Origin of the sequence: Falsiroseomonas stagni DSM 19981 (assembly GCF_900114315.1) — a bacterium.
GTDB classification, from domain to species: Bacteria; Pseudomonadota; Alphaproteobacteria; order Acetobacterales; family Acetobacteraceae; genus Falsiroseomonas; species Falsiroseomonas stagni.
Genome location: NZ_FOSQ01000002.1, coordinates 334314 through 391051 on the forward strand (window position 1 = coordinate 334314; position 56738 = coordinate 391051).

At 71.4% G+C, this 56738-nt stretch carries 49 protein-coding genes and 1 pseudogene (2 of these 50 cut by a window edge); 26 read left to right on the plus strand and 24 right to left on the minus strand.

The window, feature by feature from the left end; translation table 11 throughout:
* On the minus strand, window positions 1–415 hold the 5' portion of the coding sequence (ruvC, locus tag BM041_RS08415) for a crossover junction endodeoxyribonuclease RuvC (RefSeq protein ID WP_092958323.1). The gene continues 110 nt to the left of window position 1, outside the view; the window shows 415 of its 525 coding nt (coding positions 1–415); the start codon lies at window positions 413–415; its stop codon lies off the left edge, out of view.
* 19 nt (window positions 416–434) lie between these two features.
* Window positions 435–1184: a YebC/PmpR family DNA-binding transcriptional regulator gene (locus BM041_RS08420; protein ID WP_092958325.1), complete on the minus strand. Its 750-nt coding sequence runs from the start codon at window positions 1182–1184 to the stop codon at window positions 435–437.
* Between the two features lie 165 nt (window positions 1185–1349).
* Between BM041_RS08420 and BM041_RS08425 the strand changes: the two genes are divergently transcribed.
* Together BM041_RS08425 and BM041_RS08430 are read left to right on the plus strand one after the other, a co-directional pair.
* Window positions 1350–3218 carry a putative bifunctional diguanylate cyclase/phosphodiesterase gene (locus BM041_RS08425; RefSeq protein ID WP_175533821.1) on the plus strand — a complete coding sequence of 623 codons (1869 nt, stop codon included), beginning with the start codon at window positions 1350–1352 and terminating at the stop codon, window positions 3216–3218.
* 72 nt (window positions 3219–3290) lie between these two features.
* Window positions 3291–3749, plus strand: coding sequence for a GNAT family N-acetyltransferase (locus BM041_RS08430; protein WP_092958329.1), 459 nt, complete (start codon window positions 3291–3293; stop codon window positions 3747–3749).
* Here the strand turns inward: BM041_RS08430 and BM041_RS08435 are convergent.
* Genes BM041_RS08435 through BM041_RS08445 form a run of 3 tightly spaced genes read right to left on the minus strand, consistent with a single transcriptional unit; the run spans window position 3643 to window position 6640 of the window.
* A complete protein-coding gene (locus BM041_RS08435) occupies window positions 3643–5298 on the minus strand; it encodes a cryptochrome/photolyase family protein (protein ID WP_092958330.1) in 1656 nt (551 codons plus the stop codon). The two genes, BM041_RS08430 and BM041_RS08435, sit on opposite strands and share 107 nt — an antisense overlap.
* On the minus strand, window positions 5295–5903 hold the full coding sequence (locus BM041_RS08440; RefSeq protein ID WP_092958332.1) for a DUF6134 family protein: 609 nt from the start codon (window positions 5901–5903) through the stop codon (window positions 5295–5297). Before BM041_RS08440 ends, BM041_RS08435 begins: the two co-directional genes overlap by 4 nt.
* The gene (locus tag BM041_RS08445) at window positions 5903–6640 is read right to left on the minus strand and encodes an SDR family oxidoreductase (RefSeq protein WP_092958333.1); all 738 of its coding nucleotides are present in this window, start codon (window positions 6638–6640) and stop codon (window positions 5903–5905) included. Before BM041_RS08445 ends, BM041_RS08440 begins: the two co-directional genes overlap by 1 nt.
* Before the next feature lie 108 nt (window positions 6641–6748).
* On the opposite strand from BM041_RS08445, the gene BM041_RS08450 reads away from it, so the two are divergent.
* The 7 genes from BM041_RS08450 to BM041_RS08480 all read left to right on the plus strand — a co-directional run bounded on the left by BM041_RS08450 (window position 6749) and on the right by BM041_RS08480 (window position 14921).
* Window positions 6749–7306 carry a SixA phosphatase family protein gene (locus BM041_RS08450; protein ID WP_092958335.1) on the plus strand — a complete coding sequence of 186 codons (558 nt, stop codon included), beginning with the start codon at window positions 6749–6751 and terminating at the stop codon, window positions 7304–7306.
* Between the two features lie 106 nt (window positions 7307–7412).
* Window positions 7413–8840 carry a CYTH and CHAD domain-containing protein gene (locus BM041_RS08455; RefSeq protein ID WP_092958337.1) on the plus strand — a complete coding sequence of 476 codons (1428 nt, stop codon included), beginning with the start codon at window positions 7413–7415 and terminating at the stop codon, window positions 8838–8840.
* A 166-nt stretch (window positions 8841–9006) separates the two neighbouring features.
* Window positions 9007–9507, plus strand: a complete 501-nt coding sequence (locus BM041_RS08460) for a thermonuclease family protein (RefSeq protein ID WP_175533822.1) — start codon at window positions 9007–9009, stop codon at window positions 9505–9507.
* 183 nt (window positions 9508–9690) lie between these two features.
* Window positions 9691–10998 (plus strand): citrate synthase, encoded by a 1308-nt coding sequence (gltA, locus tag BM041_RS08465; RefSeq protein WP_092958340.1) that lies wholly within the window; start codon window positions 9691–9693, stop codon window positions 10996–10998.
* Between the two features lie 457 nt (window positions 10999–11455).
* Window positions 11456–12106, plus strand: a complete 651-nt coding sequence (locus BM041_RS08470) for a hypothetical protein (RefSeq protein WP_245761981.1) — start codon at window positions 11456–11458, stop codon at window positions 12104–12106.
* A 178-nt stretch (window positions 12107–12284) separates the two neighbouring features.
* Complete coding sequence (locus BM041_RS08475) at window positions 12285–13271, plus strand: ABC transporter substrate-binding protein (RefSeq protein WP_092958342.1); 987 nt, start codon at window positions 12285–12287, stop codon at window positions 13269–13271.
* Window positions 13272–14921, plus strand: coding sequence for an ABC transporter permease (locus tag BM041_RS08480; protein ID WP_092958344.1), 1650 nt, complete (start codon window positions 13272–13274; stop codon window positions 14919–14921).
* A 1-nt stretch (window position 14922) separates the two neighbouring features.
* Here BM041_RS08480 and BM041_RS08485 read toward each other — a convergent pair whose 3' ends face one another.
* Window positions 14923–15744 carry a sulfite exporter TauE/SafE family protein gene (locus BM041_RS08485; protein ID WP_092958346.1) on the minus strand — a complete coding sequence of 274 codons (822 nt, stop codon included), beginning with the start codon at window positions 15742–15744 and terminating at the stop codon, window positions 14923–14925.
* Between the two features lie 148 nt (window positions 15745–15892).
* On the opposite strand from BM041_RS08485, the gene BM041_RS08490 reads away from it, so the two are divergent.
* From BM041_RS08490 to BM041_RS08510, 4 genes and pseudogenes are all read left to right on the plus strand, one after another.
* Window positions 15893–16663 carry a sulfite exporter TauE/SafE family protein gene (locus BM041_RS08490; RefSeq protein WP_092958348.1) on the plus strand — a complete coding sequence of 257 codons (771 nt, stop codon included), beginning with the start codon at window positions 15893–15895 and terminating at the stop codon, window positions 16661–16663.
* Window positions 16663–17355 (plus strand): cysteate racemase, encoded by a 693-nt coding sequence (gene cuyB / locus BM041_RS08495; protein WP_092958350.1) that lies wholly within the window; start codon window positions 16663–16665, stop codon window positions 17353–17355. Before BM041_RS08490 ends, cuyB begins: the two co-directional genes overlap by 1 nt.
* 136 nt (window positions 17356–17491) lie before the next feature.
* Window positions 17492–19042 (plus strand): annotated as a pseudogene (locus BM041_RS31150) (ABC transporter substrate-binding protein).
* 192 nt (window positions 19043–19234) lie between these two features.
* A complete protein-coding gene (locus BM041_RS08510; protein ID WP_092958356.1) occupies window positions 19235–19474 on the plus strand; it encodes a hypothetical protein in 240 nt (79 codons plus the stop codon).
* 5 nt (window positions 19475–19479) lie between these two features.
* On the opposite strand, the gene BM041_RS08515 is transcribed toward BM041_RS08510, so the two are convergent.
* Window positions 19480–23460 carry a PAS-domain containing protein gene (locus tag BM041_RS08515; RefSeq protein ID WP_092958358.1) on the minus strand — a complete coding sequence of 1327 codons (3981 nt, stop codon included), beginning with the start codon at window positions 23458–23460 and terminating at the stop codon, window positions 19480–19482.
* A gap of 157 nt (window positions 23461–23617) precedes the next feature.
* Here BM041_RS08515 and BM041_RS08520 point away from each other — a divergent pair, with 157 nt between their 5' ends.
* Complete coding sequence (locus tag BM041_RS08520; protein WP_092958360.1) at window positions 23618–24355, plus strand: response regulator; 738 nt, start codon at window positions 23618–23620, stop codon at window positions 24353–24355.
* A 61-nt stretch (window positions 24356–24416) separates the two neighbouring features.
* The gene (locus BM041_RS08525; RefSeq protein ID WP_092958362.1) at window positions 24417–25571 is read left to right on the plus strand and encodes a benzoate/H(+) symporter BenE family transporter; all 1155 of its coding nucleotides are present in this window, start codon (window positions 24417–24419) and stop codon (window positions 25569–25571) included.
* Window positions 25572–25686: 115 nt separating this feature from the next.
* Here the strand turns inward: BM041_RS08525 and BM041_RS08530 are convergent, their stop codons facing one another.
* The 10 genes from BM041_RS08530 to BM041_RS08575 all read right to left on the minus strand — a co-directional run bounded on the left by BM041_RS08530 (window position 25687) and on the right by BM041_RS08575 (window position 37492).
* Window positions 25687–26700, minus strand: coding sequence for an ABC transporter substrate-binding protein (locus tag BM041_RS08530; RefSeq protein WP_092958364.1), 1014 nt, complete (start codon window positions 26698–26700; stop codon window positions 25687–25689).
* Between the two features lie 146 nt (window positions 26701–26846).
* Window positions 26847–27719, minus strand: coding sequence for an ABC transporter permease (locus BM041_RS08535; RefSeq protein ID WP_092958366.1), 873 nt, complete (start codon window positions 27717–27719; stop codon window positions 26847–26849).
* Window positions 27716–28753, minus strand: a complete 1038-nt coding sequence (locus BM041_RS08540) for an extracellular solute-binding protein (protein ID WP_092958368.1) — start codon at window positions 28751–28753, stop codon at window positions 27716–27718. Before BM041_RS08540 ends, BM041_RS08535 begins: the two co-directional genes overlap by 4 nt.
* Window positions 28754–28785: 32 nt before the next feature.
* Window positions 28786–29841, minus strand: a complete 1056-nt coding sequence (locus BM041_RS08545) for an ABC transporter ATP-binding protein (protein WP_092958370.1) — start codon at window positions 29839–29841, stop codon at window positions 28786–28788.
* A 4-nt stretch (window positions 29842–29845) separates the two neighbouring features.
* The gene (locus BM041_RS08550) at window positions 29846–30655 is read right to left on the minus strand and encodes an ABC transporter permease (protein WP_217648661.1); all 810 of its coding nucleotides are present in this window, start codon (window positions 30653–30655) and stop codon (window positions 29846–29848) included.
* Window positions 30655–31377: a TetR/AcrR family transcriptional regulator gene (locus tag BM041_RS08555; protein WP_092958372.1), complete on the minus strand. Its 723-nt coding sequence runs from the start codon at window positions 31375–31377 to the stop codon at window positions 30655–30657. The genes BM041_RS08550 and BM041_RS08555 overlap by 1 nt, the downstream gene beginning before the upstream one ends.
* A gap of 105 nt (window positions 31378–31482) precedes the next feature.
* Window positions 31483–32559: a tartrate dehydrogenase gene (locus BM041_RS08560; protein ID WP_092958374.1), complete on the minus strand. Its 1077-nt coding sequence runs from the start codon at window positions 32557–32559 to the stop codon at window positions 31483–31485.
* Window positions 32560–32626: 67 nt separating this feature from the next.
* On the minus strand, window positions 32627–35470 hold the full coding sequence (locus tag BM041_RS08565) for a beta strand repeat-containing protein (RefSeq protein WP_092958376.1): 2844 nt from the start codon (window positions 35468–35470) through the stop codon (window positions 32627–32629).
* 158 nt (window positions 35471–35628) lie between these two features.
* The gene (locus tag BM041_RS08570; protein ID WP_245761982.1) at window positions 35629–36486 is read right to left on the minus strand and encodes a protein-methionine-sulfoxide reductase heme-binding subunit MsrQ; all 858 of its coding nucleotides are present in this window, start codon (window positions 36484–36486) and stop codon (window positions 35629–35631) included.
* 61 nt (window positions 36487–36547) lie between these two features.
* Window positions 36548–37492 carry a mitochondrial fission ELM1 family protein gene (locus tag BM041_RS08575; protein WP_092958380.1) on the minus strand — a complete coding sequence of 315 codons (945 nt, stop codon included), beginning with the start codon at window positions 37490–37492 and terminating at the stop codon, window positions 36548–36550.
* Between the two features lie 71 nt (window positions 37493–37563).
* Here BM041_RS08575 and BM041_RS08580 point away from each other — a divergent pair, with 71 nt between their 5' ends.
* From BM041_RS08580 to BM041_RS08610, 7 genes are all read left to right on the plus strand, one after another.
* Window positions 37564–38277 (plus strand): orotate phosphoribosyltransferase, encoded by a 714-nt coding sequence (locus BM041_RS08580; RefSeq protein ID WP_092958382.1) that lies wholly within the window; start codon window positions 37564–37566, stop codon window positions 38275–38277.
* Between the two features lie 25 nt (window positions 38278–38302).
* The gene (locus BM041_RS08585) at window positions 38303–38560 is read left to right on the plus strand and encodes a hypothetical protein (RefSeq protein WP_092958384.1); all 258 of its coding nucleotides are present in this window, start codon (window positions 38303–38305) and stop codon (window positions 38558–38560) included.
* Window positions 38557–38841: a type II toxin-antitoxin system RelE/ParE family toxin gene (locus BM041_RS08590; protein ID WP_175533823.1), complete on the plus strand. Its 285-nt coding sequence runs from the start codon at window positions 38557–38559 to the stop codon at window positions 38839–38841. The genes BM041_RS08585 and BM041_RS08590 overlap by 4 nt, the downstream gene beginning before the upstream one ends.
* Window positions 38820–40502, plus strand: coding sequence for a peptide ABC transporter substrate-binding protein (locus BM041_RS08595; RefSeq protein WP_092958387.1), 1683 nt, complete (start codon window positions 38820–38822; stop codon window positions 40500–40502). The genes BM041_RS08590 and BM041_RS08595 overlap by 22 nt, the downstream gene beginning before the upstream one ends.
* A gap of 136 nt (window positions 40503–40638) precedes the next feature.
* Entirely contained in the window at window positions 40639–41028 is a 390-nt protein-coding gene (locus tag BM041_RS08600; RefSeq protein WP_217648662.1) for a VOC family protein, read from the plus strand.
* Window positions 41025–41963, plus strand: a complete 939-nt coding sequence (locus tag BM041_RS08605; RefSeq protein WP_092958392.1) for an ABC transporter permease — start codon at window positions 41025–41027, stop codon at window positions 41961–41963. Before BM041_RS08600 ends, BM041_RS08605 begins: the two co-directional genes overlap by 4 nt.
* Window positions 41960–42775: an ABC transporter permease gene (locus tag BM041_RS08610; RefSeq protein WP_092958394.1), complete on the plus strand. Its 816-nt coding sequence runs from the start codon at window positions 41960–41962 to the stop codon at window positions 42773–42775. Before BM041_RS08605 ends, BM041_RS08610 begins: the two co-directional genes overlap by 4 nt.
* Before the next feature lie 298 nt (window positions 42776–43073).
* On the opposite strand, the gene BM041_RS08615 is transcribed toward BM041_RS08610, so the two are convergent.
* The gene (locus BM041_RS08615) at window positions 43074–44603 is read right to left on the minus strand and encodes an MDR family MFS transporter (protein ID WP_245761983.1); all 1530 of its coding nucleotides are present in this window, start codon (window positions 44601–44603) and stop codon (window positions 43074–43076) included.
* 161 nt (window positions 44604–44764) lie between these two features.
* On the opposite strand from BM041_RS08615, the gene BM041_RS08620 reads away from it, so the two are divergent.
* On the plus strand, window positions 44765–45760 hold the full coding sequence (locus BM041_RS08620) for a Bug family tripartite tricarboxylate transporter substrate binding protein (protein WP_092958398.1): 996 nt from the start codon (window positions 44765–44767) through the stop codon (window positions 45758–45760).
* Between the two features lie 202 nt (window positions 45761–45962).
* Here the strand turns inward: BM041_RS08620 and BM041_RS08625 are convergent, their stop codons facing one another.
* From BM041_RS08625 to BM041_RS08635, 3 genes are all read right to left on the minus strand, one after another.
* Window positions 45963–47903 carry a PhoX family protein gene (locus BM041_RS08625; RefSeq protein ID WP_092958400.1) on the minus strand — a complete coding sequence of 647 codons (1941 nt, stop codon included), beginning with the start codon at window positions 47901–47903 and terminating at the stop codon, window positions 45963–45965.
* 68 nt (window positions 47904–47971) lie between these two features.
* Entirely contained in the window at window positions 47972–49543 is a 1572-nt protein-coding gene (locus BM041_RS08630) for a PhoX family protein (protein WP_092958402.1), read from the minus strand.
* The gene (locus BM041_RS08635) at window positions 49540–51849 is read right to left on the minus strand and encodes a molybdopterin-dependent oxidoreductase (protein WP_092958404.1); all 2310 of its coding nucleotides are present in this window, start codon (window positions 51847–51849) and stop codon (window positions 49540–49542) included. The genes BM041_RS08630 and BM041_RS08635 overlap by 4 nt, the downstream gene beginning before the upstream one ends.
* A 148-nt stretch (window positions 51850–51997) precedes the next feature.
* Here BM041_RS08635 and BM041_RS08640 point away from each other — a divergent pair, with 148 nt between their 5' ends.
* Both BM041_RS08640 and BM041_RS08645 read left to right on the plus strand, forming a co-directional pair.
* Window positions 51998–53407: an aspartate aminotransferase family protein gene (locus BM041_RS08640; RefSeq protein WP_092958406.1), complete on the plus strand. Its 1410-nt coding sequence runs from the start codon at window positions 51998–52000 to the stop codon at window positions 53405–53407.
* 124 nt (window positions 53408–53531) lie between these two features.
* Window positions 53532–54371 (plus strand): FkbM family methyltransferase, encoded by an 840-nt coding sequence (locus BM041_RS08645; protein ID WP_092958408.1) that lies wholly within the window; start codon window positions 53532–53534, stop codon window positions 54369–54371.
* On the opposite strand, the gene BM041_RS08650 is transcribed toward BM041_RS08645, so the two are convergent.
* The 3 genes from BM041_RS08650 to BM041_RS08660 are packed head-to-tail and all read right to left on the minus strand — an operon-like array spanning window position 54368 to window position 56122.
* Window positions 54368–54787: an acyl-CoA thioesterase gene (locus BM041_RS08650; RefSeq protein ID WP_092958410.1), complete on the minus strand. Its 420-nt coding sequence runs from the start codon at window positions 54785–54787 to the stop codon at window positions 54368–54370. The two genes, BM041_RS08645 and BM041_RS08650, sit on opposite strands and share 4 nt — an antisense overlap.
* The gene (locus BM041_RS08655; protein ID WP_245761984.1) at window positions 54787–55128 is read right to left on the minus strand and encodes an acyl-CoA thioesterase; all 342 of its coding nucleotides are present in this window, start codon (window positions 55126–55128) and stop codon (window positions 54787–54789) included. Before BM041_RS08655 ends, BM041_RS08650 begins: the two co-directional genes overlap by 1 nt.
* A 43-nt stretch (window positions 55129–55171) precedes the next feature.
* Complete coding sequence (locus BM041_RS08660) at window positions 55172–56122, minus strand: Bug family tripartite tricarboxylate transporter substrate binding protein (RefSeq protein ID WP_092958414.1); 951 nt, start codon at window positions 56120–56122, stop codon at window positions 55172–55174.
* A gap of 74 nt (window positions 56123–56196) precedes the next feature.
* Here BM041_RS08660 and BM041_RS08665 point away from each other — a divergent pair, with 74 nt between their 5' ends.
* Window positions 56197–56738 carry the 5' portion of a histidine phosphatase family protein gene (locus BM041_RS08665; protein ID WP_092958416.1) on the plus strand. It continues 37 nt past the right edge of the window, so the window shows 542 of its 579 coding nt (coding positions 1–542); the start codon lies at window positions 56197–56199; its stop codon lies beyond the right edge, outside the window.

Genomic DNA, 56738 nt, shown 5'->3' on the forward strand with positions numbered 1-56738 from the left:
TCACGCCCGGCAGCAGCTGCCGCACCATGGCCTGCACCTGCACCTTGTCCGCATGGCCGTTCCCGACCACGGCCCGCTTCACTTCCATGGCGCCGTATTCCCGCGTCGGCAGCCCCGCCAGCGCCGGCGCAAGCAGCACCACGCCCCGCGCCTGGCCGAGCTTCAGGGCGCTTTCGGGATTGCGGGCGACATAGGTGTTCTCCACCGCCGCTTCATCCGGCTGCATCTCCGCGATCACCTTCGCAAGCCCGTGGTGCAGCGCCAGCAGCCGGTCCGGCAGATCCTCCCCCGCCTTGGTGGAGATCACGCCTTCCGCGCAGAAGCGCAGCCGGAAGCCGTCATGCTCCACCAGCCCCCAGCCGGTATGCTGGAGGCCCGGGTCAAGGCCGAGGATGCGAATCGGGGCGTTGGCCATCCCCGTCCTTTACCGCGTTTCAGGCGCTGAGGCGTTCCATCGCCGCCGCATCGACCTCGAAGTTCGCATAGACGTTCTGCACGTCGTCATGGTCATCGAGGATGTCGAGCAGCTTCAGCACGTCCCGCGCCCGCTCCTCATCCAGGTCGATGGTGGTGGAGGGCCACCATTCGAGCTTCGCGGCCTCCGCCGTGCCGAACTTCGCTTCCAGCGCGTCGCGGACGGCCGCGAAATCCTCGACGGCGCAGGACACCTCGTGCCCCTCCTCGCCGCTCTCGACATCCTCGGCACCGGCCTCGATCGCCGCTTCCAGCATGGTGTCGGCGCTGGCGGCGGCGACGGGATAGCGCAGCACGCCCTTGCGCTCGAACTGGAAGGCGACCGAGTTGCTCTCCCCGAGCGCCCCGCCATTCTTGGCGAAGATGGACCGCAGATCGCCGCCGGTGCGGTTCCGGTTGTCGGTCAGGGCCTCCACGATGACGGCCACGCCATAGGGGCCGTAGCCCTCGTAGCGGACCTCCTGGTAGTCCTCCCCGGGCCCGCCGACGGCGGCGCGCTTGATGGCACGGTCGATCGTGTCCCGGGTCATGTTCGACGTCAGCGCCGCCTTCACCGCGGCCCGCAGCCGCGGGTTCATGGCCGGGTCGGGCAGCCCCGCCTTGGCGGAGACGGTGATTTCCCGGATCAGCTTGCCGAAGGCGCGCGCCTTCTTCGCGCCCTGCGCCGCCTTGCGGTGCATGATGTTCTTCGCGTGCGAATGGCCGGCCATCGCCCCGTATCCCTGTCTTGCCCGATTTCACCGGGGGGTCCGCGCCCCCGCTGCGGCGCCCCTATACCGGCCCGCCCCCGCCTGCGGCAAATCGCGCAAGCGCCGGGGTTGAACATCAATGCCCCGCGCAACCCCTGGTTCATCAATGCGGCGCATCATGGCCGCATGGCCCGTAACGCCCGCCCGGCTTCGATCGTGCCCTCCCCGCCCCCGCCCCTCGCGGCCCTGCTGGCGCTGCTCGCGCTGCTGGTGACGGCGCTGGCGCTGCTGGCGAGCAGCGCGATCACGGACAGGCTGCTCCGCGCCGATGCCCAGGCCAGGGTCGAAGGCTGGGGCGCGGACCTGCTCCGCCGCAGCCCCGAACTGGCCGCCATGCTGCGCGGCGGCAGCGTCTCCGAATCCGGCCTCGTGACGCTGGAGGCGATCCGCGCCGGCGGCGATATCCTCCAACTCCGCCTCCTCGGCGCCGATGGCCGCGTCCTGGTCAGCGATGGCGCGCCCGACCTCGCCAACGCCGTCGTCACAACACGCGTCGCGCTGCGCGATGCCACGGGGCGTGCCGGCACGCTGGAAGTGGTGCTGGACCAGGCGCCGCGCCGCGCCCTGTTCCGTGACGCCGTCCGCCTCGCGGAAGGCTCCATCGCCATGTTCGGCGGCGCCGCCTTCGCCCTCCTCGTCTGGCTGGCGCTGCGCCGCCAGCGCGAAAGCAGCGCGGAGGCGCAGGCCCAGTTCCTCCGCCGGCATGACGCCACCACCGGCCTCGCCACCCATGCCGAATTCCGCGAAAGGCTCGACGCCGCCCTCGCCATGGCGCGGGAACAGGGCTGGCAGGTCGGCGTCCAGGTCATCGACCTCCGCCGCTTCCGGGAGGTGAACGAGACGCATGGCCACGCCGCGGGCGACATCGTCCTCTCCCTCATCGCCACCCGCCTCCGCGGCGCCGTGCGGCGGGAGGATGCGGTGGCCCGCCTCGCCGGGGACCGCTTCGCGGTCGTCCAGTCCGTGCTGCACGAACCGGCCGCCGCCGCCCGCCTGGCCGACCGCCTGGCCGACACCATCGCCAACCCCTTCGCCCTGCCGGACGGCCTTTCCATCACCATCGCCGCGGATATCGGCCTGGCCATCGCGCCGCATGACGGGGAGGATGCCGAAACCCTGCTGGACCGCGCGGAAAAGGCACTCGCCACCGCGCGGGCGGAACCGGACGCCACCATCCGCAGCTTCGAACCCGCGATCGATGCCGAAGCCCGCCGGCAGCGGGAGCTGGAACGCGACCTCCGCGCCGCCATCGCCGATGGGGCGCTGACGCTGCACTACCAGCCGCAATACCGCCTGCGCGACCACGCGCTGGTGGGGTTCGAGGCACTGCTGCGCTGGCACCACCCCGAACGCGGCATGATCCCGCCCGGCGACTTCATTCCCCTGGCGGAACGGAGCGGCCTCATCATCCCGCTCGGCGCCTGGGTGCTGCGCGCGGCCTGCGCGGAAGCCGCGCGCTGGCCCGCGCCGGTGCGCGTCGCGGTGAACCTCTCCCCGGCCCAGTTCCGCCATGGCGGGCTGGTCGGCACCATTGCCGACGCCCTGGCCACCCACGGCCTGCCCGGCCACCTGCTGGAACTGGAAGTCACCGAAAGCCTGCTGCAGCGCGACGCGGCGGAGACGGAGCGCCTGCTTCGCGCCATCCGCGGGCTCGGCGTTTCCATCGCCATGGATGATTTCGGCACCGGCTGGTCCAGCCTGGCGCATCTCTGGCGCTTCCCCTTCAGCAAGCTGAAGATCGACCGCGCCTTCATCCGCGACCTCGGCCATGATCCGCGCCTGTCCGCCATCGTCGCCACCATCGTGGGCCTCGGCCGCATCCTCGGCATGACGGTGGTGGCGGAGGGCGTGGAGACGGACGAACAGGCCCGCCTGCTGGCGCAGGAAGGTTGCGACCAGGTGCAGGGCTGGCTCTATGGCCGCGCCATGCCGGCGGAAGAAGCCCGAGCGCTCATCGCCGCGCAATCGGATGCCAACCAGCGCAAGGTCGCCTGACCGTCACACCCTGACCGTCACACCCTGACTGTAACACAGGGCCCGGCAACGCCATGCTACAGCGGCGGCGCCATGACCCTGCTGATCCGCCCCGTCGCCGAAACCCCGCATGTCCCGACCATCGCTGCCTGGCTGCACGCGCAATGGTGGGCCGCCGGCGGCTACTCGCTGGCGCAGACGGAAAGCTTCCTCCGCCAGGCCACCGGCCCCGCCGCCCCCTGTGCGCTGGTGGCGGAGCGTGATGGCCTGCCGCTCGGCACCGCCACCTTCGACACGGATGACCTGCCGGCGCGCCCCGACCTCTCCCCCTGGCTTGCCTCCGTCCTCGTCGCGCCGGAGGCCCGCCGCCAGGGCATCGCCACCGCCCTGGTCGCCGCCGTCGAAGAATTGGCGATCGCCCAGGGCGTCCGCCGCCTCTGGCTCTTCACCCCGGACCAGGCGCCCTTCTACGCGGCGCGCGGCTGGGTGCGGTCGGGGGCGGAGGAATATCGAGGCTCCCCTGTCGTGCTGATGCACCGGGATTTTCCGTAGCGGCGCCCGCTTCAAGCCCCGCCAGGAAGGCCGCGGCTTCCTGCTTCATCGCCGCCACCTTCTCCGGCGCCATCTTCGCCAGTGTCCGGACCGGCATCGCCATCCGCGGATTGCGGCCGAACCGCTCGGCGTGGCGACTGATGAAATCCCAGTAGAGGAAGTTGAAGGGACAGGCGCCCCGCTTGTCCCCCTTCTGGCCGGTGGCCTTCTTCACGTCGTAGGCACAGCCCCGGCAATGGTCGGACATGCGGTTGATGTAGGCGCCGCTGGCCGCATAGGGCTTGGACGCCATGACGCCGCCATCGGCGTGCAGCGCCATGCCATGGGTGTTCGGCAACTCCACCCATTCATAGGCGTCGGCATAGACGACCATGTACCATTCATTGACCTCGGCCGGGTCGATCCCCGCGAGCAGCGCGAAATTCCCCGTCACCATCAGCCGCTGGATGTGGTGGGCATAGGCCAGGTCCCGCGTCTGGGTGATGGCGGCGCGCATGCAGGCCATCCGCGTTTCCCCCGACCAGTAGAACCACGGCAGGGGCCGCGTGGCGCCCAGCGCGTTGGTGTCGCGGTAGGCCGGCATGCGCAGCCAGTAGATGCCGCGGACATATTCCCGCCAGCCGAGGATCTGGCGGATGAAGCCCTCCACCGCGTTCAGCGGCGCGCGGCCCTGGCGATATGCCGCCTCCGCCGCCCGGCAGGCCTCCATCGGGTCCAGCAGCCCGCAATTCAGCGCCGCCCCCACCAGCGCGTGGAACAGCGTGGGCTCCCCTTCCGCCATCGCGTCCTGGTAATCGCCGAAGCGCGCCAGGCGATGCGCCACGAAATCATCCAGCGCCTGCCGAGCCTCCCCGGCCGTCACCGGCCAGGCGAAGGCGTCGAGCGTGCCGAAATGGTCCGCGAATTCCCGTTCGACCAGCGCCATCACATCGCGCGTCGTGTCGTCCGGCGCGAAGCGGCGCGGCCGCGGCGGCTTCACGCCGGGGTCGAGCGGCTTGCGGTTCTCCGCATCGAAGTTCCAGGCCCCGCCGGTCGGCTCATCCGGCGCTTCCATCAGCAGCCCCGTGGCACGCCGCATCTCCCGGTAGAAGAACTCCATGCGGAGCTGCTTCTTCTCCCCCGCCCAGGCCCGGAACCGCGCCATGGAGCACAGGAACCGCCCATCCTCCCGGATCTCCACCGGCAGGCCGGTCAGCGCCTCCCATCCCCGCATATCCTCCAGCACCCGCCATTCGCCGGGCTGGGTGACGATGATGCGGGTGGCGCCCGACTCCCGCGCGATGCGCGCGACCTCTCCCGCCAGGGACTGCGTGTTGGCCGGATCGTCCAGCCGCGAATAGGCGACGCGCAGCCCCTCCGCCCGCAGCGCATCGGCGAAGTGCCGCATGGCGGACAGCACCAGCGCGATCTTCTGCTTGTGGTGTTTCACATAGGTGCATTCGGACCGGACCTCGGCCATCAGCACCAGGTCGCGCGCGGGGTCGATGCCCGCCAGCGCCGACAGGCCGCGGGAACACTGGTCCCCCAGGACCACCCTCAGCGTGGTCATGCGCGTTCGTACCGCACGGCGCTGCCATCCTCACCGGTGGTGGCGAAGCCCACCCATATGCCGGCGGCGTCATAGGCGATGTCCGCGCCCTCTCCCCCCACCAGCACCACCCGCACCCCGCCGCCCGGCAGCGCCGTCCGCGTCAGTTGCGGCGCCACCGCCTGGCCCATGCGCGGGTCGAAGAGCGGCCCGCCATCGGTCAGCGTCGCCCGGCGCCACCAGGTCAGCGGTGCCGCCTCCGCCGGCAGCCTTGCCTCCCCCGCCGTGCCGCGCAGCAGGATCTGCCCGCCTTCCGCCCGGGCCTCGCAGAAGCCCGGCGTGCCGTTGCGATCCAGGCGCGATCCCAGCGAGACCAGCCGGTCGCCGCGCCAGTTCTCCACTGTCTCATGGCTGTAGCGATAGACGGTGATGCCGATCAGCTTCACCTCCACCCGCACCAGGCTCCGCGCCTCCAGCACCCCGCCATCGAGGTTCCTGAACGTCACCTGGTGCGTCCCCACGGCCGTGCCGTTGCGGATCAGCCGGAAATTCACCGCCGCCGGCGCGGCCTTTACCGGGCGAGCCATCAGCACCGCCGGCAGCAGCAGCGCGGCACGCCGCCGCATCACCCGCGCCCCGCCAGCGCCGCGCGACCCCCATCCACGCCGATCACCTGCCCCGTCATCCAGCCCGCGGCCTCGGACAGCAGGAAATCGGCCAGCGCCGCGCTGTCATCCGCCTCGCCGAGCCGCGGGATCGGGTGCTGCTTCGCGATCGCCTCCGCCATCTGCGGGCTCTTCGTCAGCGGCTCCGCCAGCGCGGTGCGGGTCAGGCTGGGCGCGATGCAGTTCACCCGCACCTTGGGGGCAAGGTCGGCGGCCAGCGACACCGTCAGCCCCTCCACCGCCGCCTTCGCCGCAGCGATGGCGACGTGATTGGGAAACCCCTTTCGCGCCGCGACGGAGGAGAACAGCACCACGGAGCCACCGCCCCCTTGTCCCCCATGGGCCGCCAGCGCCCCCGCCGCCGCCTGCACCGCCAGCGCCGGCGCCGCCGCGTTCAGCCGGAAGGTTTCCACCAGATCGGCCTCCGTCACCCGCGCCAGCGGCTTCAGCACGATGGAGCCGACGCAGAAGGCGAGGCCCGCCAGCGGCGTTCCCGCCGCCGCGACCGCCGCCGCCACCTGCGCGCGGTCCGTCACATCCGCCACCGCATGGCCGGCGCCCAGCTCCGCCGCCAGCGCCGCCAGCCGCGCCGCCCCGCGTGCCACCAGGAAGGGCCGCGCCCCGCGCGCGGCCAGGCGCCGCGCCAGCGCCTCCCCGATTCCGCCCGTCGCCCCGAAGACCAGCACCTGACCCGTCATGAACCCATCACCCGTCAATCGCCGCGCTCAGATGGGCCGCCCCCCGGCCGGCGGAAGGGCCACCCCGGGACGGGAGACAGGATCGCCCGGCCATGGCAGGATGCGGCGATGCGCCAATTGCTGCTGCTGCGCCACGCGAAATCCTCCTGGGATGATCCGCGGCTTTCGGACCACGCCCGGCCGTTGAATGCGCGCGGCCGGCGCGCGGCGATCGGCATGGGCACGGCGATGCGCGACCTCGGCCTGGCGCCGGACATCGTCCTCGTCTCCTCCGCCCGCCGCACCCTGCAGACGCTCGAAGCCATTTCGCCGATCGAGGGTACACCCCTGATCGAGCCGATGGACGACCTCTACCTTACCACCTGGACCTCGCTGCTCGACGTGCTGCGCGGGGTGCGGGAGACGGCGCGGAGCGTCCTCCTCATCGGTCACAACCCGGGCCTGCACGACCTCGCGATGGCGCTGGCCGGCGCCGCGGCCATGGCGGGGGATGGCCCGCTGGTGCGCCGCCTGGCCGCCGCCTACCCGACCGGCACGCTGACCGAATTCGCCGTCGCCCTGCCCTGGCGCCAGCTGGAAGCCGGCGGCGGCCGCCTGCTGCGGGTTCTCTCCCCCGCCGACCTCCCGGGCGCGGAACCCGCCGACGCCTCGGACCCGATGGCCTGAGAGCTTGTGAATTAATGCCCGAAAGCGCCGGAATCCGAGGGAAAATCCCAATGATTTCAACGGGCATTAATGCTCAAGCTCGATTCTTTCACAGGCTCTGACGGCCATGACGCCCCCGCCGCCGATCACCTGGGAGTCGGTGCTGGACCCCGGCCTCGCGCCCCGTCTTCTCCGCCACCCCGCCATCGCCGCCCGCCGGGCCGGCCCCACGCGCTCCGCCCCCCTGGTGCTGGAATGGCGGGACCGGGCCGATGGCAGCCTGGCCGAAGCCGGCCTGCTGGTGGAGGAAGCGCGCGGCGGCGAGGCCCGGCTGGTCCAGGCCCTCCCGCCCTCCACCACCCTCGCCTGCCCCGCCACCCCGGCCAGGCCCACGGAGGGGGAGGTGCCGGAGGATGCGGACCAGGTCCTGGCCACCTTCCTCGGCCGCCGCGCCATCCTGCCCCTCGCCGATGGGGTGGAGGCACGGCTGCTGCGCGGCGCGCTGCGCCTCGGCGATGCCGAACGCCCCGTCGCCCGCCTGATCCTCTCCGGCCCGGCGGAGGCTGTCGCCGCCACCATGCGCGACCTGGCCGCCAGCATCCCGCTGCTGCCGCCACTGGCCACGATGGCGGAGGAAGCCCACGCCCTCGGCGCCGGGACCACGCCCCGCGCCCCCCGCCTGGGGGCGCCGCTGCTCGATCCCGCCATGTCGGTGGAGGACACGCTCCGCCACGTCATCGGCCACCTGGCCGCGGTGCTCGCCTGGCACGCCCCCATCGCGCTGGCCGGGCAGCATCCCGTCGGCGTCCACCAGATGCGGGTGGCGCTGCGCCGCCTTCGTTCCGCGATCCGCGCCTTCCGCCCCGCGGTGGATGGCCCGGCGCTGCGGGCGGTGGATGGCAGGCTGAAGGCGCTGGCGTCGCTTCTCGGCCCCGCGCGGGACTGGGATGTCTTCCTCGGCGGCCTTGGCGCCGAGTTGGGCGGCGCCCTGCCCGGCGATGCCCGGATGGCGGCGCTGCTGGTCGCCGCGCGGCAACGCCGCGACCTCGCCTATGCCGAACTCGCCGCCCATCTCCGCGGCGCGGATTTCCGCCTTCTGCTCTGGGACCTTTCCGTCCTGGTCGCCTGCACGCCCTGGCAGGTGGAGGAAACCGGCCCGGTCGAGGATTTCGCCGCCAGCCTGCTCTCCAAGCGGTGGCGACGCCTCGGCGCGGTCGGCCCATTGATCGGCGATCTGCCGGATGCCGAGTTCCATGCGCTCCGCCTGGACGGCAAGCGGCTGCGCTACGTCGCCGAACTCTTCGCCCCCCTCTGGGGCCGCAAGCGCGGCCGGCGCTTCCTGGAGCGGCTGGCGGCGGTGCAGGAGCAGATGGGCCTGGCCAATGACGCCGCCGTGGCCCGGGCCCTGGTGGCGCCCCTTGGCCCTGAGGGCGGAAACTGGGCCACCGGCGTCGCGGAGGGGTGGGTCCTGGCCCGGTCCCGCCGCGCCCGCGGACGTGCCGCCAAGGCATGGAAGGCGCTGATGGGGGCGGAACCCTTCTGGAATCAAGGCTGAAGGCCGGATTCCTGCTTCAATTATTGAAGATAAATGAATGGGTTGCGCGCGCCTTACCGCTTGGGTTACCCGTTGGGCCTACCCCCACTGCCCTCACGGCCCCGTGACCCGACATCGCCGACTGTTCCGTCCCGCCCCCACCCCACGCCGCTGGCGGGGCCCGATCATGGCCGTCGCCGGCGCACTGATCGTCGCCGCCCTGTCCGGCGTCGGCCTGCCACCCGACCTCATGGGATCCGCCCCGCGGGAACAGGACTGGTCGGCGCTTGCCGCGGAGGTCCGGGTGGTGGATGGCGACACGCTTCGCCTGGGCGACCGGACGCTGCGGCTCGCCGCCATCGATGCGCCGGAACGCGGCCAGGCCTGCGCCGATGGCGCGGGCCTCGGCTTCGATTGCGGCGCGGCGGCGGCGGAGGCCCTGTCCCGCCTGGTCAATGGCCGCTCCGTCCTCTGCACCGTCAGCGGCCGGGACCGCTTCGGCCGGGGACTCGGCAGTTGCACCGCCGGGGGCGTGGACCTGAATGCCGGCCTGGTCACGGCCGGCTGGGCCCTGGCCTATGGCGACGATGCGCGGATGCTCACCCTCGAAGCCTCGGCCCGCGCCGCCGGCCGCGGCCTCTGGGCCGGCAGCTTCACGCGGCCCGAGGAGTGGCGCCGCCGTCACTGAGGTCGCCGTCATGACGAAGATGGCAACAGGCGCGTAACGCCCGCGGGCGCATTCTCGGCCCCGCAAGCTTGAACACCCCCCCACGTTGCCAACAGGCGCGGCAGGCTCTTATCTTGCGCCGCACCATAACGGTGCCGAGAGCAAGCGGCCCGGCACCCACCCCCGAGTGCGAGGAAGCATCATATGACCACAACCCCCAACGGGTCCGTCACCTTCACGCTCGACGGCTCGAACCGCAGCACAAAGCTGCCGGTCCTGTCGGGCTCGATCGGCCCGGATGTGGTCGATATCCGCAAGCTCTACGCCGATCTCGGCGTCTTCACCTTCGACCCCGGCTATGGCGAGACGGCGAGCTGCGAGAGCCAGATCACCTATATCGACGGCGACGAAGGCGTCCTGCTCTACCGCGGCTACCCGATCGAGCAGCTGGCCGAGAGCTCCGACTTCATCGAGGTCTGCTACCTCCTGATGAACGGCAATCTGCCCAATGCCGCCCAGCTCGCGGAATTCCGCAAGGGCGTCACCTACCACACCATGGTGCATGAGCAGATCCGCCGCTTCTTCGACGGCTTCCGCCGCGATGCCCACCCGATGGCGGTGATGTGCGGCGTGGTCGGCGCGCTGGCGGCCTTCTACCACGACAACCTCGACATCAATGACGCCCGGCAGCGGGAGATCGCGGCCTTCCGCCTGATCGCGAAGGTGCCGACCATCGCGGCCATGGCGTACAAGTATGCCCTCGGCCAGCCCTTCGTGTATCCGCGCAACGACCTCAGCTACGCCGCCAACTTCCTGCACATGCTGAACGCGGTGCCGGCGGAGCCCTATACCGTCTCCCCCATCCTGGCGAAGGCGATGGACCGCATCCTGGTCCTGCATGCGGACCATGAGCAGAACGCCTCCACCTCCACCGTCCGCCTGGCCGGCTCCACCGGCGCCAACCCCTTCGCCTGCATCGCCGCCGGCATCGCAGCTCTCTGGGGCCCCGCCCATGGCGGCGCGAACGAGGCTGTTCTGAAGATGCTGGCCGAGATCGGCAGCGTGGAGAACATCCCCGCCTTCATCGAGAAGGTGAAGGACAAGAACTCCGGCGTGAAGCTCATGGGCTTCGGCCACCGCGTCTACAAGAACTTCGACCCGCGCGCGAAGATCATGCAGCAATCCTGCCATGAGGTGCTGGCCGAGCTCGGCATCAAGGACGAGCCGCTGCTGGACATGGCGATGGCGCTGGAGAAGGTGGCGCTGGAGGACGAGTACTTCGTCAGCCGCAAGCTGTACCCGAATGTCGACTTCTATTCGGGCATCATCCTGAAGGCGATGGGCATCCCGACCAGCATGTTCACGGTGATCTTCGCCGTAGCGCGCACCGTCGGCTGGGTGTCCCAGTGGAAGGAGATGGTGGAAGACCCGGCGCAGCGCATCGGCCGCCCCCGCCAGATCTACACCGGCCCGGCGAAGCGGGACTACGTGCCCGTCGCCAGCCGCGGCTGAACCAGCCGCCCCGCCGAGCCTGCCAGAGCCCCGCCGGCCCCGCCGGCGGGGCTTTTCGCTGCCCACCGCCCGGGCCGCCCCCACCCCTCCCGGTGCCCAACCGCTGGCCTTCCAGCCCGCCGGACCCATGCGCCGACGGCAATCGGCCATTGCAAAAGACGCAAGCTACGCCACCCCCTCCCTCCACCGCGCTGCAATTGCGGCGACGCGGCCGGCAATTGCGGCGAACCGCCAAGCAATTGAATCCTTGTGGAAAACTCGACTTCCGCAATTGCGGAGGACCCACCCGCCCCCGCTGAACTGCCCACCACCACCACACCAGGAGGCCGCATCTGGACGGCATCTACAACCGGAGCAGGCATTTTCTTAACGGATTCGGAAAAAACGCCTTGAAAGCGCAACGGGTTCCGGGAATCTATCTATGTAGGGTTGATATCCACAGGGGGACTTAAACCAAATGCGTGAGATGCTCAGGATCGGCTCCGGCAAGGTGCTGGACGAACTGGTGCGGGCGCGGCTGCGGCTCTGGCCCCAGCAGCCGCCCGGCGTGACCGTCACGCCGAAGCAGCCCGGCACCTGGCTGCGGGGCAGGCCGGGGGAGCCGACGCTCGTCGCCCAGCCCTTCCTCAAGCTGCCGGGGACCAACACCTACCGGACCATCCCGGACGGCCTCTGGCTGCATTTCAGCCCGGACCCGGCCGACCGCTACGCCGACATCCTCTGCATCGAGGCCTGCGGCTCCATCGCCAACCTCCAGGACAAGCGCGCCCGCTTCGCGCCCTCCACCACCTCGCTGCTCGTCGTCTGTCCGCTGCGCTGGCTGCTGGACCCGGTGGGGCCGGAGGACCGGACCCCGCGCTGGAAGCTGATCCGCCTGCTGCGGGACATGCCGACGGAACCGCTGGTGCTGCCGGTGCGGGATCTGCGCGTGCTCTACGGGCTGAAGTCGCGCCACTACCTCGGCTTCGCGCGGTCGCAGATGCCGCAGCCGCATGAGTATTTCTGCCCGATGGATGCCCTGACGGCGGAGGACGGGCACACGGCGCCGGAGATGCGGTCCCTGATCGGCCGCGCCAGCGCCACGGCCAACTTCATGACCCCACCCTGACGCCTTCGCCGCCGCGCCGGGGGTCGGGGGACCCCCGGCGGGGTGGCGCACCACCAGGCAAGGCGACACAGGAACTTCACATACCCCCCCTGCCCGGAACGCGAGGACGCCGGTAGATGGCTCCGGCGGGGATGCCGTGAAACCGGCGCCACCGCGGTATGAAGGGGGAGAGCACGGCATGGCATTCGGCAGGCGCCCACTCGGTCTGGCGGCAACCGCCCTCCTGGCCCGTCCCGCCCTGGCGCAAGGGCTCAACGGCCCGCTCGTCCTCTATACCTCCCAGCTCGAACCCGACGCGGCCCAGACGGTGGAGGCCTTCCGCCGGCGCCACCCCGGCGTCACGGTGGAATGGATCCGCGCCGGCACCGGCCAGATCATGACCAGGCTCCGCGCGGAGATCGCCGCCGGCCAGCCCCGCCCCGACATCCTGCTGCTCGCCGATGGGCTGACCTTCGAAAGCCTCCGCGCGGAAGGCCGCCTGCGCCCGAGCCCGGAAGTCGCCACCGCCGGCACGCCGCCCGGCCAGGTCGATCCCGGCCGCGCCTATTTCGGCACCAAGCTCATCACCACGGGGATCATGCACCACGCCCGCGCGCCCTTCGCGCCGCGGAAGTGGGAGGATCTGTTGCAGCCCCGCGCCCGCAACCAGGTGGCCATGCCCTCCCCCGCCGTCTCCGGCGCCGCCGCGATCCATGTGACGGCGCTGGTGCAGAACCCGGCGCTGGGCTGGGACTATGTGGAGAAGCTGGTCCGCAACGGCGTGCAGGCCCGCGGCGGCAACGGCCCCGTCATGCAGGCCGTGGCGGGGGCGGAGCGCGCCTTCGGCATCGCCATCGACTACCTGCCCATCCGCGAACAGCGCAACGGCGCCCCCGTCCGCTTCGTCTTCCCGGAGGACGGCGTCTCCGCCATCACGGAACCGGCGGCGATCCTGTCCACCACCCGCAACGCGCCCGCCGCCATCGCCTTCATCGACTTCCTGCTGAGCCGGGAGGGCCAGGAACTGGCCTCCCGCCAGGGCTTCCTGCCGATCGATCCGGAAGTGGCCCCGCCCGCAGGCTTCCCCGACCCGCGCAGCATCCGCATCATGCCCTTCGACGCCGCCCGCGCGGCGCGGGAGCAGGAGGAAATCCTGCGCCGCTTCGCCCAGCTCATCGGCGGCTGATTGACCAGGGAGGGTCCCGGGAAGGCGACCGTCGCGCTGGCGGTGGCCTGGCTGCTGCTGGTCGGCGCCCTGCCGCTGGCCCGGCTGCTGGCGGAAAGCCTGGCCGGCCCGGCCCTGCCCGCCGCCATCGCGGACCCCGCCACCTGGCGCGCCGCCTTCTGGTCCCTGGTCCTGGCGCTGGGCGCCGCCGGGCTGGCCACCGTCGCGGGGGGCGCGCTGGCCTGGGCGCTGCTGCTGCGCGGCCTGCCCGCCCGGGGCGCGCTGATCTTCTGCGCCGTGCTGCCGGCGCTGGTGCCCGCGCAGGTCATGGCGCTGGGCTGGATCCAGGCCGGTGGCCCGGCCTCCCCCCTGCTGCTGGCGCTCGACCTGGCGCCGCCCATCGGCACGCCGAACCCGATCTATTCGGCCGCGGGGATGGTGGCGCTGCTGGCGGTGCAGGCCACGCCGCTGGTCTTCCTGGCCATCGCCGCCCTGCTGCGGCGCGTGCCGGGGGAGGTTGTGCTGGCCGCCCGAGGCCTGGGCGCGACGCCGGACCAGGCGCTGCGCCGCGCGGTCTGGCCGCTGCTGGCGCCGGGGCTGCTGGCCGGGGCGGGCCTTGCCTATGTGGCGGCGCTCGGCAATTTCGGCGTGGGTGCGCTGATCGGCATCCCCGCCCGCGTGCCGGTCCTGCCGGTGCTGATCTGGCAGAGGCTCTCGGCCGGCGGCACCGCCAGCCTGGCGCAGGCCGCGGCGCTGGCCCTGCTGCTGGCCGCCATGGCCGCGCCCGCCTTGGTGCTGCAGGCCATCGCCGCGAAGCGCGCGCCCGCCGCCGGGCGCCTGGCCTTCGAGGCCCTGGCCCTGCCGCCCCCTGCCCGCGCCGCCGCCCTGGCCGGCGTGCTGCTCTACCTCGGCATCGTGCTGCTGGTGCCGATGCTGGCGCTGGTGGCCGCCGCGCTGGTGCCCGCCATCGGCATGGAATTGTCGTCCGGGACCGCCACGCTCCGGCATTTCCTGACCGCCCTCGCCCCCGGCGCGCAGACCGCGCGGTCCTTCGGCAATTCCCTGCTGCTGTCCACCGGCGCGGCGCTGGTCCTGGCGCTGGCGGCACTGCCCATCGCCATGGCGATGCGGGCGCGGGCGGTGCGCATCGCCACCACCGCGACGGACCTGCCCTATGCGCTGCCCGGCGCCTGCACCAGCGTCGCCGCCATCCTGGTGGTGCTGTCGCTGCCGGGCGGCGGCGCGCTCTACGGCACGCTCGGCCTGATCGGCCTGGCCTACCTCACCCGCTTCCAGGCGCTGGCGCTGCGCCCCGTCGCCGCCGCCGCAGCACGGCTCGACCCCACGCTGGACGAGGCCGCGCGCGGCATGGGCGCGGGCGCGCTGCGCCGCCTGTTCAGCGTGCACCTGCCGCCGCTGGCCCCGGCGCTGGCGGCCGGCGCCATCCTGGTGTCGCTGACCGCGGTGAACGAGGTGACGGTCTCCTCCCTGCTCTACGGCCCCGGGACGCAGACGCTCGGCGTGCTGGTCTTCAACCTCCAGGAAAGCGGCCAGTCCCCGCTGGCCGCCGCCGTCTCCTGCCTCGCCCTGCTGCTCAGCGCCGCGCTGATGGCGCTGGCGACGCTGGCGGGCCGCCGCCTGCCGGCGGGGACGCTGCCCTGGCGGGTTTGAACTACGTCACCAGGCTCCAGAACATCCGCACCACCGTCAGCCCCAGGAACACCGCGAAGCACCGCTTCAGCAGCAGCGGCGGGATGGAATGCGCGAGGTGCACGCCCCAGGGTGCCGCGATCAGGCTTGCCGGCACGATCAGCGCGAAGCCGATCAGGTTGACATAGCCCAGGCTGAGCGGCGGCAGCATCGCGTTGCCCCAGCCGCCATAGATGAAGCCGATGGTGGCGGGGATGGAGATGATGACGCCGAAGGCGCTCGCGGTGGCCACCGCGCTGCGGATCGGTGCGCCGAACATGGACAGGATCGGCACCCCCACCGTGCCGCCGCCGATCCCCATCATCGCGCTGATGCCGCCGATGAAGGTGCCGAGGGCATGGCGCCGCTTCCCGGTCGGGAAGCTCTCCCGCAGTTTCCAGTCCACGCCCGTGAAGCCCATGTTCACCGCGACCAGCAGCGCGATGACGGCGAAGACCGCGGTATGCGCACCCCCTTGCACCACGATGCCGAGCAGCGTGCCGATCAGCACGCCGGCCGCGATGGAAGGCACCAGCGACCGCAGCAGCGGCACGTCCATCGTGCCCTTGGCGAAGTGCTTGCGGGCGGACTGGATGGAGGTCGGGATGATCGTCGCCAGCGATGTCCCCACCGCCAGCTTCATCTGCACCTCCTCCGGAATGCCGAAGAGCGGAAAGATGCTGAACAGGACGGGGACGATGACGATGCCGCCGCCGACGCCGAGAAGCCCGGCAAGCAGGCCGGAGAAAAGCCCGGTCGCCGCCATCGCTGCGGCCAGCCCGGCCAGCCACAGCGGATCGTACATATGGTCCAAGGAAGCCACTCTCTGATGGTAGGAGGGGGAACGCTCTTGCGCCGTTCTCGCCGCAGTGCAGCAATGGCCGTGCCATACAGTCCGCATCCCGCGGCGTCACCCCCATCGGCCCATCCGGGGCCTTCCCAGGACGCAATCCTTGCCGATCATCGCTGACCCCTGGTTCTGGGGGCTTGCCATTCCCGCCGTGCTGCTGACCGGCATCACCAAGGCGGGCTTCGCCTCCGGCGCGGGCAATTCCATGGTGCCGCTGATGTCGCTGGTGATCCCCGCGCCGCAGGCGGCCGGCATCGCGCTGCCGCTGCTCTGCGCCATGGACATCGCCTCCCTCAAGGCCTGGTGGGGCAAGTGGTCGGTGGCGCAGCTCTGGATCATCATGCCGGGCGGGCTGCTCGGCGTGGCCATCGGCGCCGCCATCTTCGGCTTCCTGCCCGATGCCGCGGTGAAGCTGATGGTGGGCGCCATCGCCCTCATCTTCCTCGCGCGCAGCCTGTGGCAGGGCCGCCCCGGCCGCGTCGCGCCGCCCCCGGCCACCAGCAGCCGGGCGAAGGGCGCGTTCTGGGGCATGATGTCCGGCCTCACCAGCACCATCGCCCATGCCGGCGGTCCGCCGCTGGCCGTCTATCTCTACCCGCTGAGGCTCGATCGCGCCGCACTCGCCGCCACCACCGTCGTCTTCTTCGGCGTGGTGAACTACGTGAAGCTGGTGCCCTACTTCCTGCTCGGCCAGCTCTCCCTCACCAATATCCTGACCAGCCTCTGCCTGCTGCCCCTGGTGCCGGTGGGCGTGCGCATGGGCATCTGGCTGCAGGGGAGGATGAGCGACAAGGTCTTCTACCGGATCGTCTATGTCATGCTCGCGGTCAGCGGCACCAAGCTTGTGTATGACGGCATGAAGGGCCTGCTCTGATGCTCGGCGTCCTCGGCGGCATGGGTCCGCTCGCTTCCGCGCAGTTCATGCTGCGCCTCACCCTGCTGACCCCCGCGCTGCGGGACCAGGACCACATCCCGGCCGTGCTCTGGTCCGACCCCCGCGTGCCGGACCGCACCGCGGCCCGCATCGCGGGCGGAGAGGACCCCCTGCCCGCCCTGCTGCGCGGCATCCGCGGGCTGGAAGCCGCCGGCGCCACCGCCATCGCCATCCCCTGCAACACCGCCCATGGGTGGTTCGAGGCCATGCAGGCGGCGACCGCGCTGCCCATCCTCCACATCGTCGATGCGGCGGAGGCCGAGTTGCGGCGCCAGGGCGTCACCCCCGGCCCGATCGGCCTGATGGGCACCGCCGGCACCCTCGCCATGCGCCTCTACCAGGGCCGCCTCGATTCCCGCGGCTGGACCTGCCTGACCCCCACCGCCGAGGAGATGGACCGCCTCGTCACCCCCGGCATCACGCTGGTGAAGGCCAATGACGTCGCCGGCGCCTACTCCCCCCTCGCGGAGGCCGCGCGCCTGCTCATCGCCCGCGGCGCGCGCGCCGTGGTGCTCGGCTGCACGGAGATCCCGCTGGGCATCGCCGCTGGCCCGGTGCTGCCCTTCCCGGTCTGCGACACGATCGATGGCCTGGCCCGCGCCGCCATCGCACGGTGCCATCCGCCCGCCTGATCCCGTCCCGGCATCACGCCGCGCTGCATTATCCGGGTTGCGGCCGGCCGCGCGGCCCGGATCGTCGTGGCCGCCGCGCGGCCCGGATCGTCGTGGCCGCCGCGCGGCCCGGATCGACGCGGCGGAGACCACGCCCATGCCCCGCGCCGCCCGCCTCCTCGCCTGCCTGGCCTTCCTCGCCGCCCCCGCCGCGGCGCAGGAGATCCGGCTCGGCGTCGAGCTGTTTCCCAACAGCCTCGACCCGCACTGGCACAATTTCGGCGGCAACAAGGGCTTCGCCGCCCACCTGTATGAACCGCTCGTCGCCCTGGACGCCCAGCAGCGCCCGACCCCGGCGCTGGCCACGGCGTGGACGGCGACCGATTCAACAACCTGGCGCCTCACGCTCCGCCCCGGCGTGACGTTCCATGATGGCGCGCCGCTCATCGCCGCCGATGTCGCCCACACCATCGCGCGCGCGGCGAATCTGCCTGGCAGCCCCTCCTCCTTCGCCGTCTATCTCCGGCAGATCACGGCGGTGGAGACGCCGGATGCCGCGACCGTCATCCTTCGCACTGCCGCACCCTTCCCGCTGATGCCGGTCTATCTCAGCCAGGTCCCGATCATCCCCGCGACCGGCGCCACCACGGCGGATTTCGATGCCGGCCGCGCCGCCATCGGCACCGGGCCCTTCCGCCTGACGGCCTTCGCGCGCGGCGACCAGGTGACGATGGCCCGCAACGATTCATAGTGGGGCCCCGCCACCCCCTGGGCCCGCGCCACCATCCGCAACATGGCGCAGCCCGCCACGCGGGTCGCGGCGCTGCTGGCGGGCGACCTCGATGCCATCGATGCCGCGCCGCCGCAGGACCTGCCACGGCTCGCCGCCGATCCGCGGCTGCGGGTCTCCACCCTCGTCGCCCCCGCCGTCGCCGGCTTCCACCTGGATGTGACGGACCGCGTGCCCCCCGGCATCGCCGCCACCGATGGCAGCCCGCTGCCCCGCAACCCCCTGCTGGACCACTGGGTGAGGGAGGCGCTGTCCATCGCCATCCAGCGCGACGCCATCGTGGACCGCGTGATGGGCGGCCAGGCGCGAATCGCCGGACAGTTCATGCCCCCCGGCGCCTATGGCCACGCCCCCGCACTCGGCCCGCCGGGCTTCGACCCCGTCCGCGCCCGCGCCCTGCTGGCGGAGGCCGGCTACCCCCAGGGCTTCCGCCTGGTCATCCACTGCCAGAACAACCGCTTCGTGAATGACGAGCAGATCTGCCAGGCCGTCGCCCAGATGCTGACCCGCACCGGCATCCGCACGACGGTGGAGGCGATGCCCCACGTCATGCACGTCGCCCGCAGCCGCAACCGGGAATTCAGCTTCTGGACCGGCCTCTGGAACGTCGAGACCGGGGAGCCCACCTCCCCCCTCGTGACCCTGCTCGGCACGGTGGACGAGGCCCGTGGCCGCGGCCAGTTCAACCGCGGCCGCTACGCCAACCCCGCCTTCGATTCGCTGCTCGACCAGGCACTGGCCGAGCTGGATGACGGGGCGCGGGAGCGCATCCTGATCCAGGCGACGGAGATCGCCTTCCGCGACGTCGCCCTGATCCCGCTGCACCACCAGATGCACCTCTGGGCTCATCGCGCCGGCCGCCGCCACGCGCCGCGCCTCGACGGCTACACCAGGGCGATGGATTTCGCGCCGGAGTGATCCGGCGGGGATTTCCGGCCCGACCGAGCCCCCCACCGGGATTGCGACGCCGTCACTTGAACCGACGACCGGCCTCGTCGTATAAACGGCCATGCAGATGAGAATTATTCTCAACTGACTCGCAGACGCCACTATCCTGCCAGCCGTGCCTGACCTGACATCGCCTACCTGACACCGACGACGGGAGCCTCCATGGGCCGCGAATTCAGCCACATCGCCCGCCGCTGCGAACGCGCCGTCGTGACCGCGTATCGGGAACTGCGCGATGGCGGGGAAGCCGACATGCAGGCCTTCACCGCCTGCACCACGCTCTACCGCATCCACCACCCGGAAGCGTCCATGCAGGAAGCCCGGCGCCTGGTCTCCGAATGGATCGACCACCACATCGTCCGCGCCGCCCAGACGCCGACCGACGGCTGCGCCTGCGACTAAGGGTCCTAGGCCGGGCCCTGCCCCTCCGCCAGCGTCGCCGCCACCGTCCGCTCGGCCAGTGACCCAAGGCCGGAGGCCGCCGCCCCCGCCTCCACCGCCCGCCCGTCGCGGGATGCCTGCTCCACCGCCGCCAGCAGATCGGCCAGCGGCCTGGCGCCCGCCATGCGCGCCGCGCCCTTCAGCCGGTGCGCCGCCGCTGCCGCGCCCTCCAGGTCGCCCGCCGCCAGCGCCACCGCCACCGCCTCCCCGTCCCGCTTCACCCCTTCCCGGAAAGTGTTCAGCAGCCCGGCCAGCCGCGCGGGATCGCTGCCGAACAGGCCGCGCAGCGCCTCGGGGTCGAACAGCATCGGCCCGGGCTCGGCCACCGCCGTCTCCAGCCGCCCCGGCGTCTGCGGCATGAAGCGGCCCAGCACGCGGGCCAGGGCATCCAGCGCCAGCGGCTTCGCGAGGAAGGCATCCATCCCCGCGGCGTAGCAGCGCTCATCCTCGCCCCGCATCGCATTGGCGGTGACGGCCACCAGCGCGGTGCGCGCGCTACCCGGCGCCAGTTCCTCCTCCCGCCGGATCGCGCGGGCCAGGTCCACCCCGTCCATCACGGGCATGTGAAGGTCCACCAGCGCCACCCGGTGGCGGGCCTGGCGCCACAGCGCCAGCGCCTGCGCCCCGTCCTCCGCCATGTCGGCGATGCAGCCCAGCAGTTCCAGCTGCCGGGCCAGCACTTCCCGGTTCACGGGGTGGTCATCCACCACCAGCAGCCGCGGCGCGGCTTCCCCGTCCAGCGGCGGCAGGACGGGCGCGGCCAGCACGGGCGGCGCCTCCATCGGCTCCGCCGGCAGCAGCCGCAGCGTGACGGTGAAGCGGCTGCCCCGCCCCGCCGTGCTTTCCACCGCCACATCGCCCCCCATCAGCCGCGCCAGGCGCCGCACGATGGAAAGCCCGAGTCCCGTGCCCCCGAAGCGCCGCGTCGTCGAACTGTCGGCCTGCGCGAAGGGCTGGAACAGCCGCCCGACCTGCTCCGCCGTCATGCCGACGCCGCTATCCTCCACCATCAGCGTCACGACGATCACGACGCCCTCCGGCCCCGCTTCCGGCCGGGCGGAGCACCGCAGCCGCACGAAGCCGACATCGGTGAACTTGATGGCGTTGCCGACCAGGTTGAACAGGATCTGCCGCACCCGCACCGGATCCGCCGAGACCATGTCCGGCGCATGCGGCGTGACCGGGCCGAGCGGATCGGCAAACAGCAGCAGCCCCTTCCGCTTCGCCTCCACCGCCAGCGTCTCCACCGCGCCCTCGACAAGACCGCGCAGCGAGAAGGGCAGCGCCTCCAGCTCCATCCGCCCCGCCTCGATCTTGGAGAAGTCGAGCAGGTCATCGATGATCCGCAGCAGCGATCCCGCGCTGTCCCGCATCACCGCCACGCAGCGCGCGAGCGCGGGGCCCGGCGGCGTGCGCTCCATCACCTCGATCATGCCGAGCACGCCGTTCATCGGCGTGCGGATCTCGTGGCTCATCGCGGCGAGGAAGGCGGATTTCGCGCGGTTCGCCGCCTCCGCCGCATCCCGCGCCGCGGCCAGCGCGCCTTCCTGCCGCTTGCGATCGGTGATGTCGGTGTAGGTGCGGACCATGGAGCCATCCTCCATCCGCCGCGCATGAACCTCGAGCACCATGCCGTCACGGCGCGCGCGCTCGTAGCGCTTCTCCTCCATCGGTTCGTCGGCCAGCGCCCTTCGCGTCTGTTCCGCGCCTTCCGCGCTGCTGTCGTAGTCGCCGCGGGCGCGCTGATAGGCCACCATCTCCGCGAAGCGCACGCCGGGCCTGGCCAGCGCATCCGGCAGCGCCAGCAATTCGGCGGCGCGCCGGTTGATGACGCTGACCTGCCCCTCGGGGTCCACCAGCAGCAGCCCCTGGCCCATCGCCTCGATCGTCGCGGTCAGCGCGGCATAGGTCCCGCGCGCGGCGTCCCGCGCCTCCGCCAGCGCCACCTCCTGCCGCTTGCGGTCGGTGATGTCGGTGAAGGTCCGCACGCTGCGGCCATCCGGCATGGTGACGGAATGCACCTCCAGCACCGCGCCATCGGGCATCCGCCGCTCGTAATGGCCCTGCTCCATCGGCCCGCCCGCCAGCACCGCGCGTGCCCGCCGCCCGGCGGCCTCGTCCTGGTCGTATTCGCCCCGCGCCAGCTGCCAGGCGGCGATATCCTCCAGCCGCGCGCCCTCCGTCGCCAGCCCGGGCGGCAGGCGCAGCAGCTCGATCGCCCGGCTGTTGATGACCTGCACCCGCCGGTCCGGGGAGAACATCAGCAGCCCCTGGCTCATATGCTCGATCGTCACCGCCAGGCTGGTCTGCGCCGCGCGGGCATGGTCGCGCGCCTCCCGCAGCTCATCCTCCCGCGCCCGCAGCCGCGTGATGTTGCGATAGGCCGACAGCACGCTGCCATCCGCCAGACGCTGCCGGGTGATCTCCATCCAGTATCCGGCCGGGGAGAGCCTGATGTCCGGCTCGCTGCCCGCGCCCATGATGGCGGCGGCGCGGGCTTCCACCGCCGCCTCCATCGCGGCCCCTTCCGCCGGCGGCGTGCCATAGTCGCCCCGCCGCAGCATGAGGCGCAGGATGTCGCGCCCCTCCGCCCCCGGCCGCGCCAGCAAGGCGGGGATGCCGTAGAAATGCGCGAGCTGCCGGTTCATCAGTCGCACGCGGAAGGCCGGCGACCACAGCACCAGCCCGTCCTGCATGCTGTCGAGGACGAGTTCATGCGTCTCCCGCGCCGCCTGCAGTTCCTCCTCCCGCGCCTTGAGCGTGGAGATGTCGCGGTAGATCACCAGCACGCCGCCATCGGGCGTCGCCACCGACGAGGCCTCGATCCAGGCGCCGTTGGAACCGCGGACCTGCACCGGCGTGCTGCCGGGGTGGCGCGCGATGGAAAGCCGTGCCTCGACCGCCGCCTCGAAGCCGGCCTCATCCGCCGGCACCGGCCCGAAATCGCCGCGCCGCAGCCGGTAGCGCATCGCCTGCACGGCGGAGGCGCCAGGCTTGCCGATCGTGTCCGGCAGGCCGAAGAACTCCACCGCGGCGCGGTTGCCCAGCAGAAAGTTGAGATCGCGGTCCATCAGCACGACGCCATCCGTCATGCTGTCCAGGATCAGGCGGTGCATGGCCCGCGCCGCCGCCAGCTCCTCCTCCCGCTGCTTCAGCGCCGTCACGTCGCGGTACATCAGCACCGCGCCGCCGCCCCGCACCGGGATGGTCTTCACCTCCAGCCACAGCCCGCCCGGCGTGCGGCGGATGTAGGACACGCCGCCCGGCCGGTTGAGCAGCGCCGCGCGCTGCGCCACCCGCGCCTCCAGCTCCGCCTTGTCACGCGGCGGCGGGCCGAACTCGCCGCGCTCATCCTGGTAGCGCATGACGTCGAGGACGCTGACGCCCTTGTAGGCCATGTGCACCGGGAACTCGCCGACGCGGATCGTCTCCTTGTTGAAGAACTGCAGCTTCATCTCGGCGTCCCACATGACGACGCCGTCGGTCATGTGGTCGAACACCGTCTCCAGCGTCGTCCGCGCGGCGGACAGCGCTTCCTCCTGCCGCTTGAGGTCGGTGATGTCGGCGGCCGTCAGCACCAGGCCGCGCGACATGGCGCGCAGATGCACCTGGAACCAGGCCCCGCATGCCGTGCGCCACAGCGTGACGCGCTCGCCCTCTCCCACCGCTGGCAGCCAGGCGTCCGGGTCCTCGAGCCGCGCCAGGCCGGGATTGGCCGCCCCCCCCGCCTGCCCGATCGCCGCCAGCAGGTCGCGCAGCGTGGCGCCCGGCGCGGGCGGCGTGCCATCCGGCGGCAGCAGCCGCGCGAAATCCGGGTTGCAGGAGACCAGCCGCCCATCCGCCGCGAACAGGGCGAAGGGACCGGCGAGATGCGCCAGCGCTTCCGCCTGCAGGCTGGCGACCTCGTCCGGCGGCAATGCGCCGGCGGGCCGGTCGTTATCGGGCATGGGATCACTATGCCTCATTGGTGCCGCTTCTTGTGTTTCGCGCCGTGCAACGGTTTGTTTCACCTGTTTCGCCAGCCCGCCCGCCCGAGTCGACCCGGCGCCGGCCTTTCGGCGCAACCCAAGGCGGGCGAAGATTACAGTGACGGGAGAGCGTGGCATGGCCGGAGGCACGACCAACCTGCTGGTGGTGGAAGACGACCCGTTCCAGCGGGAGACCGTCTGCGCCTACCTCTCCGGCCAGGGCTTCGCGGTGGAGGGGGTGGCGGATGGCACCAGCTTCCGCGCCGCCATCGCCGCCGCCATGCCCGACGCCGTGCTGCTGGATGTGGGCCTGCCGGGCGGGGAGGATGGCTTCGCCCTTGCCCGCTGGATGCGCGCGCTGTCGCCGGGCATCGGCATCATCATGCTGACCGCGGCGGGGGACCTGGTGGACCGCGTGGTCGGCCTGGAATCCGGCGCCGACGACTACATCACCAAGCCCTTCGAGCCCCGCGAATTGCTGGCCCGCATCCGCGCCGTGATGCGCCGCGCCCATGCGGAGGCCGCGGCCAGCCCGCAGAGACCGGAAAACCTGGCCCCCGGCCGCATCCGCATGGGCGGCGCCGTGCTCGACCTTAAGCGCGGCCTGCTGCTGACCGCCGATGGGCGTGAGGACACCCTCACCGAAGGTGAGTTCACACTGTTGAAGCTGTTCGTGGACAACCCGAACCGCGCCCTGCACCGCGACTGGCTGCTGGAACGCACCAGCGGGGATGAGGAGCCGGAGGCCTTCGACCGCGCCATCGACCTTCGCATCATGCGCCTGCGCCGCAAGGTGGAGCGCAACCCCGCCCGCCCGATGGCCATCCGCACCGTCCGCGGCGTGGGCTACCTGTTCGACCCCGAGGCGGGGTGACGCACGGGCGGTAGCCACCGCCCCGTAGCCACCGGCGCCCCCCGGTGCTTCAACCCGCCCCATGCGCGCCTCCTTCTCCGCCCAGGCCCTCTTCGCCGGGCTCCTCGCCGCCTTCGTGGGCTTCGCCTCCTCCTTCGCCGTGGTGCTCCAGGGGCTGACGGCGGTCGGCGCCAGCCCGGCGCAGGCGGCCTCGGGCCTCACCGCGCTGGCCATCGCCATGGGGCTCTGCGGCGTGGTGCTGAGCCTCTGGCGCCGCCTGCCCATCACCGTCGCCTGGTCCACGCCCGGTGCCGCGCTGCTGGCGGGCTCCGCGGTGCCCGATGGCGGCTTCCCGGCCGCCGTCGGCGCCTTCATCGTCGCTGCCCTGCTGGTGCTGGTCGCGGGGCTCTGGAAGCCGCTCGGCCGCGCCGTGGCGCGCATCCCCGCGCCCATCGCCAATGCCATGCTGGCCGGCGTGCTGTTCGGCCTGTGCCTGGCGCCGGTGCGCGCGGTGCAGGAAATGCCGGCGCTCGCCTTGCCCGTGGTGCTGACCTGGCTGCTGGTCGGGCGCTTCAACCGCCTGCTGGCCGTGCCCGCCGCCGTGCTGGTCACGGCCGGGCTGCTGTGGTGGCAGGCGCCGGACCTGGGCGCGGTCTCCCTCGCCCCCGTCGCCGTCTTCGTCATGCCGGTCTTCGACACGACCGCGATGATGGGCCTCGCCTTGCCGCTGTTCCTGGTGGCGATGGCGTCGCAGAACATCCCCGGCATGGCGGTGCTGAACGTGAATGGCTACCGGCCCGACCCCGGGCCGCTGTTTACCGCGACGGGGCTGTTCAGCCTGGCGGCCGCGCCGCTCGGCGGGCATGGGGTGAACCTGGCCGCCATCACCGCGGCGCTCTGCGCGGGTGAGACCGCGCATCCCGAGCGATCCCGTCGCTGGTGGGCCGCCGTGGTGGCGGGGATAGGCTACTGCGCCTTCGGCATCGTCTCCGCCGCCGCCGCCGCCTTCATCGCCGCGGCGCCGCCGATCCTGATCCAGGCCGTCGCCGGCCTCGCCTTGCTGGGCAGCTTCGGCGCCGCCATCGTCGCCGGTCTGTCGGAGCCCGCGGACCGGGAGGCCGCGGTCGTGACCTTCCTCGTCACCGCCTCCGGCCTCACCGTCTTCGGCATCGGCGGCGCCTTCTGGGGGCTTGTCGCGGGTGGCGTCGTGATGGTGGTGGCGCGGTATCGGCGCTAGCAGGCATCGGCCGCATCGCGACCCCGCTTCCGCCGGTTCGCGCGGTTCAGGCTTCCCGGCGGCCTGGCCTCACCCCAACCTGCGTCGAAGCGGCGGCGCGCGCGCCCACCCGACATCAGCCCGGCAATGCTTCCCGGTAGTAGCGCAGGTCGAGATACTTCATCGGGTCGGTCAGGGCGGTTCCGGGCGGTCCGAACTGGCTGCGGAGCCCGAGCACGGTGCTGATGCCGGGAACGTCGATGGCCGCGCGGGGCGCGAAGCCGCCGGAGGGGTCGAGCAGCACGCGATAGGAATTGGCCGCGACCTGCTCGCTCATCGTCGGCACGTTGCGGCGAAGCAGCGCGATGGCCTCGTCGCGATTGGCCGGATCGTAGAGCCAGGACAGCGCATCGACCGTGCCGCGGATATAGCCCACGACCTCCGCGCGGTGGCCTTCCGCCCAGCCGCGGCGCGTGGCCGAGACCAGCCCCTGATAGGCGCCCATCATCCGCGCCGCATCCGCCAGCACACGGAAGCCCTGGGCCTCGGCCTGCACCTCGAAGGGGGAAATCAGCAGCGTGCCGGCATGCCGCTTCTCGAGCAGCGCCTGATAGCGCTGCAGCACGCCCCCGGCACGCACGTAGCTCACCTCCTCCTGGCGGAGGCCGCCGAGTTCCACCAGCTTGCGCAGGACGAAGGCATAGCCGGTGGTCAAGGCGTCCACCGACAGTTCCTTGCCGCGAAGGTCGGCGAAGCTCGTGATCTCCGGCACGGTGACAAGGCGAAGGAAGCCGTTGTCGCCGCCCATCACGACCGCCAGGTCAGGCGTGCCCTGCACGCTCGCCTCCCCCTGGCCTTCCATGTAGGCGATGACGTTGTCGATCGCGGTCACCGCCATGTCGAAGCGGCCGCTGATGAGGTTGGTGAGCTGGAAGGTGGAGTTGGGTGTGGGCGTCAGCGTCACGCTGACGCCGTGGCGGGCGAAGAAGCCCTTCTCCATCGCAACCCAGATCGGCCAGTTGAAGCCGCCGGGGAAGGTGATCAGCTCGATCGGCCGCAGGGTCTGCCCCACGACCCCCAGCGCGGGCATCGCCAGCGCGGCGCCAAGTGCAAGCTTCACCGCGCCACGGCGGCCCTGGCCCTGGTTCATCGATCCGTTCCCCCGATTATGCCCCTACGCTGGGGGAGGCGCGCCGGGATGGCAAGGCAGGAATTCCGCACGCCAGGTCCCGCCCCGCGGCCTTCCCGTGCCTCCTTCGCCAGCGGGCGAGCCGGCTCTGGACTGTCGTCGCAAGACTACCGGCCGGCCATCCGCCGGTGCGCGATCACATGCGCCACCGCCGTCAGCACCAGGGTGGAGGCCATCAGCACGAAGGCGATGGCGCCGCCGAAGGGCCAGTTGTTCTGCTCGATGAACTGCCCGTAGACCAGCGGCCCCATCATCTGGAAGCGCGGCCCGCCGATCAGCACCGGCGTCGCATAGGCGTTCATGCCGAGGATGAAGGTGAGCACGCCCCCCGCCAGCACGCCCGGCATGGCGAGTGGCAGCAGCACGCGCCAGAACATCCGCGCGGGCGGCGCGCCGAGGTTGAAGGCCGCCTCCTCCACCGACCGGTCGATGCCCTCGATCACGCTCTGCAGGCTCAGCACCATGAAGGGCAGGTTGACCGCGGTGATGCCGATGATGACGGCGGGCTCGGTGTACATGATGTCGATCGGGCCGCTGGTGATGCCGAGCCCCATCAGCGACGCATTCACCACGCCCTTGGCGCCGAAGGCCACCATCCACCCCGCCGCGCGCACCGCATTGCCGACGAAAAGCGGCAGCACCACGGCGATCAGCAGAAGGTTCTTGTAGCGGCTCTGCGTCCGCGCCAGCACATAGGCCAGCGGAAAACCCAGCACGAGGCAGATCAGCATCACCACGAAGGCGATGCGCACCGTGCGCCACAGGATGTTGAGGTAGTAGGCATCGGTGAAGAAGCGCACGTAATTGTCGATGGTCAGCGCATCGACCATGAACTGCCCCGGCACGAAGGCATTCAGGCTGTAGCGGAACAGCAGGCCGAGCGGCACCAGCAGCGCCACCACCACGAACAGGGTGGCGGGCGCGATCAGCCCCGCCGCATCCCACTGGATGCGGCGGGTATCGGAAGCGGTGGCGCTCAAGCCTTGAACACCCGGTCCCACCAATCCTTCATCGCGTTGTTCTCACGCGCGAGATACGCGTAGTCGAGGTCGACGAGCCGCGCGCGCTCCTGCTCCGTGAAGCCGATGCGCGCGGCGAGGTCCGGCGCCACCGCGGCATTCGTCACGGTCGGGTTGAAGCCCATGTCCACCGCGAAGGCTTCCTGCGCGGATTTCTCCAGCATCGCGTCCATGTAGGCGTAGGCACCGGCCTTGTTCGGCGCGTTCTTCGCGATGGAGAAGCCGGAGACATACATCGGCACGCCTTCGATCGGCGCCACGGTCTGCACGGGGATGCCGGCATTCTGCCACTGCACGCCGCGCGCCTTCCACATCATGCCGAGTGCGATCTCCTCCGACTGCATCGCCGCCGCGAAGGCTTCGTTGGTCGGATACAGCCGCGCCCCCGCGCGCTTCGCCGCCATCAGCAATTCCTTGCCCGGCTCGATGTTGCCGACCGTGCCGCCCGCCGCCAGCGCCGCCGCGATCATCACGAACTGGTACTGGATGTCGATGAAGCCGATCTTGTTGCCGTGGCGCGGATCGATGGCTTCGCGGAAGCCCGTCGGCGCGCTCACCAGCTTCGGGTTGTACAGCACGACCTTGCCCGAATAGATGTGGCCGACGCCGAACTTGTAGCGCATGGCCGGGATGATGGTCGCAGCGTTGCGCAGGCGGGAATAGTCGATCTCCTCCGCGACGCCAGCCTCGCCCATCTCATGCATGTTGGCCGCCGAGAAGCCCTGGATGTCCACGGTGCCGCGCGGCAGGCGGCGTTCCGCCACCATCTTGGCGCGCCGCGGCGCGTCGGACGCCTGGTCCTGCACCACGTCCCAGCCCTGCGGCTTCAGGATCGGATCCTCGATGTTCTTGGTCAGCAGCCGGGCATAGTCGCCGCCCCAGGTGCCGACCACGACACGCCCGCGCCCCTGCGCCCGCGCGCCGCCCGCCCCGAAGGCCGCTACGGCCCCCGCACCCAGCAGCGCCTGGCGCCGCGTCACCGAAAACCTGCTCATTCTTGCCTCTCCTTGTTGCGTCTCACGGGTCTTCACGCCGCGTCGGGAAACACCATGCCGGCCGCTCGCGGCCAGCCGATGGTCACACTCTCACCCAGCGCCGGCGGCCTGATGCCGGCGCGGTTCGGCACATGCACGACCAGCTTTTCCCCGGCCGCGATGCGCAGATGCAGTTCGATCAGCGGGCCGAGATAGGAGACGAACTCCACCACCCCCGCCAGCCGGTTCTCCTCCTCCTCCGGCGGCGCCAGGTGCACCGCCTCCGGCCTTATCGCCAGCACCGCGGGCCCGGCCGCCATCGCATCCGGCACCGCGATGCCGATGCCGCCCGCCGTCACGAAGCGCCCGCGTTCCGCCACCCGTCCGGCCAGGAAGGTGCTGCGGCCCACGAAGCCCGCGACGAAGCGGTCCGCCGGCCGCTCATACAGATCCTGCTGGCTGCCCACCTGCCGGATCTCGCCCTCCGCCATCACCACCAGGCGGTCGGCGACCGTCAGAGCCTCCTCCTGGTCATGCGTCACCATGATCGTCGTCAGGCCAAGCTGCCGCTGCAACTGGCGGATCTCCACCCGCACCTCCTCCCGCAGCTTGGCGTCGAGGTTCGACAGCGGCTCATCCAGCAGCAGCACGTCGGGATGGATCGCAAGCGCGCGCGCGAGCGCGGCGCGCTGCTGCTGCCCGCCCGACATCTGCCGCGGCAGGCGGCCCGCATAGGGCTCCATCCGCACCATGCGCAGCGCCTCCATGGCGCGCGCCTCGCGCTCCGCCTTCGGCACCTTCCGCATCTCCAGCCCGAAGGCCACGTTCTCCGCCACATTCATGTGCGGGAACAGCGCGTAGTTCTGGAACACCATGCCGGTGTTGCGCAGCCAGGGCGGGCTGCCCGTGATGTCCCGCCCGCCCAGCCGGATGCTCCCCGCGCTCGGCTCCACGAAGCCCGCCACCATGCGCAGCGTCGTCGTCTTGCCGCAGCCCGAGGGCCCCAGCAGCACGAGGAACTCCCCATCCGCGACATCCAGCGTCACGTCCCGCACCGTCGTCACGGCGCCGTAGCGCTTCGTCAGCCCCGCGATCTCAAGCCTGGCCATCGCGTCACACCACCTGGGAGAGTTTGACGAAGCGGTCCGTCACCAGCATCGCGATGCCGATGACGAGGATCTGCACCAGCGACACCGCCGCCACCACGGGATCGATCTTCCAGGCGAGGTACTGGAGGATCGCGATCGGCAGCGTCGTCTGCCCCGGCGCCACCAGGAACATCGACGCTTCCAGATTGCCGAAGGAGGTGACGAAGCCGAACAGCGCGCCCGCCACCACGCCGGGCCGGATCGCCGGCAGCGTCACGCGGCGGAAGGCCACCCAGGGCGTGGCGCCGAGGCTCAGCGCCGCTTCCCCGATGGAGGGGTTGAGCGTCGACAGGCTCGCCGTCACCAGCCGCACCGCCCAGGGGATGACGATCAGCGCATGGGCCGCGACCAGCCCGGCCTTCGATCCCAGCAGCGGCCATTCGGTGGCGATCTCCACCTCCATCTCACCGACATAGAAGGCCGCGCCCAGCACCACGCCCGGCACCACCAGCGGCAGCATCAGCAGCGTGTTCAGCACGGGCTTCAGCGGCAGCCCGCTGCGCACCAGCGCGAGACTCGCCGGCACCGCCAGCGCCAGGCCGATCAGCGTCGCCATCACGCTGACCTGGAAGCTCACGATGAAGCCGCTGGCGAAGGCGCGATTGTCCGGGATGGCCGCGAACCAGCGCAGCGTATAGCCGGTGGGCGGGAAGGACGGGATTTCCTGCCGGAAGAAGGCCAGCCACGCCACCAGCAGCAGCGGCGTCACGATGATCGCCAGCGCGAAGCCGGCACTGCCGCGCAGCGCCAGGCGCCGCAAGCCACGCGATCCCATCAGCCGCCCCCTGCCTGGCGCCGCGCGCGGTCCCGCACCAGGCGCTTGCGCGGCGGCTCCGCATGGACGAAGGCCGGCAGGATGGGCGGCGGCAGCGGCGCCGCGGCGCCCGCATCCTGCCCCAGCCAGCCCCGCAACTGCCGCTTCCACCAGCCCAGCATCGCTTCGTAGTAGGCAGGGTCATTGCGCAGCACGTTCTGCGCGATCATACCCCGGATCAGGCACATGGTCGCGTTCAGCGACACCTGCGCTTCCTCCTGCGGGATTCCGGCCACCGCCGAAAGCCGGGTCCAGCTGGCATCCAGCGCCGCGTGGAATTCCCGCACCACCGGCAGCAGCCTTTCCCGGAAGGGCGCGTTGTGGCGGGCCTCCGGCAGGAATTCCATGGTCACCTGAAACAGCCCGCTCGCCATCATGTCCCAGAGGTAATCCACCAGCGCCTCGATCGGCATGGTCGGCGCGGGATAGGCATCGCACAGCTTGCGCAAGCCCCCCGTCGCCTGGTCCAGCAGCCAGGCGATCGAATCGACCAGCAGGTCCTCCCGGCTCGCGAAATGGTAGGTCAACGCCCCGCGGGAGACGCCGGCGCGGCGCGCGATGTCGGGCGTGGTGAGCCTGGTCAGCCCCTGGTCGCGCAGCGCCTCCACCGTCGCGCGCAGCAGTCGCGCCCGGGTTTCCTCCCGGCGCTCCTCCTGGGTTCGGCGGCGCGGCGCATCGATCATCCCGCGATTGAGACAGCCGAAAAACAAACACGCAAGTCTGTTCTTACCCGAAACCGCGCCCCGGGCGCACGGGCTGCCTCTGGCCGAGGCAGCCCTGCCACGACACTAGCCCCGCGCCACCGCCTCCGCGATCGCCTTGCCCACATCCACCGTGCCGGCCTGGCCGCCCATGTCGCGCGTGCGCGGCCCGCCCTCGCCCAGCAGGCGCTCGATCGTCTGCACGATGCAATCCGCCGCCGCCTTCTCCCCCAGGTGCTCCAGCATCATGGCGCCCGACCAGATCTGCCCGATCGGGTTGGCGATCCACTTGCCCGCGATGTCGGGCGCGCTGCCATGCACGGGCTCGAACATGCTCGGCGCCGTCTTCTCCGGGTTGATGTTGGCGCTGGCCGCGATGCCGATGGAGCCCGCCACGGCGGGTCCCAGATCGCTCAGGATGTCGCCGAACAGGTTCGATCCCACCACCACGTCGAACCAGTCGGGGTGCTGGACGAAATGCGCGCAGAGGATGTCGATGTGGTACTCGTTCGTGCTGACCTCGGGATAGTTCTTCGCCATGGCCGCGAAGCGTTCGTCCCAGTAGGGCATGGTGAAGGTGATGCCGTTCGACTTGGTCGCGCTCGTCACCTTCTTCCGCTTGCGCGTCATCGCCAGCTCGAAGGCGTATTTCATGATCCGGTCGCAGCCGATCCGCGTCATGATGGATTGCTGGGAGACGAATTCGCGATCGGTGCCGGGGAACATCCGCCCGCCGACGCTGCTGTATTCGCCCTCCGTGTTCTCCCGCACCACGTAGAAGTCGATATCCTCCGGCCCGCGCCCCGCCAGCGGGCTCTTCGACCCCGGCAGAAGCTTGCACGGCCGCAGATTCACATACTGGTCGAAGCCGCGGCGGATCGGGATCAGCAGGCCCCAGAGCGAGACATGGTCCGGCACCCCCGGCCAGCCGACGGCGCCCAGGAACACGCTGTCGCTCTCCCGCAGCTGGTCCAGCCCGTCATCCGGCATCATCTTGCCGGTCGCGGCATAGGTCTCGCACGACCAGTCGTAGTGCTTGAGCTCGAGGTCGAAGCCGAAGCGCCTGGCCGCCGCGTCCAGCACGCGCAGCCCCTCGGGCGTCGTCTCCTTGCCGATGCCGTCGCCGGGGATGACGGCGATCTTGTGCTTCCGTGTGGTGCTCATGCGGGCTCGCTCCGGTCAGGGCGCGGACCCTGCCGCCCCGCGCCCGCTTCGGCAAGCCCGGCGCCCGCTACACGATCAGCGTGTCGAGGAACCGCGCATCCGTCAGCGGGTCGAAATCGCCCAGCAGGATGAAGGTGTCGGACCCCGCCGCCCCCTGCACGCGCCAGATGTCGCCGGTGGTGCGCACCACGCTGGCGCCGGCGCCATAGCCCACGAACAGGAGCTCATCCCCCGCCGCCGCCCCATTGCCGGTGAAGTCCATGATCCGGTCGCTCTGCGCATCGCCGCGGCGCAGGATGAAGATGTCGTCGCCCGTGCCGCCGAACAGCCGGTCCAGCCCCGCCCCGCCCTCCAGCGTATCGCCCCCCGCGCCGCCAGTCAGGATATTTGTCGCCGCATTGCCGGTGATGAGGTTGTTCAGCGTATTGCCGGTGCCGTTGATCGAATCGGCCCCTGTCAGCCGCAGCACCTCGAACGCGCTGCCGAGGGTCCAGGTGACGCCCGCCATCACCGTGTCGTTGCCGGAGGCATCCGTCAGCCGGTCACCAAGGTCATCCACCGTGTAGAGGTCGTTGCCCGGGCCGCCATTCAGGCTGTCCGCCCCGCCCGCCCCGTCCAGCGTGTCATCGCCGCCGCTGCCATGCAGCGTCTGGCTTCCCGCGCTGCCGACCATCCGGTTGGCGGCGCCATTGCCGATCCCGATGGTGCCCGGCCGGGTCAGTTCCAGCGATTCCTGCCAGCCGGCCGTCGTCCAGCTGATGGAACTGCGGATCGTGTCCTGCCCGCCCCCGTCCAGCAGCAGGTCCGCCAGGCTGTCCACCCCGTAGAAATCGTTGCCCGCCCCGCCGGCCAGCGTATCCGCCCCCGCGCCACCATCCAGCGTATCCGCCAGGTCGCCGCCCGCCAGATCGTCATCGCCCGACCCGCCGGTCAGGGCGAAGCGTTCCACCCCGCCGAAATCGGCGAAATAGGCCCCGGTGCCGAGCACGCCATCGCCATCCCCGAAGGCCCAGAGGAAGACCGCGTCATCCTGCCCCGACCAATCCGCGACCAGCAGGTCGATCCCCGTCCCGCCATCGACGACATGGCTGCCGAGGCCGATGACCAGCGCATCATCCCCCGCGCCGCCCTGCAGCAGCGCCTCCGTCCCCGTGGCCGCCACCAGCGTATCGGCGCCGGCGCCGCCATCCAGCGCGCCGCTGCTGCCCGCGCCACCCAGCACCAGCCGGTCGGCGCCGCCTTCGCCGCGCAGCAGCGCATCCGTCGCGACCAGCCCCTCCGCCGCGGCCAGCAGGACGTCGTCGCCATCCCCGCCGGACAATTCGTCATCGGCGCCGGAGACGCCCCGCAGCGTATCCGCCCCCGCGCCACCCCGCAGCAGGTCCGCGCCCTGGCTGCCCGTCAGGTCGAAGCGTTCGAAGCCGGTGAAGCGGATGGTGACGGGGTCGCCCACCGCGGTGTCGTCCAGCAGCAGCGTGATGCTGCCCCCGGCCCCCGCATCGGGCACCACGGTGATGGCGGCGATGGCGTCCCCCGGCAGCAGCCGCAGCGTGTCGGTGCCATCCCCGCCATCGGCCAGCCCGCGCTGCGTCGCCAGGCCGAAGGCGGCGAAGGCGCCCTGCCAGCCCAGCACCACCAGATCGTCGCCCTCGCCCCCCAGCAGCCGGTCCATGGGCGCACCCAGCAGCGTATCGGCCCCGGCGCCGCCTTCCAGCGTGTCGGGCTCCGTCTCCGGCCCCACCTCCGCCAGGCGCCCCGCCACCAGCAGGTCATCCCCGGCGGCGCCCAGCAGCCGGTCCATGCCGGTGCCGCCCACCAGCGTATCGGCGCCCGATCCGCCATTCAGCAAATCGGCGCCGCCATTTCCCTCCAGCCGGTCATTCCCGGCGGCGCCCAGCAGCGTGTCGCGGCCGCCATTGCCCTCATCCAGCGCATCGCCCAGGTCGCCCATCAGCGTGTCATGGCCGGCACCGCCATCCAGCCGGTCCGCGCCCAGCATCCCCGCCAGGCTGTCATTCCCGGCGCCCCCCAGCAGCAGGTCGTCGAAGCCGATGGTGGCGGCCGTTCCCTGCGGGTCGCCCAGCAGCGTGTCAGCGCCATCCCCGCCATCCAGCGTATCGCCGGTACTGCCGCCCAGCAGGCGGTCATCCCCGGCCTCCCCCAGCAGGCGGTTGCTGGCGCCCAGCGCCTGGATGGTGTCATTGCCCTCGCCGCCGAAGGCGATGTCCGTGTCGCTCTCCCCCGCCTCGCCGACCTCCAGCCGGTCATGCCCCGCGCCCCCGCGCAGCGTGTCCGCGCCCGTACCGCCCAGCAGCGTGTCGTTGCCACCGCCGCCATCCAGGCTGTCCGCACCCGCCTGGCCGGAGAGGCTATCCGCCCCCTCCCCCCCGCCCAGGCTGTCGGACCAGGGCGAGCCCGGGGAGGTTTCGTCCCCGGCGCCGCCCTCGAACAGCACGGGCAGTCCGGGGCGCGTGATGTTGAGGAGGTAGTCCCCCGTCGCCGTCCCGGCCGGCGCCCGCAGGCCGAAGACCCAGGTGCCGGTCACGGCCACGGTGAACAGCAGGAAGGGGTCGGCGAGGGCGGCGGATCCCGCATCCAGCGCCGTCGAATCCACCGCCGTCGCCACCAGCGTCCCGTTCGGGTTGAACACCGTCATCGTCAGGTCGAGCGGCGCGGCGACGCCATCGACATCCAGGATCACCACATCCCCGGCCGAGAGGAAGACGGCGTAGTAGTCCTGGTCCGTGGCACTGCCGATGCCGGCCTGGATCGTCGCCGTCATCAGTGCGGGATGCAGGCTGCCGGCGCCATCCGCGGCGCGGGCCGTGAAGGCGGCCCCCGCGATGGTCTGCGCACTGGCAACCCCGGCCGAACCGGTCAGCCCGCTCTCGATTTCCGCGATGATCGCCATGCCCCGCCCCTTCTGGCAGCCGAATCGGTTTCCGCAACGGTCGCATCACGGCGTGGCCCCGGCATAGCCGGAGCTTCACGGAACGTTACGATCACGCAGCCGGAACCCCTGAACATGGTCGTTCTGCGGGACGGACGGTTAAGATTCGGCTAAGATCGTTAACGCGCCTTCAACGCCCGCCCCGGCCCGCCCAGCCGCGCCACCCAGGGCAGCACCGCCACCGCCAGCCCCAGCGCCAGCGCCAGCTGCGCCGGCCGCAGCCCGGCACCGGGGTCGAGATTGGCGGCCAGGATGCGCGCCGCCGGCAGGTTGCTGGAAAGGGCATACCACGCGAATTCCACCCCCGCCGCGCCCGCCGCCGCGACCACCGCCAGCCCCGCCAGCGCCAGCGGAGACGCCCGCCACCGCCCCGGCAGCGCCCGCCAGGCCATGAGGAACAGGAACACCCCCGCCATCAGCACCGCGCCATCGGCCCGCGACTTCGCCTGCAGGAACTGGTGGAAGATGCCGAAGCCCGCCAGCGCATAGACCGCCCGGTGCAGCGCCTTCCATCGCCGGCCGAGCCGCGCCTGCCACCCATCGGTGGAGGTCACGCCCAGCACGACCAGCCCCAGCAGCACCAGGAAGCCGAGCGTGAGGTAGAAGCGCAGCAGGATCTCGCTGGCGATCTCCGGCAGGTCCCAGGCCATGTGGCCCGCATACATGACGAGGTGCAGGACCGCGTAGCCCAGCGCCACCAGCCCCAGCATCCGCCGGAAGGTCAGCGCCCTGGGCATGTCCGCGATGAAGCGCAGCGGCGTGATCGCCAGGCTGATCAACAGGAAGCGGATCGCCCAGGTGCCCGATTCCTTCGCCGCCGCCTTCCAGGGCTCCGCCCCCAACTGCCCGCTTTCCAGCAGCCAGAGCAGCACCATCCCCGGCGCGATGGCGGAGAGCAGCACCAGCATCCGCGTCCAGGAGAATCGCCCCGCGCGGGTCAGCCAGGGCCAGGCGATGGCGGGACGCGATGCGGGCATGATGGTGGTGCTCATCCCCGCCGCTTCGCGACGAACACGGCCGGGGTTACGCGGCAGGGCTTCACCCATCCGTCAGCAGCCCCCTCGCACGGATCGCGGCCACGATGCGCGCGACCTCGTCCCGGGGTTCCCGGGCGAAGGCGGTCGGCGCATCGGCGATCGGGCGTGCCTGCCCGGCGGCTTGGAGACTGGCATGCAAGGCCCTGTGGCGCGGCCCCTCATCCCCGAGCGGCGCGATGAACAACGGCGCCGGGGTCACCAGCGCCTCCGACAACATGGAGACGGAATCGCCCGACACCACCATCACATCCGCCCAGGCCATGAACCCCAGCAACGGATTTTCCTCGGCACTCCCCCAGGCATGGAGGCGGTGGGGGATGGGCGTGAGGCTTTCCGCCAGCGCCGCCGTCGCCGCCGCGCCCGTCCGTCGGCTGGCTGTCGCCATCACGCTGCCGGCGAAACCGGCGACCCGCTGGCCCAGCGCCGCGGCGATGCCGGGATCAAGCCCCTCCCCGCGCACCGGCCCGCCCAGCAGCAGCGCGACGCGCGGCGATGGCAGCGCGGCCAGCGCGGCGAACCGCGTCCGCGCCGCCGCCAGCCGGGCGGGGGAGATGCGGTGCGCCGCGCCCAGGATCTCCAGCCGGTTGGCCGCCGGCGCCACCCCGTCATGCGCGCCCACCACCTGCAGGTCGAAGCCCCCGCTGCCCGGCGCGCGCATGCAATGCACGGTCCGGGCACCACGCCGGCCGAGCCACAGCGCCACTGGCGCGGATCGCCGCCCGGCCGAGATCACCAGCCGGGGCCAGGGGGGCGCGAAACCCGCGCGGCTGGCCGCCGTCAGGCCCATCAAGGTCGGCCACCCCAGCGGCAGCCGCGCCAGCTTGCCCCATTCCAGCGGCACCGTCCCGAAGGGCAGGCCCAGGCGTTCCGCGATGCCGATGGCCTGTGCCGCGGTGCCGGCGCGGGGATCGGCCAGCACCCAGACGGACTCCGCCGCCGCGCTCATGGACGGGGCCGCGCAGCAGGGTTACGAACGATCCTCACTCCGCCCGCCCGACACCCGAGGATTTCGTCACGATGGCCATCCCCCACGCCTCCGACTGGGACCGCGACGCCGCGCTGACCACCGCGCGCATCCTGCTGGAAATCAAGGCGGTGAACTTCCGGCCGGAGGAGGCCTACACCTTCACCAGCGGCTGGAAGAGCCCCGTCTACATCGATTGCCGCAAGATCATCTCCTTCCCCCGCGCCCGCAACCGCATCTGCGACCTGGCCGTGGAGAAGATCGGCCGGCACATCGGCTACGAGACCATCGAATCGGTGGTGGGCGGAGAGACCGCCGGCATCCCCTTCGGCGCCTGGATCGCCGACCGGATGATGGCCCCCATGGCCTATGTGCGTAAGAAGCCCAAGGGCTTCGGCCGCAACGCCCAGATCGAGGGCGAGGTCCCCGTGGGCCAGAAGACCCTGCTGGTGGAGGATTTGACCACCGATGGCGCCAGCAAGATCAAGTTCGCCCAGGCGCTGCGCGATGCGGGGGCGATCTGCGACCACACCTTCGTCGTCTTCTACTACGGCGTCTTCCCCGGCAGCTTCGAGAAGATGAAGGAGATGGGGCTGAACCTGCACCACCTCTGCACCTGGTGGGATGTGCTGGAAGTGTGCCGGGAACGCCCCTATTTCAGCGAAGGCGCGCTGAAGGAAGTGCGCAAGTTCCTGGAAGACCCCGTGGGCTGGTCCAAGGCCCATGGCGGCATCGGCAGCCTGGCGGAAGCCAAGCCGAAGGAGTGAGTGTCCACTGACGGAGGAGGGGTCGATGACCTTCGTGAAACTGGAACTGCCCGATGCGGTCGCCAATGCGCTGCGCCGTATGGCGGCCGAACAGGACACAACCATCGAGGCCATCGCCACCGCCGTCATCCAGGAAGCTGTCGGCGACGATCCAGCCCTCCGTGCCCTGGCAGAGGCCGGCGAAGCGGAAATCGCCGCCGGCCTGGGAGTGCCGCATGAAGAAGTCATGGCGGGGCTGCGAGGCTGGGCCGCCGATCTCCGCGCACGCAACCCGTCTCCGTGAGGCTGGTCTGGGCCCCCACGGCCATTCGCCATCTGCGCGAGGCCGGGGGCTTCATCGCCCAGGACAACCCGGATGCCGCCGATGCGCTGATCGCCCGCATCGCGGAGACGGCTGATTCGCTGGCCCTCTTCCCCACCTCCGGCCGCGCCGCGGCAGATGGCAGGCGGATCCTTTCCGTGCCGCGCACGCCCTTCCGCCTGGTCTATCAGCTTGAGGGCGGAATCATCCTGATCCTCGCCGTCTGGCATGGAGCCCGAGCATGGCCCTTCGACCCGCGCTGACCCTCCTCGCCGCGCTCGCCGCCAGCCCTGCCCTGGCGCAACCGACCCTGGTTCAAACGGGGCGGGACAGCCTGACCATCGGCATCACCCAATACCCCGCCACCTTCCACCCCAACATCGAATCCATGGCGGCGAAGTCCTATATCGGCGGCTTCACCCGCCGGCCGCTGACTGCCCGCGACGCCGACTGGGCGCTCACCTGCCTCGGCTGCGAAACCGTCCCCACGCTGGAAAACGGCCTCGCCATCCGCGAACAGACCCCCGATGGCCGCCCCGGCATCCGCGTCACCTGGCGGCTGCGGGAGGGTTGGCGCTGGGCCGATGGACAGCCCGTGACGGCGGAGGACCTGCTCTTCGCCTGGCAGGCCGGGCGCGACTTCTCCACCGGCTTCGGCGGCGCGGAATTCTACCGCCAGGCCTATGAGGCCATCGTCACCGACGCCCGGTCCATCACGCTCCGCTTCGACCGCGTGACCTTCGACTTCGCCAGTGCCGGGGATTTCGTCCCCCTCCCCGCCCATCTCGAACGCCCCATCTGGCAGGCGGACCCCCGCGCCTACCGCACCCGCACGCTGTATGAAACGCAGACCTCCAATCCCGGCCTCTGGAACGGCCCCTACCGCGTCACCGCCGTCACCCCCGGCAGCGGCGTGACGCTGGAACGCAACCCGCACTGGGCCGGCCAGGCCCCCGCCTTCCGCCGCATCGCCATCCGCACGGTGGAGAACACCGCGGCGCTGGAGGCCCAACTCCTCGCCGGCCAGATCGACATGGTGGCCGGCGAATTGGGCCTGCCGCTGGACCAGGTCTCGGCGCTGGAACGCCGGCTGCCCAACCGCTTCCGCTACGCCTACAAGCCCGGCCTGATCTACGAACATCTCGACCTGCTGCTGGACCTGCCGCAACTCAGCGACGTCCGCACCCGCCAGGCCCTGATCATGGCGACCGACCGCGCCCAGATCGTCGCCCGCCTGTTCGAGGGCCGGCAACCCGTGGCCCACACCACGGTGAACCCGCTGGACGGCATGCATGACGACAATGTCCGCCAATGGCCCTTCGACCTGGCCCGCGCCCGCGCCCTGCTGGACGAGGCCGGCTGGCGCGTCCCCACGCCCCCCGGCGACGGCATCCGCCGCAACGCCGCCGGCGAACGCCTGTCCTTCGATTTGATGACCACCGCCGGCAACCGGTCCCGCGAACAGGTCCAGCAGGTATTGCAGGGCATGTGGCGCCAGGCCGGCATCGAGGCACGCATCCGCAACGAGCCGCCCCGCGTCTTCTTCGGCGAAACCCTGCCCCGCCGCCGCTATGGCGGCGCCGCCATGTTCGCCTGGATCAGCAGCCCGGAGAACGTCCCCCGCACCAGCCTGCACTCGGAGGAAATCCCGACCGCCGAGCGCAACTGGTCCGGCCAGAACACCACCGGCTTCCGCAACACGGAAATGGACTCGCTGCTGGAGGCCATCCCGGTGGAGTTGGACCGCGAACGCCGCCGCGTGCTCTGGCATCGCCTCCAGGCCATCTATGCCGAGCAGCTTCCGGCGATCCCCCTCTGGTTCCGCAGCGACGCCCATGTCTGGCCGCTCTGGCTCGATGGCGTGCGCCCCACCGGCCACCTGAACGCCTCCTCCAACTGGGTCGAGGAATGGCGGGTCCGGTGACGGCCGCAGCAACACACCCTCGCCCCCCGGAGGGGGGAGAGGGTCGCGCAGGGTCGGGCCGTGCAGCGGCCCTAGCCGGAGCGGGTGAGGGGGGACCGCGAAGCGGTCAGGCGCGGCCAGGGGCCGGACGCTGACCATGTTCGACCACCTCTCCCTCCCTGTCACCGACATCCCCCGGGCGCGCCGCTTCTACGATGCCGTGCTCGGCGCGCTTGCCATCCCCCGCGTCTGGGCGGAGGACCGCGCCCTCGGCTACGGGTCGCGCGACACGGGCGCAGCCTACCTCACGCTGCGCCTCGCCGCCGCCGTCTCCCCCCCGGCCGCCCACACCGCCTTCCGCGCGCCCAGCCGCGACGCCGTGGCCGCCTTCCACGAAGCGGGCCTCGCGCAGGGCGGACGCTGCGATGGTCCCCCCGGCCCGCGCCCGCATTACGGCCCGAGCTACTACGCCGCCTTCCTCCTCGACCCAGACGGCAACCGCATCGAGGCCGTCCACCGGGATGCCCACCGGGCCGGGCCCGGATGACCCGCCTCCTCGCCTCCCGCCTCCTCCAGGTCGCCATCACGCTGGCGATACTCTCCTTCGCCATGTTCCTGCTGATCGGCCTGATGCCCGGCGACCCGATCGACCTCGCCATTGCCGGCGATCCGCGCCTGACGGCGGAGGACGCCGCCCGCCTCCGCGCGCTGCACGGCCTCGACCAGCCCCTGCTGGCCCGCTACGTCGCCTGGGCCACCGCGCTGCTCCGGGGCGAATTCGGCTTCTCCCGCCTCTTCGCGCAGCCCGTCGCTTCCATCATCGGCCCCGCGTTGCTCTCCACCCTCGCGCTGCTTGGCGCCGCGCTGCTGGTCGCGGCGGCCATCGGGCTCGCGCTCGGCATGATCGCCGCCGCCAGGCCCCGCGCCGCGCCATTCGTCGATGCCATCGCCATCCTCGGGCAATCGGCGCCGACCTTCTGGCTCGGCATCCTCCTCATCATCCTCTTCGCCGTCACGCTGGGCTGGCTGCCCGCCGGCGGCACCAGCGAGACAGGCGGCCTCGACGCGGCTCGCTTCCTGCCGCTGCCCGTGGCCACGCTCGCCATCGCCAACCTCGCCGCCTATGCGCGCCACAGCGCCGCCGCGCTGTCCCACACGCTGCGCGAACCCTGGGTCACCGCCGCCCGCGCCCGCGGCAATGGGGAGGCACGCCTGCTGCTGCGCCACGCCTTCCCCAACGCCGCCGTGCCCATCCTGCAAGTGGCCGCGCTGGATGCCGGGGCGCTGGTCGGCGGCGCGCTGATCACGGAAACCCTCTTCGCCCGCCCCGGCATGGGCAAGCTCATCTATGACGCGGTGATGGGCAACGACACCAATCTGGCCCTCGTCGCCCTGCTGCTCGTGGCCCTCGTCACCATGCTGGCGACATTGGCCGCCGATGTCGCGCAGCGCGCCCTCGATCCCCGGCTCCGCGATTCATGAGGCTCTGGCTCGGCCTCATCCTCATCGGCGGCCTTGCCCTCGCTGGCCTCGCCGCGCCGCTGGCGCAGCACTGGCTGGGCGTCGATCCCTTCGCGCCCGACCTCTTCAACCGCCTCGGCCCGCCCAGCGCCAGCAATCCGCTCGGCACGGATGATCTCGGCCGCGACCTGCTGCTGCGCCTGCTGCATGGCGCGCGCGTGTCCCTCGCCGTCGGCCTCGCCACGGCGCTGACCGCCACGGTGATCGGCACCGCCATCGGCCTGCTCGCGGCGTGGCGGGGCGGGGTGGTGGATGCCGTGCTCATGCGGCTCGCCGATGGTCTGCTCGCGCTCCCCGCCCTCCCCGTCCTTGTCGTGCTCGCGGCCGTGGATACGGGAAAGATCGGCCTGCCGCGCGGGGAGGCCGCCTCCGACATCATCCGCATCGTCGTGATCCTCAGCCTGTTCGGCTGGGTCGGCGTGGCCCGGCTGGCCCGCGCCGCGGCGCTGTCCATCCTCGCCCGCGACTATGTCCGCGCCGCCCGCGCGCTGGGCGCGTCGGAGGCGCGGATCCTGCTCCGCCATGTCGCCCCCAACATCGCGGGGCCGGTCGCGGTCGCCACCGCGCTCTCCGTCGCCGGCGCCATCCTGGCGGAGAGCACGCTGAGCTTCCTTGGCCTCGGCATCGCGCCCCCGGCTGCCAGCTGGGGCAACATGCTGGCCAATGCGCAGGACCTCGTCTTCAGCGCGCCCATGGCAGCGCTCTGGCCGGGGCTGGCGATCCTGATGGCGGTCGCAGGGTGCACGCTGGTGGCGGATGGGCTGCGGAAGTAGGGGGGCCCCGACTCCCTCCCCCGCGCTTGCGGGGGGTTGCGGCACTGCCGCGACGCCGAAGGCTGGTCGGGGTGGGGGTCGAGGGTAACACAACCCGGCTCGGCTACCGTTCTATTTCAATAGATTATTCGACGCTGCGCCGGTGGGGAAGGCTCCGCCTTCCCCACACCCCATCCGCCAGGGGCGTGACGCCCCTGGACCGTCTCCAGTCAAAAACCTCGCGGTCCAGGGGCCCGAGGCCCATGGCGTGGGGGGTATCGGGGGGAGCAGCGCTCCTCCCGGGCAACCCGGACCAACCCTACCCCCGCCGCTCATCCTCCACCCGGCTGCGCAGCGTCCGCTCCGGCAGGCCCAGCGTCACCAGGAAGGCCGCCGTCATCACCACCCCGCTCAGCGCGAAGCACCCCGTCAGCGCCGTGCGATAGGCCAGCGCCATCGCCCCCTGCTCCGCCGCCGTCACCGCCAGCGCCGCCTGCTGCGTCAACTGCGCCAGGCTCTTCCCCTGCCCCGCCGCCGTGATCGCCAGGCTGTGCGCCATGATGGTGCCCGATGTCGCGACGCCGAGCGCACCGCCCAGCGACCGCATGAAGGCCATCGTACCCGTCGCCGCCCCCACCTCCCGATGGTCCACCGCGTTCTGCACCGCGGTGGTCAAATTCGGCATGCCCATGCCCATCCCAAGACCCAGGGTCAGCAGGGACAGAAGAAAGACCCAGGCCGGCGCCGCCAGCCAGGCAAACAGGCCGAGCGAGGCCAGCGCCGCCGCCTCCAGCCCCAGCCCCGCCAGCAGGAAGGGCTTGGTCCGCCCGACGCGGGACACGATCCGCCCGCCCAGGATCGAGGTCAGCAGCATGCCGCCGACCTGCGGCACCAGCATCGCCCCGGCCTCCGCCGGCTGCATGCCCAGCACGAGCTGGAAATACAGCGGCAGGAAGACGGTGGAGCCCATCATGGCGAAGACCATCATGCCGCCCACCGCGACGCCCCGCGCATAGACGGGGTTGCGGAACAGCGCGAGGCGGATCAGCGGCTCCGGCGCCACGCTCTCCCGCCACAGGAACAGCGCCACCAGCGCGACCGTCGTTCCGGCCATCGCGGCCGTCTGCCAGGAGCCCCAGGGGAATTCCGTGCCGCCCCAGGCCAGCAGCAGCAGCAGCGCCGCGGTCGCGCCGGCCAGCAGCACGGCGCCGATATGATCCACCGCCCGCTTCACCCCCGGCGCGCGCCGCCGCAGGCCGATGGACAGCATCACCAGCGCCAGCACGCCGATGGGCACATTGACGTAGAAGACCCAGCGCCAGGACAGCGCCTGGGTGATGAAGCCGCCCACCAGCGGGCCAGCCACGCTCGCCAGGCCGAAGGTGCCGCTGAACAGCCCCTGGTAGCGCGGCCGCTGCCGGGGCGGCACCACATCCGCCACCATCGCCTGCGCCAGCACCATCAGCCCGCCGGCGCCGAGCCCCTGAAGCGCGCGGAAGCCGATCAGCTGCCCCATGCTCTGCGCCGCGCCACTCATGATCGACCCGCCGAGGAACAGCGCGATGGCGATGAAGAACAGCGCCCGCCGGCCATAGAGGTCCGACATCTTGCCGTAGAGCGGCGTCGTCGTGGTGGAGGTCAGCATGAAGGCCGTGACCACCCAGGACAGATGCGCCATCCCGCCGAGGTCGGCGGCCATGCGCGGCAGCGCGGTATTGACGATGTTCTGGTCCAGCGCCGCCAGCAGCATCGCCAGCAGCGCCCCCGCCAGCACGATCCGCAGTTGCGTCGGCGTGACGCCTGGCGCGGCCTCCTCGGCCGGGGGCGCCGGCCTGCTTGTCTCGTTCACCACGATTCCTTCGGAACGGCCCACCATGCCTATCGGATCATGGCGGCGGGTGAAAGCGCACCGGACCGACGCGTTCCGCGCGATGGATGACGTGTGGGTTAAGCCTGGGATAGAAACTTCTTCGGAGAGGCCGGGACGACCCGGCCCCAGGAGGAAACCCGATGCAACGACGCATGCTGCTGGCCGCTGGCCTGCCCCTGGGGGCTGCCCTGCTCGCCGCGCCCGCTTTGGCGCAACCCACGGCCCAAGGGACGGCATGGCCGGGCACCCGCCAGGTGCGCATCCTCATCACCTACCCGCCCGGCGGCACCACTGATTTCGTCGCCCGGATCTATGCGCAGACCCTGGCGGCGCAGACCGGCGGCAACTTCGTCGTGGACAACCGCAGCGGCGGCGGCGGCGTGGTCGGCTGGACCAATGTCGTGCGCAGCGCGAATGACGGCACGACCCTGCTGCTGACCGACAATTCGCTCGCCACCGCGCCGCCGCTCTACCCCAATCTCGGCTTCGATATCCGGCAGGATTTCACGCCGGTGTCGCTGCTGGTGGACTACCCGACGGTCTTCGTCGTACCCGGCAATTCCCCGGTGCGAACGCTGCGGGAATACGTGGACAGCGTGCGCGGCAAGCCGGCGGACGCCAACTTCTACGGATCGATGGGCGCCGGGTCCTCGCCGCATCTCTACACGGAATACCTCCAGGACATCGCCGCGATCCGCATGACGCATGTGCCCTATCGCGGCATGGGCCCGGCCTTCGCGGACCTGCTGGCGGGGCGCATCGGCCTGCTGATCGCCGCCCCCGCGACGGTGATGGGCGCCATCGCGGATGGCCGCGCGCGGGCCATCGCCATCGGCACCACCGGCGGCCGCATCCCGGGCCTGCCGGATGTCGCGACCGCGAAGGAACAGGGCTTCGATTTCACCTATTCCTTCTGGTACGGCCTGCTCGGGCCGCGCGGCATGGACCCTGGCCTGGTCGCCGCCATCAAGGCCGAATGCGACAAGGTGCTGGCCAACCCGGAAATCCGCGCCCGCTTCATCCAGCAGGGCGCCACGCCCGTCGCCGGCGACGGCGCCAGCCTGCGCGCCGTGATGGACAGCGACCTGGAACGCTGGAGCGCGGTGGTGCGGGAAAAGGGCATCAAGCTGGAATAGCTTGCACCGGGCCGGGTCAAGGAATATATTCCAGCCATCATCGCCCGAGCCATGCCCGCCTCCCCTCCCCCCTGCCCTTGCATCGGTGGGGGGGAGGGGCGTTGCACCGTCCGGGGCCATGCCGAAAACGGTGCTCAATGCACCTAATCGGCATAATCGGCTAAATCCGTAGTATTCCTAAATTCATTACCTGACCGCCCGTTCAGCTACCGATCTCGCCCCCGTCCCGCTTGACGATGGCGATGACGGAGGGTCGCGGCGGCCGCCCGGCCTCGAAATCCGGCCAGCGGGTGGACGGGTTCTCATAGGTGCTGCCGGTATCCTCCCCGGGATGCTGGATCGCCAGGAACAACGTCCTGTCATCCGGCGTGAAGCAGGGGCCGCAGACCTCCGCCCCCGTGGGCGCCTGGTAGAAGCAGCGGGTCAGGCCGCGGCCATGGCCGCTGGTATCCGCCGCCCAGATGCCATCCGCGATGCCGGCGAATTCCGGCGCGCCATCGGTCGCGATCCAGGCGCGGCCCTTGCTGTCGAAGGCGATGTTGTCGGGGCAGGACAGCCAGCCCTGGTCGCTGGTCGCGCGGTGGTATTGCGTGCCGGGATCGACGCCCGGCTTGCCGGCGGCGATGAAGACCTCCCACCGCGCCTCCGTCGCCGCATGGTCGACGCGGCCGGTGCCGGCGCCGGGGGGGATCACCTCCAGCACATGGCCGTGGACGTTGTTGGCGCGGGGGTTGCCGGGGCCCGCCTGCTGCGCGGTGCGGCGGCTGTTGTTGGTGAGCATGACGTAGACGCGGCCATTGACCTTGTTGGTCTCCACATCCTCCGGCCGGTCCATCGGCGTGGCGCCCAGCAGGTCCGCCGCGCGCCGCGCCTCGATCACCACATCGGCCTGGCTGTGGAAGCCGTTCGCCGCATTCAGCGGGCCTTCGCCATGGGTCAGGGCCAGCCAGCGCATGCGGCCCCGCTCCTCGAACTTCGCCACATACAGCGTGCCCTCATCCATCAGGTCGCGGTTGGCGGCGCGATCATTGGGGTTGAAGGGGCGCGCGGTGACGAATTTGTAGAGGTACTCGAAGCGCTCATCGTCACCCATGTAGAAGGCGACGCGCCCGTCGCTGCCGATCGCATGCGTGGCGCCTTCATGCTTGAAGCGGCCGAGCGCGGTGCGCTTCACGGGAACGCTGGTGGGATCGTAGGGATCGTATTCCACCACCCAGCCGAAGCGGTTCGGCTCGTTCGGCTCGCGGTCCAGGTTGAAGCGCTCGAAATGGCGGAACCAGGCGTAGCTGGGCTCCGCGATGATGCCGTAGCGGCGATAGGTTGCGGCCTCCGCGCCCGTCGTCGCGGCGGCGCCGCCGAAGTAGTTGTTGAAGTTCTCCTCCGCCGTGATGACGGTGCCCCAGGGCGTGTTGCCGCCGGCGCAGTTGTTCAGCGTGCCCAGCACGCGCGTGCCCGTCGCATCCGCATTCGTGCGAAGCCGCGCATGGCCCGCGGCCGGTCCGCTGATGCGCATCGGCGTGTTCATGGTGATGCGCCGGTTCATCGCGCCGCCCGGCACGCTCCGCCAGGTGCCGCCTTCGCGCTTCACCTCGACGACGCTCATGCCATGCGCCTCGATCTCCACCGCCGCCTGCGCCGCGGTGGTGCGGCCCCGCGCGGCGCGGCCTTCGCCGATGCCGGCGAACATCAGGTTGGTGTTGGTGTATTCGTGGTTCACGCAGAGCAGCCCGTGGTCGCTGTTGCGGCTGCCCGCCGGCAGCGGCCAGAAGTCGAGGTAGTCGCAGTTATAGCCGAACTGCCGTGCCTGCCCCGCCGCCGTCTGCGCCATCGGGTCATAGGGCGGCGCGCCGTCCAGCACCGGGTCGCCCCAGCGGATCACCGTCTGCGCCTCATACCCCTCCGCCACCGCGTGATGCTGGCTGAGCTGCTGGCGCAGCTCCGGGAATGTCAGCGTGGAGGGTCCGCCGCGTTCCGGCACCGGCAGCGGCTGTGCCCCCGCTGGTACCGCCGCAGGCGCCGCCGCCAGCGCCATCGCCGCCCCGATCGCGCCGCGCCGCGTCAGCCGCGCCGCGATGATGTCGCCGATGGCACGACCTGGCGCGGGATTGCTGCCGATATCCTCCAGCTCGATCTCGTCATCCATGGTCGCTTCCCCCAGCGTGTCATTGAACTGTCACAATGGGGCGCCGAGGTTGCGGCCGTCGTCAAGCCTCAGCCGCCGACGGCACCGCCGGCGTTGCGGGTGATCGACAGCAGCGCGCTGCGCGGCGGCAGGCGGTTGTCGAAGGCGGGCCAGCGCGTCGCCGGCCGGTCGAAGCTGGCCCCTGGTTCAGCACCCGGCGTCCGCACCACCAGCAGCAGCGCATCCCCCTCCGGCGTCGGCGCCGCGCCGCCGATGGCGCCACCGCGCGGCGCCGCATGGATCGGCAGCGGCACGGCGCGGCCGGGACCGTCGAGGTCGCAGGCGAAGGCCATGTCCGGCGCGGCGCCGGGCCGCCCCGCGCGGTCCGTGCCGATCCAGCACCGCCCGCGCTGGTCCACGGCCAGCGTCGCGGGGTAGCGCGGCACGGCGCTGCTGGCCGGCATGTCGCGGCCGTAGCGCCCGCCCTCGCCGGCATCGCCCGCCAGGAACAGCACCCGCGCCGCCATGCGCGCCGCGGCGGGGTCGCCGGTGATCTCGATGACATGGCCGGGATGGGCGCCGGGGCGCGGGTTCAGGGCATCCAGCCGTGCCTCCCCCCGCGTTGTGCCGGCGCGGCAGGCCAGCAGCAGGCGCTGCCGGCGCGGGTCCATCGCCAGCGCGGCGGGGGTGTCGAAAGGCGTCGCCCCCGCGGCCTCCGCCGCCAGGGCCGGCGCCATCAGCGCGCCCTCGGCAAGCGGCCGCCAGGTGATGGCCTCGCCTTCCACCCGTGCGACGGCCAGTTGCCCGGCCTCCAGCGCATCGCCCTCCATCGCCTTCCCGGCGGAGACGAAGCGGTAGACGAAGCCCATCGGCCGCCCATCGGCCAGGAAGACGACGGCGCGGCCATCATCCGTCACGGTCGCCGCCACCGCCTGCGCGCCGATCCGGCCGAGTGCGCCCCGCTTCACCGGGACGCTCTGCGGGTCCAGCGGATCGACCTCCGCCACCCAGCCGAACTGCCGCCCATCCCGGAAGCGGGCATCAAGGTCCTGCAACCGCGCGAGCCAGGAAGCCGGGTCCTGTTCCGCCAGCAGCAGCGTGCCCCAGGGCGTCGCCGCGCCGGCGACGGGGCCGAGCAAGCCGACCACGCCGCCCCCCAGCGCCACCGGCCCGCCCATGCGGCAGAGGGTGGAGGTGCCGAGGCGGCGGCTCTGGAACCCGCCATCCACCAGCACCCAGCGCCCGCCTTGGCGTTCCAGGTTGAGCAGCGAGGCGCCCGACATCGCCGCCGCCACCGCCGGCCGGTCCCGCCCGCCGGGGAAGGCCATGGCGGGATCGACCTCGGGGTGCAGGACGGCGACGACCAGCCGCGGCACGCCATCCGCGCCCATCGGAGTCGCGACCAGGCCCGCCAGCCGCGCATCCCAGCCGAACTGGCCGGCCACGCCATCGGCGGTGGGGTTGCGCGGCTCCCACGGCGCGGCGTCGAAGGTCACGCGGTCGCCCCATCGCACCAGCACGTCGCGGCGATGCCCGGGCGCCACCCAATCATCCGGCCGCAGCGGCGGCATCACCGGCGGCAGGTCCAGCGTGGTGACCTGCGCCCGCGCCGGCAGGCAAAGCAGCGCAGGCGCGGCCAGCAGCAGGCGACGGCCGATCATGGAACGGCGGTGGCCCCGGCGGGCGGCACATGGACCGTGACGGGCGGCGCCTCGCCCGGCCAGGCCTCGATCTGCACCAGGCAGGATTGCGCGGCCGATCCCTGGCCGAGGCGCGAGGTCCCGATATCCGCCGTCAGCACATTGGCATTGCCGTGGATGCAGGCCGCGTCGGTGGCACCGGGAGTGGCCGGGTTCCACCAGGCACCCGTCGCCATCGCGACGACGCCGGGGCGGATATCCGCCGTCACGCGCAGCCCCGCCGCGACGGCACCGCGGGCGTTGAAGACGCGCACGACCTGCCCATCCACCAGCCCGCGCGCGGCCGCGTCATCCGGGTGCATGCGGATCGGCTCCCGCCCCTGGATCTTGTCGGCGGCGGCCACCGGCCCGCTGTCCAACTGCCCATGCAGCCGCGTGGAGGGCTGGAAGGACAGCATGTGCAGCGGGAATGTCTGCGCCAGCGGGGAGCCCAGGTATTCGGTCGGCTCCATCCACACCGCATGGCCCGGCGTCTCGGCATAGCCGAAGGACGAAATGGTCTCGGAGAAGATCTCGACCTTGCCGGAGGGCGTGTTGAGCGGGTTGGCCTCCGGGTCCGCGGCGAATTCCGCGAACTGGACATAGTCCTGCTCCGGCGCGGGAATCTCGACGAAGCCCTCGGCCCAGAAACGCTCGAAATCCGGCACCTCGATCCCCTGCGCGGCGCAGGCCTGGCGCCAGCGGCCGTACAGGTGCCGCAGCCAGGCGCCCTCATCGCGCTGTTCCGTGAACTGTGCCCGGAAGCCCGCGGCATCGGCGAGGTCGGCGAGGATATCGACGTCGTTCCTTGCCTGGCCGACGGGCGGGATCGCCTGGTGCATGGCGCGGACGTAGCGGTCGCGGGACGCGCTGCCGATGTCGTTGCGCTCCAGCGTCGTCGTCGCCGGCAGCACGATATCGGCGTGGCGCGCGACGGAGGTCCACCAGGGTTCCTGCACCACGACCGTATCCGCGCGGTTCCAGGCCCGCAGCAGCCGGCCGAGGTCCTGGTGGTGGTGGAAGGGGTTTCCGCCCGCCCACCAGATCAACCGGATGTCCGGCAGCAGCAGGTCACGGCCATTGTATTGCAGGATCTCGCCCGGCCGCTCCAGCAGCTCCGTCACCCGCGCCACGGGGATATAGGCGCCGCAGGTGTTCCGCACGGCGGGGCCGGCGACGGAGGGCACCTCATGCCGCGGCGTCCCCATGCCATTCATGGAGCCATAGCCGAAGGCGATCCCCTGCCCCGGCTTGCCGATGCCGCCCAGCAGCGCCGCGAAGGCGGTCAGCGCCCACCAGGGCTGCTCCCCGTGCTCGGCACGCTGGATGGACCAGGTGGCGGTGCACATGGTGGGGGCGCCCGCGGCCTCCATCGCCAGGCGGCGGATGGTGGCGGCGGGCACTTCCGTGATGGCTTCGGCCCATTCGGGCGTCTTCGCCACGCCGTCCGCCGCGCCCATCACATAGTCGCGGAAGCGGTCCCAGCCGACCGTGCAGCGCGCGAGGAAATCGGCATCCTCCCGCCCCGCGGAGATCACCACATGCGCCATGGCGAACATCATCGCCGCATCGGTGTTCGGCCGGATCGGCACCCATTCAGCGCCGAGGAAATCCCCAACATCGCCCTTGAAGGGGGAGATGTTGACGAAGCGCACGCCTGCCGCGACCGCCGCCTTCATCAGCGGCACATATTCATGCCCGCCCGCGCCGCCCGACGTCACCAGCCCGTTCTTCAGCGGCAGGCCGCCGAAGCACAGCATCAGCTTCGTGTGCTTCCTGATGCTGCCCCAATCCGTGACGGGGCCCTGGATGACCTCGTTCGTCCCCAGCACATGCGGCATCAAGGTCATGCCCGCGCCGTAGGAATAATTCGTCACCTGCGCCGTGAAGCCGCCGCCCATGCCCAGGTAGCGGTGCAACTGCGTGCGCGCATGGTGGTAGCGCCCGGCGGAGGACCAGCCATAGGACCCGCCCAGGATCGAGGCGTGGCCGTGTTCCGCCCGCACCCGGGCGGATTCCTCCGCCACCAGGCGGATAACCCGATCCCATTCCACGGCCACGAAATCATCCCCGCCGCGGGACGATCCGCGCCGCTCACCACGCAGCCAGCCGGCGCGGACATAGGGCCGGTCGATCCGCGCCTTGCCATGCACGGCTTCCGGCATCGACTGCAGCAGCGACCCCGGAAAGGGGTCCCGCGCGAAGGGTCGCGCTTCCACCAGGCGGCCGTTTTCGACCACCGCCTCGAAGGAACCCCAGTGGGAGCCGTGCGGCTTGATCTCGGTCATGTGAACTCTCCGGCCACTCGGCGGCTGAACGGGGGGCAAAATGCGACGAAGACCTGCCCGCCGCAACCGTGGCGGGCGTCACGGCAGATGACGCGGGGCGAATGGCGTTCTAGCATCCCAGGGACGCCAGTTGAGGAAGATGCACTCCATGACCCCGCCCGCCACGCCGGTCCGGAATTCCAACGCGGAACGCGACATCGCGAATGTGCTGCACCCGTATACCGACCACCGCGCGCATGCCAAGAACGGCCCGCTGGTCATCGCCCGCGGCGAAGGCGTGAAGGTGTGGGACGACCAGGGCAAGGAATACATCGAGGCCGTGGCCGGCCTGTGGTGCGCCTCCCTCGGCTTCTCCAACCATCGGCTTGCCGAGGTTGCCTATGAGCAGATGAAGAAGCTGCCCTTCTACCACGCCTTCACCGCCAAGTCGCATGAGCCGCTGATCGACCTCAGCGAGATGCTGATCGAGCGTGCGCCCTGCGCGATGTCGAAGGTGTTCTACGCCAACAGCGGGTCCGAGGCGAACGACACCGCGATCAAGATGGTCTGGTACTACAACAACGCCATCGGCAAGCCCGAGAAGAAGAAGATCATCAGCCGTCTGAAGGCATACCACGGCATCACCATCGCCAGCGGGTCCCTCACCGGCCTGCCGGCGAACCACAAGATGTTCGACCTGCCCGTCGGCGACCGCTTCATCCATGTCTCCACGCCGCACCACTACCACGGCGCCAAGCCCGGCGAGTCCGAGGCCGACTTCGCCACGCGCCTGGCGCAGGAGCTGGAGGACACGATCCTGCGGGAGGGGCCGGAGACGGTCGCCGCCTTCTTCGCGGAGCCCGTGATGGGCGCCGGCGGCGTGATGGTTCCGCCCGCCACCTATTTCGACAAGATCCAGGCCGTGCTGCGGAAGTATGACGTGCTGTTCGTGGCGGACGAGGTCATCTGCGGCTTCGGCCGCACGGGCAACTACTGGGGCTGCCAGACCTATTCCATCACCCCCGACATCATCACCTGCGCCAAGGCGCTGAGCGCCTCCTTCCTGCCGATCTCCGCCGTCATCATCAATGACCGCGTCTTCCAGGGCCTGGCGGACGGCTCCTCCACCATCGGCACCTGGGGCCATGGCTTCACCTATTCGGGCCACCCCGTCGCCGCCGCCGTCGCGCTGGAGACGCTGAAGATCTACGATGAGCTGAACATTGTCGAGCACGTCAACAAGGTCGGCGCCCATATGCAGGCGAAGCTGCGCGAACGCTTCGAGGGCCATCCGCTGGTCGGCGAAGTGCGCGGCATCGGCATGGTCGCCGCCATGGAACTGGTCGCCGACAAGGGTGCCAAGAAGAACTTCGAGCCCTCCGCCAAGGTCGGCCCGCGCCTCGCCAAGCTGGGCGAGGCCGAGGGCGTGATCCTGCGCGGCCTGGCCAACGACACCATCGCCTTCTCCCCGCCGCTCATCATGAAGGCGGATGAGGTCGATGAGATGGTGGAGCGGACCGGGCGGGCGCTGGACGCGCTGGCGGTGCAGCTGCGGCGGGAAAGCCTGACGGTCGTCTGACCGGGGAAGGGCGCCCCCTCACCCAACCCTCTCCCCCGGCCGGGGGAGAGGGCTTTTCGAGTTTGCCGCTTCGTTAACCCGCCCGCGCCAGATTGGCCCTGCGACAGCAGAAGGCAGCGCATCCATGGCGGCAGGAAGCCGGTCCTTCCGGGACATCACCGGGCAGGACATCCGCATCAAGGCCATCGACATCGGCGCCAACCCGATCGATGGCGACCCGCCCTACGCCGCCCTGCTGCGCGCCGGCCAGGCGGAGGTGGTGGGGTTCGAACCCGATGCCGCGGCGCTTTCCACGCTGAACGCCCGCAAGGGCCCGCATGAACGCTACTTCCCGCACGCCGTGGGCGATGGCGGCCGCCACACGCTGCGGGTCTGCCAGGCGCCCGGCATGACATCCCTGCTGGAACCCGATCCCGCCACGCTCGCCCTGTTTCACGGCTTCCCCGATTGGGGCCGGGTGCTGGACCGGGTGGAACTCGACACCGTGCGCCTCGACGATGTGCCGGAGACCGAGGGCGCCGACCTGCTCAAGCTCGACATCCAGGGCGCGGAGCTGATGGTGCTGCGCCATGCGGAGGCGCGGCTGCGCGACGCGCTGGTGGTGCAGGCGGAGGTCGAGTTCCTGCCCCTCTACAAGGACCAGCCGCTATTCGGCGATGTGGACGCCTTCCTCCGCGGCCAGGGCTTCGCCTTCCACCGCTTCTTCCCGCTCAACAGCCGGGTGATGAGCCCGATGGTCGTGGGCGGCAGCCCCTATGCCGGGCTCAGCCAGATGGTCTGGGCCGATGCCATCTTCATCCGGGACCTGACCAAGCTGGCGGCGCTGCCGGACCGCGCGCTGCTGGCGATGGCGACGATCCTGCATGATTGCTACGCATCGGCCGATGCCGCGCTGCGCCTGCTGATGGAGCATGACCGGCGGCAGCAGGGCGGGCTGGCGGGGCGGTATCTCGGCGCCCTCTAGCCCTCCGCCACCGCGCCTTCCGCCAGCATCGCCGCGCGCAGGTCGGGCCACAGCGGCACCTTCTCCCCGGTGTCGTTGCGCGTGACCACGCAGATGGCGCGGCCGGTGCAGCAGGCGACGCCATCCCGCCACATCGCATAGTCATGGATGAAGGAGGTGCGGCGGAAGGACACCACGCGGCTGCCCAGCACCACCTTCTCCCCGAACCCGGCCGCGCGGTGGTACTTCGCCTCGATCTGCGCCACCACCGGGCCGGGGCGGGTTGGCGAGATCGGCAGTCCCGTCAGCGCCTCCCAATGCGCGATGCGCATATCCTCGAAGATCGTGAGGTAGGCCGCGTGGTTGACGTGACCGTAGAGGTCGCATTCGGACCAGCGGATGACGTGATCCCGCATCAGGGGCCAGCTTCCGTCCATCACGCACCCTCCTGCGGCACGGGTCGCGGCTTACGTGCCTCATCGATGGCGACGAAGGTGAAGACCGCCTCCGTCACCAGGAACATCTCATCCTCCGACCGCTCCCGCCGCCAGGCCTCCACCTCGATGCGCATGGAGGTGCGGCCGACGGAGACGATGCAGGCATAGATGCTGACCTCGTCGCCGACGACGACAGGGCGGTGGAACTTCATGCCGTCCACGGCAATGGTCGCGACGCGGCCGCGGGCGCGACGGCCGGCCGCGTTGCCGGCGGCCAGGTCCATCAACCCCATCAGCCAGCCGCCGAAGATGTCGCCGGACGGGTTGGCATCCGCCGGCATGGCGGTCGTGCGAAGCTTGAGCTCCGCCGGCGAGGGCGGCGTCCTATTCGGCCCGGATGTTAGCGGCACGCACCACGCCTCCCCACAATTCACGATCAGCGGCGATGCGGCGATCCATCGTGGCCCCATCCTCGAACAGCGGCACCAGGCCCATGGCTTCCAGCCGCGTGCGGAAGCCGGGATCGGCGACAGCGGCGGCGGTGCCGCGTTCCCACCGCGCGCGGCCCTCGGCGCTCATCCCCCTCGGGCCACACAGGCCGAACCAGGTGTAGCTCTCCACCCCCGGCAGCGTGGCGCTGATCGGCGGGACGTTCGGGAACAGCGGCACCGGGCGGCTATCCCCCAGCGCCAGCAGGCGCAGATCGCCATCCTGGATCTGCTTCGTCACGTCGCCGAGGCTCACCATCATGAAATCGGCGCGGTTGGCGATGACGTCGAGCAGCGCGGGCGCGGCGCCGCGATAGGGCACATGCACCATCTCCGCCGGTGCGCGCAGGCCGATCAGCGCGCCGCCGAGATGCGGCGCGGACCCCACGCCGACGCTCGCATAGGAGACGGCGGAGGGACGCGCCTTCGCGGCCTCCACCAGTTGGGCCAGCGACCGGTAGGGCGATTGCGCCCCCACCACCAGGCCGTAGGGGGACAGCGCGAAAAGCGCGACGCCGGCGAGGTCCGTGCGTGGGTCGATCGGCAGGCGCGCGCCCGGCAGTTCCGGCGCGATGGCCAGCATGGACATGACGCAGAGCACGACGGCGGAGCCATCCGCGGGGCCGCGCGCCACCTGTTCGGCGGCGATGAAACCCGTGGCGCCGGTCCGCGTCTCCACCACCGGGCGCGTGCCAAGCGCCGGGCCGGCGAGATCGGCCAGCAGCCGGGCAACGATATCGGCGGTACCGCCCGGCGCGAAGCCGTTCACCAGCCGGGGCGGGGATTGCGCCGCCGCCGAAAGCGACAATGTGGCCATGACGGCGATGGCTAGCAGGCGACGCAGCATCGGGAGCCTCCTCCGCAGGAGTCCGGGCGCAGGCTGCGCCTCCAGGATTCCCACAGCATAGCGTGCACCGCGACATGGCGATCGTCCACTTCATCACCCACCCCGACGTCCATGTTGACCCCGGGATTCCCGTGCCGGAATGGCGCCTCTCCGCCCGGGGCATCCACCGCGCGCTGGCGATGCTGGAACAGCCGTGGTTGCGACCCGTGGCGAGCCTCTTCGGCAGCGCGGAACGCAAGGCCGTGGATACCGCCGCGATCCTGGCAGCCGGCACGGGCCTGGATGTGACGGTGCTGGAGGCCCTGCACGAAAACGACCGCAGCGCCACCGGCTACCTGCCCGGCCCAGCCTTCGAGGCCATGGCCGATGCCTTCTTCGCCAGGCCCACGGACAGCGTCCGCGGTTGGGAACGGGCCATCGATGCCCAGGCGCGGATCGTCGCGGCGGTGGACCATGTGCTGGCGCAGGCGCCGCCTGGCGATGTCGCCATCGTCGCCCATGGGGCGGTGGGCGCGCTGCTGCTCTGCGCGCTGAAGGCGGTGCCGATCAGCCGGGCGGAGGACCAGCCCGGCCGTGGCGGCGGCAACCGCTTCGCCTTCGATCGCGCCAGCCGCGC

Coding starts and splice junctions, on each gene's coding strand:
- BM041_RS08420 (WP_092958325.1), bottom strand. CDS start 1,184: ATGGCCGGCCATTCGCACGCGAAGAACATCATGCACCGCAAGGCGGCG.
- BM041_RS08425 (WP_175533821.1), top strand. CDS start 1,350: ATGGCCCGTAACGCCCGCCCGGCTTCGATCGTGCCCTCCCCGCCCCCG.
- BM041_RS08430 (WP_092958329.1), top strand. CDS start 3,291: ATGACCCTGCTGATCCGCCCCGTCGCCGAAACCCCGCATGTCCCGACC.
- BM041_RS08435 (WP_092958330.1), bottom strand. CDS start 5,298: ATGACCACGCTGAGGGTGGTCCTGGGGGACCAGTGTTCCCGCGGCCTG.
- BM041_RS08440 (WP_092958332.1), bottom strand. CDS start 5,903: ATGCGGCGGCGTGCCGCGCTGCTGCTGCCGGCGGTGCTGATGGCTCGC.
- BM041_RS08445 (WP_092958333.1), bottom strand. CDS start 6,640: ATGACGGGTCAGGTGCTGGTCTTCGGGGCGACGGGCGGAATCGGGGAG.
- BM041_RS08450 (WP_092958335.1), top strand. CDS start 6,749: ATGCGCCAATTGCTGCTGCTGCGCCACGCGAAATCCTCCTGGGATGAT.
- BM041_RS08455 (WP_092958337.1), top strand. CDS start 7,413: ATGACGCCCCCGCCGCCGATCACCTGGGAGTCGGTGCTGGACCCCGGC.
- BM041_RS08460 (WP_175533822.1), top strand. CDS start 9,007: ATGGCCGTCGCCGGCGCACTGATCGTCGCCGCCCTGTCCGGCGTCGGC.
- gltA (WP_092958340.1), top strand. CDS start 9,691: ATGACCACAACCCCCAACGGGTCCGTCACCTTCACGCTCGACGGCTCG.
- BM041_RS08470 (WP_245761981.1), top strand. CDS start 11,456: ATGCGTGAGATGCTCAGGATCGGCTCCGGCAAGGTGCTGGACGAACTG.
- BM041_RS08475 (WP_092958342.1), top strand. CDS start 12,285: ATGGCATTCGGCAGGCGCCCACTCGGTCTGGCGGCAACCGCCCTCCTG.
- BM041_RS08485 (WP_092958346.1), bottom strand. CDS start 15,744: ATGTACGATCCGCTGTGGCTGGCCGGGCTGGCCGCAGCGATGGCGGCG.
- cuyB (WP_092958350.1), top strand. CDS start 16,663: ATGCTCGGCGTCCTCGGCGGCATGGGTCCGCTCGCTTCCGCGCAGTTC.
- BM041_RS08510 (WP_092958356.1), top strand. CDS start 19,235: ATGGGCCGCGAATTCAGCCACATCGCCCGCCGCTGCGAACGCGCCGTC.
- BM041_RS08515 (WP_092958358.1), bottom strand. CDS start 23,460: ATGCCCGATAACGACCGGCCCGCCGGCGCATTGCCGCCGGACGAGGTC.
- BM041_RS08520 (WP_092958360.1), top strand. CDS start 23,618: ATGGCCGGAGGCACGACCAACCTGCTGGTGGTGGAAGACGACCCGTTC.
- BM041_RS08525 (WP_092958362.1), top strand. CDS start 24,417: ATGCGCGCCTCCTTCTCCGCCCAGGCCCTCTTCGCCGGGCTCCTCGCC.
- BM041_RS08530 (WP_092958364.1), bottom strand. CDS start 26,700: ATGAACCAGGGCCAGGGCCGCCGTGGCGCGGTGAAGCTTGCACTTGGC.
- BM041_RS08540 (WP_092958368.1), bottom strand. CDS start 28,753: ATGAGCAGGTTTTCGGTGACGCGGCGCCAGGCGCTGCTGGGTGCGGGG.
- BM041_RS08545 (WP_092958370.1), bottom strand. CDS start 29,841: ATGGCCAGGCTTGAGATCGCGGGGCTGACGAAGCGCTACGGCGCCGTG.
- BM041_RS08550 (WP_217648661.1), bottom strand. CDS start 30,655: ATGGGATCGCGTGGCTTGCGGCGCCTGGCGCTGCGCGGCAGTGCCGGC.
- BM041_RS08555 (WP_092958372.1), bottom strand. CDS start 31,377: ATGATCGATGCGCCGCGCCGCCGAACCCAGGAGGAGCGCCGGGAGGAA.
- BM041_RS08560 (WP_092958374.1), bottom strand. CDS start 32,559: ATGAGCACCACACGGAAGCACAAGATCGCCGTCATCCCCGGCGACGGC.
- BM041_RS08565 (WP_092958376.1), bottom strand. CDS start 35,470: ATGGCGATCATCGCGGAAATCGAGAGCGGGCTGACCGGTTCGGCCGGG.
- BM041_RS08570 (WP_245761982.1), bottom strand. CDS start 36,486: ATGCCCGCATCGCGTCCCGCCATCGCCTGGCCCTGGCTGACCCGCGCG.
- BM041_RS08575 (WP_092958380.1), bottom strand. CDS start 37,492: ATGAGCGCGGCGGCGGAGTCCGTCTGGGTGCTGGCCGATCCCCGCGCC.
- BM041_RS08580 (WP_092958382.1), top strand. CDS start 37,564: ATGGCCATCCCCCACGCCTCCGACTGGGACCGCGACGCCGCGCTGACC.
- BM041_RS08585 (WP_092958384.1), top strand. CDS start 38,303: ATGACCTTCGTGAAACTGGAACTGCCCGATGCGGTCGCCAATGCGCTG.
- BM041_RS08595 (WP_092958387.1), top strand. CDS start 38,820: ATGGCCCTTCGACCCGCGCTGACCCTCCTCGCCGCGCTCGCCGCCAGC.
- BM041_RS08600 (WP_217648662.1), top strand. CDS start 40,639: ATGTTCGACCACCTCTCCCTCCCTGTCACCGACATCCCCCGGGCGCGC.
- BM041_RS08605 (WP_092958392.1), top strand. CDS start 41,025: ATGACCCGCCTCCTCGCCTCCCGCCTCCTCCAGGTCGCCATCACGCTG.
- BM041_RS08610 (WP_092958394.1), top strand. CDS start 41,960: ATGAGGCTCTGGCTCGGCCTCATCCTCATCGGCGGCCTTGCCCTCGCT.
- BM041_RS08620 (WP_092958398.1), top strand. CDS start 44,765: ATGCAACGACGCATGCTGCTGGCCGCTGGCCTGCCCCTGGGGGCTGCC.
- BM041_RS08625 (WP_092958400.1), bottom strand. CDS start 47,903: ATGGATGACGAGATCGAGCTGGAGGATATCGGCAGCAATCCCGCGCCA.
- BM041_RS08630 (WP_092958402.1), bottom strand. CDS start 49,543: ATGATCGGCCGTCGCCTGCTGCTGGCCGCGCCTGCGCTGCTTTGCCTG.
- BM041_RS08635 (WP_092958404.1), bottom strand. CDS start 51,849: ATGACCGAGATCAAGCCGCACGGCTCCCACTGGGGTTCCTTCGAGGCG.
- BM041_RS08640 (WP_092958406.1), top strand. CDS start 51,998: ATGACCCCGCCCGCCACGCCGGTCCGGAATTCCAACGCGGAACGCGAC.
- BM041_RS08645 (WP_092958408.1), top strand. CDS start 53,532: ATGGCGGCAGGAAGCCGGTCCTTCCGGGACATCACCGGGCAGGACATC.
- BM041_RS08650 (WP_092958410.1), bottom strand. CDS start 54,787: ATGGACGGAAGCTGGCCCCTGATGCGGGATCACGTCATCCGCTGGTCC.
- BM041_RS08655 (WP_245761984.1), bottom strand. CDS start 55,128: ATGCCGGCGGATGCCAACCCGTCCGGCGACATCTTCGGCGGCTGGCTG.
- BM041_RS08660 (WP_092958414.1), bottom strand. CDS start 56,122: ATGCTGCGTCGCCTGCTAGCCATCGCCGTCATGGCCACATTGTCGCTT.